This window comes from Janthinobacterium sp. SUN137 (genome assembly GCF_030587265.1).
In the GTDB taxonomy this organism is placed as follows: domain Bacteria; phylum Pseudomonadota; class Gammaproteobacteria; order Burkholderiales; family Burkholderiaceae_D; genus Janthinobacterium; species Janthinobacterium kumbetense.
Genome location: NZ_JAPWHZ010000002.1, coordinates 1,373,382 through 1,430,061, shown reverse-complemented (window position 1 = coordinate 1,430,061; position 56,680 = coordinate 1,373,382). Strand labels below are relative to the sequence as shown.

The window sequence follows — 56,680 nt, the reverse complement described above, 5'->3', positions numbered from 1 at the left end:
CCATCACGGAATTGATCGGCTTGAGAATGCGCGAAGCGAGCTTGATGGCGAAAAACGCCGCCAGGCCCAGGCCGAAGATGGTGATGGCGAAGATCCACAGCCATTCGGCCGTCGTCGGCGACCAGTCGTCCGGCTCGGACAGCATGCCGGGATCGATCTTGAAGGCGATGGCGAAGAAGGTCCAGGAACCGATCCAGATGATCAGGATGCCGCTGACCATCAGCACGGACATCGACAGCACGATCTGCCGGTTCAAGCCCGTGAAGCGCATCAGAGGTCGCTTTCCAGGCGGTAGCCCACGCCGCGCAGGCTGGCCGGCATGTTCATCACCCCAGCTTCTTCCAGCTTCTTGCGCAGCTTGCTGACGTGGCTATCCACCGTGCGTTCCAGCGAATTGCTCTCGGGCATGCATGATTCCAGCAATTCCAGGCGGCTGCAGACGCGGCGCGGCGTGCGCGCCAGGTGGGCCAGCAGGCGGAATTCCGTCAACGTCAGGCTCAGGGGCACGGGCGCGCCGTCGCGCAGCACGCTGGCCACATACGTTTCCTGGTCGATGTCGATGGGACCGCAGCGCAGGCGCTGGCCGCCCACCGGGTGGTGGCGCACGCGCGAGCGGCGCAGCACGGCCGCCACGCGCGCCACCACTTCGGCCGGATTGAAGGGCTTGATGATGTAGTCGTCGGCGCCCACGCGCAGGGCGGCCAGTTTGTCCGCATCCTGGTCGCGCGCCGTCAGCATGATGACGGGCGTCTCGCCGCGCCGCCGCACTTCCGCCAGCACGCCCCAGCCATCGACCCTGGGCATTTGCACGTCGAGCAGCAGCAGGTCCGGCGCCAGCGCCAGGTGCTGCTGCAGCGCTTCCTGGCCGTCGTGCGCGAAGGCCGTGCGGTAGCCGTCGCGCTCCAGGTAACCGGCGAGGATGCGGGCGATTTGCGGTTCATCTTCGGCGATCAGGACGAGGGCGGAAGGGGGCGTGGTGGCAAGAAACGAGGGCTGGCTGGCGCTGTGATGATAGTTCATGCAAATAGTCTAGCATTCTTCGCGCTCTCCATCGAATCTCCACATTTCTTTGACGGAACATCCATGTTGGCCTTCTATGCTCTTGTTATCTGTCGACCGGACCGCCGGTTGGGATCTGCCATAGAGAAAGACCATGCATCCGAGCCACCTCACCAAGAAAAACATGTTGATCGCCGCGGCACTGCTCAGCCTTGCCGCCTGTTCCAAACCCGCGCCGGAAGAAGGCGCGGCGCCGCCCGCCGCCGTGACGGTACTCAAGCTGCAAGCGGCGCCCGTCGTCCTCAGCGATGAATTGCCGGGCAGGGTGGCCGCCTTCCGCACGGCCGACATCCGCCCGCAAGTGGGCGGCATCGTGCTGCGCCGCCAGTTCGAGCAGGGCGCCGAAGTGAAGGCGGGACAGAAGTTGTTCCAGCTCAACCCTGCGCCGTTCCAGGCGGATGTCGATTCGGCCGCCGCCGCCCTGCAGCATGCGGTGGCCACGGCGAACCGCGCCAGCAGCCAGGCCGACAGGTTGAAGCCGCTGGTGGAGGCGGACGCCATCAGCCGCCAGGCGTATGACGACGCCGTGGCCCAGCGCGAGCAAGCCGTGGCCACCGTGGCCCAGGCGCGTGCCGCCCTGGCGCGCCGCCGCCTGGACCTGGCCTTCGCCAGCATCGAGGCGCCCATTGCCGGGCGCATCGGCTCGGAACTGGTGACGGAAGGCGCGCTGGTGGGCCTGGCCGATGCCACGCCGATGGCGCGCATCCAGCAGATCGACAAGGTGTATGTGGACGTGCGCCAGCCGGCCGCCGCGCTGGCGGCATTGCAAGCGTCGGGAACGGGCGGCGCGGACAAGCTGCCCGTGACCATCCTGGGCGCCGATGGCCAGCCGCATCCCGTCACGGGGCGCATCCTGTTCTCGGGCATCAGCGTCGATGCGGGCACGGGCGACGCCGTCATCCGCGTGCTGGTCGACAATCCGCAGCGCCAGTTGCTGCCGGGCATGTTCGTGCGCGCCCGCATCGCCCGCGCCGTGCAGGCGAATGGCGTGCTGTTGCCCCAGCAAGCCGTTCTGCACAGCAGCGGCGGCCAGGCGCAGGCCTGGGTGCTCGATGGCACGAACAAAGCAAGTCTTAAACCCATCAGCGTGGGCGACGTGATCGAGCACCAGTACGTCGTCAACGGCGGCTTGAAGGCTGGCGAAACCGTCGTCATCGAAGGCCAGGAACGCCTGCAGCCGGGCGCCACAGCCGCGCCGCAACCGTGGAAGCCAGCCGTCGTGGCAACGGCGGCTGCCGCCAGGGCGCGTTGATGCACACTTTGAATACAATGAAAGTCTAATGACATGCCTCAATTTTTCATCAACCGCCCCGTCTTCGCGTGGGTGGTGGCGGTCTTCATCGTCCTGTTCGGACTGATCGCCATACCGCAATTGCCGATTGCGCGCTTCCCCTCGGTGGCGCCGCCCAGCGTCAGCATCAGCGCCAATTATCCCGGCGCCACGCCGCAAACCATGAACGATTCCGTGGTGGGCTTGATCGAACGCGAACTGTCGGGCGTCAAGCACCTGCTGTATTTCGAGTCGTCCACCGATACGTCGGGCTCGGCCTCGATCACCGTCACCTTCCAGCCGGGCACGAATCCGGAAATGGCCCAGGTGGACGTGCAAAACCGCCTGAAAGCCATCGAACCGCGCCTGCCGCAAGCCGTGCGACAAAATGGCTTGACGGTGGAATCGGCGTCGTCCGGCTTTTTGATGATCGTCAGTTTGATCTCGGACAATGGCCAGCACGACGAAGTGGCGCTGGGCGACTACCTGGCGCGCAACGTGACGGAAGAACTGCGCCGCATTCCCGGCGTGGGCAAGGTGCAGCTGTTCGGTTCCGAGCGCGCCATGCGCATCTGGGTCGATCCGGCCAAGCTGGTGTCGTACAACATCGCCATGGGCGAGCTGACGGCCGCCATCGCGCAACAAAATGCGCAGATCGCCCCGGGCCGCCTGGGCGACTCGCCCGCCGTGCACGGCCAGCGCGTGACCATCCCGCTGACGGTGCAGGGCCAGCTGCAAACGCCGGCCGAATTTGCCGCCATCGTGCTGCGCGCGAATCCCGACGGCTCGAAAGTGACCATCGGCGACGTGGCGAAAGTGTCGCTGGGCGCGCAAAGCTTCAATTTCAGCATCCGCGAAAACGGCCAAGCCGCGTCGGGCGCCGCCATCATGCTGTCGCCCGGCGCCAACGCCGTGCAGACGGCGGCCGCCGTGCGTGCGCGCATGGTCGAACTGGCGCACACCATGCCGGCCGGGATCAAGTATTCGGTGCCGTTCGATACGGCGCCGTTCGTGAAGATCTCGATCGAGAAGGTCATCGTCACGCTGTTGGAGGCGATGGTGCTGGTGTTCCTCGTCATGTACCTGTTCCTGCAAAAGATACGCTACACCTTGATTCCCGCCATCGTCGCGCCGATCGCCCTGATGGGGACGTTTACGGTGATGCTGCTGGCCGGCTATTCCGTCAACGTGCTGACCATGTTCGGCATGGTGCTGGCCATCGGCATCATCGTCGATGACGCCATCGTCGTGGTGGAAGCGGTGGAGCGCCTGATGGCGACGGAAGGCCTGTCGCCGAAGGAAGCGACATCCAAAGCCATGCGCGAAATCACGGGTGCGGTAGTGGGCATTACCCTGGTGCTGACGGCCGTGTTCATCCCGATGGCGCTGGCCAGCGGCTCCGTGGGCGCCATCTACCGCCAGTTCACGCTGGCCATGGCCGTGTCGATCCTGTTTTCGGCGTTTTTGGCGCTCACCCTGACGCCGGCCCTGTGCGCCACGATGTTGAAACCCATCGGCCCGCACGACCATGACAAGAAGGGATTCTTCCTGTGGTTCGACCGCCAGTTTGAGCGCATGACGGCGCGCTATGAAAAGGGCGTGGTGGCGATGCTCAAACGCGCGGGACGCTCGATGGTGCTGTACGGCGCCATCGTCGCGGCGCTGGGCGTGGCCTTCATGCAGCTGCCGTCGGCCTTTTTGCCGGAAGAAGACCAGGGCTATTTCATCACCTCGATCCAGCTGCCGTCCGACGCCACCATGGAGCGCACGCTCGATGTCGTCAAGCTGTACGAACAGCACGTGGCCACGCGGCCCGGTATTGAGGTAAATCAATCGATCCTCGGCTTCAGCTTTTCCGGCGCGGGGCCGAATGCGGGCCTGGCGTTCACCATGCTGAAGGACTGGAAACAGCGCAACGGCGCCACGGCGCAGGAAGAAGTGGCGCTGGCGCAGGCCGCCATGTCGCAGGCGAAGGAGGGCGTGATCATGAGCCTGATGCCGCCCGCCATCGATGAACTGGGCAACTCGTCCGGTTTTTCCCTGCGCCTGCAAGACCGCGCCAACCAGGGCATCGCTGCCCTGCAGGCGGCGCAGAACCAGCTGCTGGGCCTGGCGGCGCAAAGCGCCAAGGTGGCGGGCGTGTATCCGGACGGCTTGCCGCCCGGCGCCAGCGTGCGCCTCGATATCGACCGCACCAAGGCGGAAGCGCTGGGCGTGTCGTTTACGGCCATCGCCGACATGCTGACGGCGGCCATGGGGTCGACCTACGTCAACGATTTCCCGAATGCGGGCCGCATGCAGCAAGTGATCATCCAGGCCGATGCGCCGTCGCGCATGCAGCTGAACGACGTGCTGGCCTTGCGCATTCGCAATAACGCGGGCGGCATGGTGGCCCTGGGCGAGCTGGTGCGCCCCGTGTGGAGCGAATCGCCGCTGCAGCTGGTGCGCTACCAGGGTTATCCGGCGGCGCGCATTTCGGGCAGCGCGGCGCCCGGCGTGTCCAGCGGCGACGCCATGCTGGAAATGGAGCGCCTCGTGAAGCAATTGCCGCCCGGTTTCGCGCTGGCGTGGACGGGCCAATCGCTGCAAGAGAAGGAATCGGCCTCGCAAGCGCCCATGCTGATGGCGCTGTCGATGCTGGTGGTGTTCCTCGTGCTGGCGGCCCTGTATGAAAGCTGGAGCATTCCCGTCTCCGTCATGCTGGTGGTGCCGCTGGGCTTGCTGGGCGCCGTGCTGGCCGTGATGTTGCGCGGCATGCCGAACGACGTGTTCTTCAAGGTGGGCATGATCACGATTATTGGTCTTTCCGCGAAGAACGCCATCCTGATCGTCGAATATGCGCGCCAGTTGCAGGCGCAGGGCAAGGGATTGGTCGAGGCGACGGTGGAAGCGGCCAGGTTGCGCTTGCGCCCGATCCTGATGACGTCGCTGGCGTTCGCGCTGGGCGTGGTGCCGCTGATGCTGGCCACGGGCGCCAGCGCCGAGACGCAGCATGCGATCGGCACGGGCGTGTTCGGCGGCATGATCACCGCCACCGTGCTGGCCGTGTTTTTCGTGCCCGTGTTCTTTGTCGTGGTGCTGGGCGCCGTCGACAAGATGGACACGTACTTCAACAAACGCAGTAATCGCATCGCCGTCAAGGCGGTGGAAGGAGAGTTGTAATGCGTTTGATTTTTATCACGCCGCTGGCCGCGCTGGCCTTGTCGGCCTGTTCATTGACGCCGCTGCTGGTCAAGCCGGCGCCGCCGATTCCCGCCGCGTATGCCGAGGCCGCCGCGCCAGGGACGGCCGACACGGCGGCCAACCTGGGCTGGCGCCAGATGCTGCTCGACGCGCGCCTGCAGCGCCTGGTCGACATCGCGCTGGAAAACAACCGCGACCTGCGCGTGGCGTCCCTCAACGTGGAAGCCGTGCGGGCCCAGTACCAGATCCAGGATGCGGGCCGCTATCCGGCGATTGGTCTCAACGGCGGCGGCACGCGCCAGCGCGCTGCCGATGCCACGGGACAAAATCCCACGGTGCAAAACCAGTTCACGGCCGGCATCGCCATGAGCGCGTTCGAAATCGACCTGTTCGGCCGCCTGCGCTCCCTGTCGGAGGCCGCCTTTGCGCGCTACCTGGCCACGCAGCAGGGCCAGCGGGCCGCCCACATGGCCCTGATCGGCGCCGTGGCCGACGCCTACCTGGAACAGCGGCTGGCCGAGGAACAGCTGGCGCTGGCCCGGCAAACCCTGCTCGATTGGCGCCAGGCGCTGGTCCTGACGCAGCGCCTGCACGGCGCGCAGCAGGGCAGCGGTCTTGATGTAGCGCAAGCGGAAGGGCAGGCGGCCACGGCGGAAGCGGACGTGCAGGCCCGCGAGCGGGCCACTGCCTTGGCGCGCAACAACCTGGAATTGCTGCTGGGCGCGCCGTTGCCCGTCGACTTGCCGGCGGGCCGGCCGCTCGATGGCCAGCCCGTGCTGACGCAGCTGCCGCCCGGCCTGCCGTCGGACTTGCTGGCGCGCCGTCCCGACGTCCTGCAGGCGGAATACGCGCTGGTGGCGGCGAATGCGGAAATCGGCGCCGCGCGCGCCGCCTTCTTCCCGCGCCTGTCGCTGACGGCGCAGCTGGGACTGGCCAGCCCGGAACTGGGCGACCTGTTCCGCGGCAGCGCGCGCAGCTGGTCGTTCGCGCCGCAAGTGACGCAGCCGCTGTTCCAGGGCGGCCAGTTGCGCGCGGAATTGCAGCTGTCGCGCCTGCGCAAGGATGTGGCCGTGCTGCAATACGAGCAAGCGATCCAGGCGGCGTTTCGCGACGTGCGCGACGGCCTGGCGGGCAGCGCCACGTATGCGCAGCAGATCGCCGCGCAGGAACGCGTGGTGACGGCGGCGCAGCAGCGCCAGCGCCTGTCGCAGCTGCGCTACGACGCGGGCCAGGACAGCCGGCTGGAATTGCTCGACGCGCAGCGCCAGTCGTATGCGGCGCAGCAAGCCTTGCTCGACGCGCGGCGCGACCAGTTCAAGTCGGCCGTGGCCCTGTACAAGGCGCTGGGGGGCGGGCTGGAAGAGTAGCCCGCTTTGCGGGATGGCGGCCAGCCGGGCGTGGGCTTGCCAGGCTACGCGCCGGGCCAGTCGATCAACAGCGGTTGCGGCATCCACGGGTGCCGGATGGCAGCCAGGTTCCACGGCAAGCGGCTCAGCAGTACATCGAAGGGATTGCGCGCGACAGCCAGCGTGCATTTCCCGTCGCCTTTTTGCAGTCGGCCTTCGCGCTGCAGAAAGACCTGGCGCAATCCCTCGGGCGAGGTTTGTCCCACCGCTGGCCAATGGCGCATCACGGCGGCCAGCACTTGTTCGCACAGGACCCGTTCTTCTTCGCCGAGGTCGACGGGGGGAGCAGGGAAGTCCGGTTCCAGGCCGCACAGCAGCTTGTTCAGCAGCAATTGCTGCTCCGGCGCGTCGCTCCTGCCATCGACCAGGTATTGCAGCAAGTGAACGGCGCGTGCGCCGTGTTCGCCGCGCAGCTGCGGCCTGCCATCGCCGCCAGTGGCGAGCAAGTCCAGCCGCTGGAACATTGTGGGCAGGAACGGGTGGAGCAGCGCCAGGCCGGCGTTGCGGATGCAAACGATGTCAGTAGCGTGTACAGCGTCGTTCATGTGCTTATCCTGTAAATGCCCCGATCGGGCGGTTGCGCGCCAGGCTCCAGCCCGTCGTCTGCTGGTCGCCGGGCTGGCCGTCGGCCTGCTGCACGCTGTACGTCCAGAGGATTTCCGTAAAGTTCAGCTTGAACTGCTCGGTGGGCATGTCGTCGGGATGGGTTTGCAGCTGGATTTCGCTGATCAGGGCGTCGTGCAGGGCGATGGTGATGAGGTTGGCCGTCTTGTCGCCCGTCTGGCGGGTGATGTACAGCCTGGTCGGCTGGTCCGGGCCGCTGCCCAGCGGCTTCGCCCGCAGGCACAGATCGTACAGCCTGACCGAGGTCGCATCGACATACTTGACGCAGGTAAATTCGGTGATGACGGGCCGGCCGGACGTGCGCGCAGAGTTGCTGATGTCGGTCGTCACTTGCTGCTTCATGCCTTGATGTAATGACACCAGCTCGAAGCACCGGCCGATGCCCCGCAGCGTGGCAGCGTCGCGCCAGATGGCGTCGATACCGCCGCTCTTGCTTTCACCGTCCGGCGCCTTGCCGAACACGAGTTCCCCGTCGCCGGGTTCCAGTAAGATCAAATCCATGGCGATGCTCCCTTCCAGTGAGTGAACACGGATGCCACCCTGCTACAGGTGGAGATTGCGCGGCCGGGGCGCTTGCCAGCCTGCCTCGCCGTGGCTGTCGACAAAACAGATTTTCAGCTGCGCCATGCCCTGCGAGACGAAAAATACGCTGGCCGTGGCGCTTTGCCGGTCGCGGGTGATGTACCACAGGGCGTCGCCGTGCGCCAGGCCCCAGCTGGCCACGCGGTGCACCAGCAGGTCGGCACTGCCGCGTTCCACCAGGGCCACGCGCACGTCGGCCTCTCCCATGCTCTGCGCTTGAAATATGCGTGCCACCTGTCTTGTTCCCCGTTGCCATCGTGCCCGTGACTATACACCGGTTAAGTTGCTTAAAGACAATCATAAAGGCGCGAAGAATAACTTTTTTTGCGCCGCTGCATCCAAACGGGCGCCTGGCGAGTAGTACAGGGGTGCGCTCGCTGCGACCGCGGCATGGGCGGCACTTCCACTCACTCTTACAGGGGCCACGACCATGCCGATCCTTCCGACCTTGCCAACCTTGCCATTCGCCAAGCTGCTGCTCGCTTCCGCCGTCGCCATGTCGCTCACCGCCTGCGGCGGTAGCAGCAGCCACCATGACCCCGTCACGCCATCCGTGGTGGTGGCTGGCGATGTCTTCGTGCTCACCGCCAGCAACAAACTGCTGTCGTTCGACCGCGCCACGCCCGCCACCATTCGCACCACGCTCGCCGTGACGGGCCTGCAGGCGGGCGAGAACCTGCTGGGCATCGATTTCCGTCCCGCCGATGGCCAGCTGTACGGTGTCGGCAGCACGGGGCGCATCTACACCCTGAACGGCGCGACGGGCGCCGCCACGCTGAAGTCCAGCCTGGCGGCCGACGCGGCCGACACGACGGCGCCCTATGCGGCGCTGGCCGGCACGCAATTCGGCGTCGATTTCAACCCGGTCGCCGACCGTCTGCGCATCGTCAGCGACACGGGACAAAGCCTGCGCATCAATGTCGACACGGGCGCCACGACGACGGATGGCAATATCAACGGCGGCGCGGGCAACACGGCCATCACGGCGGCGGCCTACACCAACAGCTTCGCCGGCACGGCCAGCACCACGCTGTTCGTCATCGATGCGGCCAACGCCACCCTGTACACGCAAAATCCGCCCAACAACGGCACCCTGGCCGGCGCCGTGCCGCTGGGCGTGGCGGCCACCGGCGTGGCCGGCTTCGATATCGATGCGCGCACGAACACGGGCTACGCCGTCATGACGGTGGCCGGCGTGCGCAACCTGTACACCGTGAACCTGGCCGCGACCACCGCCCCGGCGACCCTGGTGGCGGCCATCGGCGTAACCGAGGACTTGCGCGGCATCGCCTTGAAAGGGCCGGGCGCGCCCATCGCCTACGGCTTGACGGACGACGCCCGCATCGTCACCTTCAAGACGGCCACGCCGAACACGCTGGACGCCAACGTGGCTGTCACGGGCCTGGCGGCGGGCGAGCGTTTGCTGGGCTTTGACATCCGTCCCAAGGATGGCTTGCTGTACGGAATCTCGTCGGCGGGGCGTATCGTCACCATCGACCCGGCCACGGGCGCGGCCACCGTCAAGGCGACGCTCGCCGCCGATGCGGCGGATGTCACCGCGCCGTACACGGCCATCGCCGGCACGGCCTTCGGTGTCGATTTCAACCCCGTCGCCGACCGCCTGCGCGTGATCGGCAATACGGGACAAAGCCTGCGCATCAACGTCGACACGGGCGCTACCACGACCGACGGCGCCGTCAACCGCACGGGCGCGGCGCCTGTCGTCACGGCGGCGGCCTACACCAACAGCTTTGCCGGCACGACGGCCACCATGCTGTTCGATATCGACACGGCCAGCGCCGCGCTCGCCCTGCAAAATCCGCCCAACGACGGCACCCTGGTGAATGTGGGCTTGCTGGGCGTGGCGGCGGCGGGCGATGCGGGCTTCGATATCGCGGGCGGGGCGAACGGCCTGGCCCTGGCGGCCCTGCGCACGTCGGCCGCGGGACCGAGCTCCCTGTACCGCATCGACCTGGCAACAGGCGCGGCCGTGCTGAGCGGCGGCGCGGCCACGCCGGCGGCATCCGCCATCGGCAACGGGGCGGTGGGGCTGACCGATATCGCCATCGCGCTCAAGTAAGGCGGGCTGGCGCCGCCCGGCGTGTCACGATTTCTGCATCTGCTGCTGGAATGTGAGCTCGATGAATTCGGCCGGGCGGCTGACGGCGACCAGGATGGTGACCCGCAGGATGCCTTCCAGGATGTCTTCCGGCGTCATGGTTTCGCCCAGGCCGACGGACACGCTGAAGCTATCCTCCGGCGAGGCGCCCGCCAGGCCGCCGCGCTTCCAGACGCCGGTCAGGAAGTTGTTCGTCATTCCCCGGACGGTGACCCAGGTGCCGGACACGTTTGGCTCGAACACATAGGCCAGGTAGGCAAGGCGCAGCGATTCCGCCAGCATGATCACGGTGCGGCGGACATTAATGTAGCGCCAGTCGAGGCTGTTGCCATCGAGGGTGCGGGCGCCCCACACCAGTGTGCCCTCGCCAACAAAGCTGCGGATGGCGTTGACCGACGTGCCGCTGCCGCTCACGTTGAGGTCTTCCTGCTCATCGTGCGAGATGTGCACGGCCGGTGCGCTGACGGCGTCGAGGCTCACATTGGCCGGTGCTTTCCACACGCCGCGCGCGTTGTCGACCATCGTATATATGCCCGCCATGGCGGCGCCGGGCGGCAGCAGATTGAGCTGGCTTTGCATGGCCAGCAGCAGTTGCCCGTACACGGGGCAGAGGGCGAGCAGCGACTGATGGATGGCAGCGATGCGGCTGGCCTGACCGTCCGCTGACGCAGCTACGCTGGCCATCTGCTCGAACAGGGCGGACACTTGCCGCTGCCGGCCGGCGTCCAGCGCCTGCGGCAGCAGGTTTTTCAGCGCGTCCCACTGGCTGGCGCGAAGGCAGGTGAAGTTGAGCTCGTCCAGCGAAACCACCGTGGTTTCCAGCCACGGATAATAGGCGGCGCCATACGCCAGCGCGGCGCTGCCGATGCCGTTCCGGAAAGCGGCCACGGGCCCATCCGTCAATGGGGCCGCGCCGGCATGGATGTCGAGGATGGCGAAGCGGTTGCGCATTTCCTGGCCGCAATGCTCGAGCATGTGCCGTTGCAGCGCATGGCAGTCGTCCTGCGCCAGCAGCATGGCGTCGGGCACGGCCAGCAGCGTGACTTCCGGCGCCTGCCGCAGGGCATCGATGCCGGCCCGCAGTGCGCCGACGTCGGGCGCATCATGGTAGTTGCCGATGGAAACGATATGGCAGGCGCCGCCGCCGTTGCGGAAAAAAAGCCGCATGCTGTGATACAGCAGGAATCTTCCGCCGGCCTGGTGCAGCGCGAAGGGCGTTGCAGCGCCTGGGGCCGCTTCCGCCTCAAGCGTGAATTCCGGCACGGGCGCGCCGCCGAAACAGGCTTCAAATTCCTCCATCGAGGTGATGCGCCAAGGCTTGTTGTGCAGCGATTTTCCTTGATGGCTGGCGCCGGCCGTGTAGCCGACAAAGGCTGGCACGGCCGTCGCGACCTCGATGACTGAATTGGGGAAGGCGGTTTTTTCCACGATATACACGCCGGGAGTCTGGTATTGCGCCATATGCATGCTTTCCTGGTGGGGCAGAGGGGGGGGCGGGGCCGAGCGATGGGCTAGTATAATCAGTTATCAGACTGGCATGAGAATTTATGCTCACATCTATTTGATATTTCCAGTATTATTGAAGTATTGAATTCATTGTCTATTTTCGGATGCCCCACCCATGCTGACCGCTTTCCTGATCTTCCTCGCCACCCTCATCCTCGTCATCTGGCAGCCGCGCGACCTGGGCATCGGCTGGAGCGCCGTCATCGGCGCCTGCGTCGCCTTGCTGGCGGGCGTCATCCACTGGGGCGACATCCCCGTCGTCTGGCACATCGTGTGGAACGCCACCGGCACGTTCATCGCCGTGATCATCATCAGCCTGCTGCTGGACGCGGCCGGCTTCTTCGAATGGGCCGCCTTGCACGTGGCGCGCTGGGGCGGCGGCAGCGGCAGAAAACTGTTCGTGCTGCTGGTCTTGCTGGGCGCCCTCGTTTCCGCCGTGTTCGCCAACGATGGCGCCGCGCTGATCCTCACGCCCATCGTCATCGCCATGCTGCGGGCGCTGAAGTTTTCCGCCAAGGCCACCCTGGCCTACGTGATGGCGGCCGGCTTCATCGCCGACACGGCCAGCCTGCCGCTGGTGGTGTCGAACCTGGTGAATATCGTCTCGGCCGATTTCTTCAAGATCGGCTTTGCCGAGTATGCGTCCGTGATGGTGCCCGTCAACGTCGTCGCCGTGCTGGCCACCCTGGCGGCCTTGCTGCTCTTTTTCCGCCAGGATATTCCCCGTGATTATGCAGTGGCGCAGCTGAAACGTCCGGACGCCGCCATCCGCGACCTGGCCACCTTCCGCGCCGGCTGGCTGGTGCTGGCGCTGCTGCTGGTGGGCTTTTTCTCGCAGGAAAGCCTTGGCGTACCCATCAGCCTGATCGCCGCCGTGGGCGCCGCGCTGCTGCTGGGCGTGGCAGGCAAGGGCCAGGTGATTTCCACGCGCTACGTGCTGCGCCATGCGCCATGGCACATCGTCGTCTTTTCGCTGGGCATGTACCTGGTCGTGTACGGCTTGCGCAATGCAGGCTTGACGGCTTATCTGACGGGCATGCTGAACCACTTTGCGCAGTACGGCGTGTGGGGCGCGGCCATGGGCACGGGCGTGCTGACGGCGTTATTGTCGTCCGTGATGAACAACTTGCCGACGGTGCTCGTCGGCGCCCTGGCCATCGACCCGACGACGGCGCAGGGGGCCGTGCGCGAAGCGATGATCTACGCAAACGTCATCGGCAGCGACCTGGGGCCGAAGATCACGCCGATCGGCAGCCTGGCCACCTTGCTGTGGTTGCACGTGCTCGACAGCAAGAACATCCACATTTCCTGGGGATACTATTTCCGCGTCGGCATCGTGCTGACCGTGCCCGTGCTGCTGGTGACCCTGGCCGCGCTGGCGCTGCGCCTGTCCTGAGTTCCGTGTATGGTGGTGGCTGTGAGCAACTTTATACTGGGATGCAATGAAATTACTGCTCGTAGGCGCTACCGGTCTCGTCGGCAGCGAAGTGCTGCGCCTGGCGCTGATGGATGCGCGGATCACGGCCATCGTAGCGCCCGTGCGCAAGCCCTTGCCGCCCCATCCCAAGCTGGCCGCGCCTGTCATTGATTTCGATCAATTGCCGCTGGACGCATCCTGGTGGCAGGCGGACGCCGTCATCTGCACCCTGGGCACGACGATGAAGGTGGCCGGCACGCGGCAAGTGTTTTCCCGCGTGGACCACGACTATCCGCTGGCCGTGGCGCGGCTGGCGCTGGCGGCCGGCACGGGCACGTACGTGCTCAATTCCGCGGCCGGCGCCAACGCCGCTTCGCGCATCTTCTATAACCGCGTCAAGGGCGAGCTGGAACGCGACCTGCAAGCGCTGGGTTTTCGTTCGCTCACGTACGTGCGCCCGGGCCTGATCGGCGGCGAGCGCGCCGTGGCGCGGGCGGGCGAGGGCGCCGCCTTGCGCATCCTGCGCGTGCTCGGTCCCGTGCTGCCGCGCCGCTGGCGCATCAATCCCGCGCCGCGCATCGCCAGCGCCTTGCTGGAAGCGGCGCTGGCCGCCGCGCCGGGCGTGCACGTGGTGACGTCGGAGCAGCTGCTGTGAGTGCGCGCCCGTGTAATCTCCCTTCCTGTTTCTGAAAAGGATAGCAATGCAGACTGTACGCCCTTACCAGGCCGGCGACCGCGACGCCTGCCTGGCCCTGTTCGACGGCAATACGCCGCGCTTTTTCGACCCGTCCGAGCGCGCGGACTTTGCCGCCTGGCTCGATACCTCGACGCATCCCTACCTGGTCATTCTGCGCGATGGCCGCATCGTCGCCTGCGGCGGCCATGCCATCGAGGCGGGCGGCAGCGTCGCCAGCCTGTGCTGGGGCATGGTGGCGCAGGATGCGCATGGCCAGGGACTGGGCCGGGCGCTGACGCAGGCGCGCCTGGACGCCATCCGCGCCGTGCCGGGCATTGCCAGCGTGCGCATGAATACCAGCCAGCACACGCAAGGCTTTTATGCGGGCTACGGTTTCGTGACGGTCAACGTGACGCCGGACGGCTTCGGGCCGGGCATCGATCGATGGGACATGGTATTGCAACTGCCGGTGTAGCGGCGGCAGGCATGGCGCCGTGCCGCGCTCAATAATTGATTGAAATGCTAACGTTAATCGCTTACTATCGTTGGGTATTTCAACTAGGAAAGATGCCCATGCACCCCTCGTTCTTGCTTGATTTCCCGCTGAAGATTGCCGTCAGGCAAGGATGGCCGCATGGCTGACCCATCCCCGCTCGTCATCATCGCCAGCAGCGGCACCGGCGGCGACATGCAGCCGTTTATCGCGCTGGCGCAGGGCTTGCAGCAACGGGGCCGGCGCGTGCTGCTGCTGGTGCCGGGCTGGCAGGAAGCGGCCGCGCAGGCGTCAAAGTTGCCGTATCGCACCTTCGGCAGCGCGGAAGAGGGGCAGGCCATGCTGGGCAACCCCGGCCTGTGGGATGAACGCAAGGGCTGGGGCGTGGTGTGGAATGGCCTCGTGCCGCACCTGGGCGCCGTGCGCGACATCGTGCAAGGCTTGCCGGCCGATGAGGCTTGCGTGGTGCTGTGCCATCCCATCCTCGTGCCGATGGCGGCCCTGGCGCGTTCCGTGCGCCCGGACTTGCGCATCGTCGCGGCGTATCTCGCGCCATCGAACCTGTGCAGCAGCCATGATTTCCTGACGGCCGGTTCGCTGCGCATTCCCGCGTGGGTGCCGCTGGCCTGGCGCCAGGCCCTGTGGCGCATGATCCACCGCGCCATGATCGACCCGGTGCTGCTGCCTGGACTGAACGGCGCGCGCGCGCAGCACGGCTTGCCGCTGGAAGCGCATTTTTTTGGACACATGCTGTCCGCGCCGGACGCCTCGCTGGGACTGTTTCCCGCCTGGTTCGCCGCGCCGCAGGCGGATTGGCCGCCGCACTTCGCGCAGGCCGATTTCACCGCCGCCGCCATGCCTGGCGCCGCAGCGCTGCCGCCGGAACTCGAACGTTTTCTGGGCGAGGGCGAGCCGCCCATCGTGTTTACGCCCGGTACCGGCCACCAGCATGCGCAACGCTATTTCAGCATCGCGCTGGACGTCTTGCGGCGGCTGGGGCGGCGCGGCCTGTTCCTCACGCCCCATGCGGCGCAAGTGCCGCAGCACTTGCCGGCTGGCGTGCTGTGGCAGGCGCACGCGCCGTTCGCGGCGCTGTTGCCGCGCGTGGCAGCCGTGGTGCACCACGGCGGCATCGGCACCAGCGCGGACGCCTTCCGCGCGGGCATCCCGCAACTGATCGTGCCGTTCGCGTACGACCAGTTCGACAATGGCTGGCGCGCCAAACGGCTCGGTGTGGGGGAAGTCTTGCTGGCCAAGCGCTTGTCTGCCGGGCGCATGCAGCGGCAGCTGGCGCGCCTGCTGGCCGCGCCCGAAGTCAGGCTGGCGTGCGGCGAGGTGGCCCGCCGGATGGGGCAGGGGCTCGAATCAGCGCGCCTGCTGGATCACGTCGAAGCGGCCCTGGCCGCTTAGTCTGCCTGGGGAATGCTGCGCTAGGTATCGTCGAGGGCGATGACCCGGTCGTTTGCGCCGGGCACGCAGCCGTCGGCGATCGGTTCCCAGCCCCGGTGCACCACCACCTGCTTGCCGTCGTGGCAGATTTCCACGCGTTCGCTGGCGGGCAGGCGCTGGCGCGCGAACGCTTCCAGGCTGGCCGGCAGGCTCACCGCCAGCTGCATCGAGCGAATTGCCTCAGGCGGGTGGTCATCCATGTGCACGAGGGGCACGAAGATGGAGCCGAGCATCAGCCAGCGTGCACCCACGTCGACGGGGGCGGGCGCATATGGTGCGGCGCGCAGCCAGTCCTGGGCGCGGGCGCGCAAGTCGCCGCCTGCCGCCAGTTCGCCCCAGGCGGCGGCCAGCATTTCCACCACCCACTGATTGCAATTCTGGTATGTCAAATTGAAAGCATACGCGTTGGCGCTGTAGCGGCCCGCCAGCAACTGCTGCACGCGCACGGGGTCGAGCAGGGCGCGGCGCAGGGGCGGCACGGTTTCGGCCGGCAATTTCACGAGCGAGATGTAGCCGAGCGCCGGGTTTTCCGTGCCCATGGCGAAACCGGCCGTGCCCTGGTCGAAGATGCGCGGGCGGCCTTCGTCGCAGGCGTAGTACAACTGGCGCGCGGACCAGCCGCTGTCATTGTCGTGGCGCCAGGCCAGCGCGGCGTGCGAATAGCGGATGCCGAAGCGGGCCAGGTCCAGGCCGGAGCGGCTGATCAGGGCCACGCTGCCTTCGCTGGCGGCCAGTTCCTCGCGCACGACGGCGGCAAAGCGCAAGAGCCGGTCCTGTTCCGTGGCCGTGAGTTCCTGGGCGCGGTCGCAAAAGCGCGAGGAGGACATTGAGGTGCCCGCCTGGGCGGCGCCAGCCAGGACGAGCGCGGCGCAGCCGGCCAGCAGCGGCGCCAGTTTGCGCAAGATCAAAGGCTGACGGGACGCGTGGCCATTTCGCCGTACCAGTCGTCGGCCAGCACGAGGAAGAAGGCGGCGCGCGTGTCGTTGCGCGAGAATTCGATGCCGTAGGCGCGGTTTTGCGCATGCACCACGTCGCCCTGCGCCAGCTGCTGCTTGTCGAGCGCCGCCTGCGGCAAGTCCAGCACCAGCGGCGTGGCCGTGGCGTCGGCCTGCATGGTCAAACGCGTCATGCCGGCCCGGCCCGGCACGGCGGCCACGTCGATGATGCGGTAGGGACCATTGGCCACCTTGTTGTCGCGCGAAGAGCTGTTGCTCGAACCGTTGAGCGAATCGGAAATGCTGCCGCTCGACTGGGAACCGGCGCTGGAGGCCGAGGAAACGAAGCTGTCGGCGTTGGCGTTGCACGCCATGGTCAGAGCTGCGGCCAGGCCGAGCATGCGTAAGGAGGTAGTCAAGGCAGTTTTCCAGTGAGCATCAATGAAAGCGGACCGGGTCCATCCCGGCTCGCGCCATCATAGCAGATCGGCCATCAGCTGAGCAGTACCTCGATCAGGCCCTTCGCTTCGGCCGACGGCTGCGTGCGCAGCGCCTGCAGCACGGGATCGTGTTCCAGATAGGCTTGCAGCGCCTCGCTGACGGTGACGCCGGCCTGCGGCAGCGGCGAAGGGACGGGAGAGAGCGCCTTGGCCAGCAGCAGGGTGTCGCGCAAGCCCTCGGGCGGCAGCATGATGGTGGAGCCGGGCAAGGCGTTGACGGCATCGGCCACCGGCAGCGGCACGCCCAGCTGGCGCATCAGCGCGCGGCCGATCACTTCCAGCGTGGACGCCATCTGCGTTTCCAGCTGGGCGTACAGGCCCGGAGTCTTGTCGGCCTGGGCCAGCAAATAAAAGCCGGCCACTTCATGCACGATGCCGGCGAACAGCGCCGTATCGGCATCCGTCTGCGTGACGGTGGCGGCCAGCCCGTGCGCCAGCGCCGCCACGTGCACGGTGTGCGCCCACAGCTGGGTGGCGCGGGCGCGCAAGGCTTCGTCGCGGATGCCCGCGTTCAGCTGGCGGATGACGGCCGCCGTCGCCAGCGCATACAGGTTGCGGTGGCCCAGCCGCTCGACGGCGGCGCGCACGCTGGTGATGGCGGGCGCCTGGCCGGGCGAGAACAGGGCCGAATTGGCCAGCGCCACGGCGCGCGCCGACAAGGTCGGTTCGCACAGCAGCAAGCGGCTGATGTCGGCCGAGTGGCAATCCGGATTGGCCAGTTCCTTTTGCAGGAGCAGGGCCGTATTGATGCTGGTGGGAAAAGCCAGGGTTTCCGTTTCGGCGCTGGCCAAAAGTTGCGCCAGGCTGCTGAGCGTGTTGACGTGCATGGATAGGGGAGCGGGAAGTAGCAATGGCCCCATCTTATCAGGCAATCCAGGCCGCATGGCGCCCGGCTGCCTTTCCTGTCAGGCACGGCTGGCTGGCGGCGCCATTCATAAGCTGTACTTATAGACTTTAGTGGATTTGCCTGTCTATTCACGGTGGGCGAGGGCGGGTACGCTTGATCTGCCACAAGCGTGCCTCGTACGCGGCTTGTTCCATATCAATGTTTACAAGGAAAATACAGATGCGTGATGAAGTCCCCCAGCCGCAGCGGCGCACCTTCCTGAACACCTCGCTGGCCATGGTGGCCGGCGGCGCCGGCATGGCCCTGGCAGGCGCGGCCCAGGCGCAAGCGCCGGCGTCCGCGCCCACCCGGCCCATGGTCGTGGGTCATCCCCGGCGCAACGGCGTCGCTATCGAACGCGTCGCGTTTCCCAACACCAGCGCGCAGACGGTCATTGCGGCCAACCTGTTCACGCCGGCCGGATTCGATGCGGCCAAAAAATATCCCGCCATCGTCATCGGCCACCCGTTCGGCGGCGTGAAGGAACAGACGGCCGGCTTGCACGCGCAAAAGCTGGCGGAACTGGGCTATGTGACCCTGGCGTTCGACGCTTCGCATTACGGCGACAGCGGCGGCTTGCCCCGCTACACGGAAGTGCCGGGCACGCGCGTGGGCGACTACAGCGCCTGCGTGGATTTCTTCAGCAATCATCCGGCCGTGGACCCGGCGCGCATCGGCGTGCTGGGCATTTGCGGTGGCGGCGGCTATGCCGTCAGCGCGGCGCAGGTCGACCACCGCATCCAGGCCATCGCCACCGTCAGCATGTACGACATGGGCCGCGCGCGCCGCCAGGGGCTGGGCGACACGCTCACCTACGAGCAGCGCATGAAGACCTTGGACGAGGTCGGCGAGCAGCGCACGCGCGAGGCGCGCGGCGAGCCACGGCGCGACATCCGCGCGCTGCCCGAGTCGGCCGGGCCGGACGCGCCGGAAATCGTGCGCGAATTCCTCGACTACTACGCCACGCCCCGGGGCCAGCACCCGCACTCGACCAGCTTGTACGCCTTGACGAGCCTGGCACCGATGATGAATTTCTTCCCGTTCGCGCAGATCGAGACGATCGCGCCGCGCCCGTTGCTGATGATCGTCGGCGAGCGCGCCCCGTCGGCCTACTTCAGCGAGGATGCGTACGCCAGGGCGGCGCAGCCGAAAGAGCTGTTCGTCGTGCCGGGCGCCTCGCACGTGGACCTGTACGACCGGCCGCCTTACATCGCGCAGTCGCTGGCCAGGCTGGACGCCTTCTTTCGCCAGCACCTGGGGGCGTGATGGGCGTTTTTTCGAACAGCATGAAAGCGGGCTTCCTGGCGTCCTGCCTGGCGCTGCCCGTCTTTGCGCCAGCGCAAACGCTGGATGCGCAGAGCAAGCCGCCCTCGCGCGCGCAGCAATTGATGGGAGACTTCGCGCCGAAGATGGCCGACCTCACGGACAAGGTGCTGTACGGCGACATCTGGGAGCGTCCCCAGCTGTCCAAACGCGACCGCAGCCTGGTGACCGTCAGCGCGCTGGTGGCCATGCACCGTCCCGAGCAGCTGAAATCGCACCTGCTGCTGGCGCGCCAGAACGGCTTGACGGAGGACGAGCTGGTCGAGGCGATCACCCACCTGGCCTTCTATGCGGGCTGGCCGAATGCCGTCTCGGCGCTGGCCGTGGCGAAAGAAGTCTTCCGCAAATAACGACCGCCGCCCCGCGCGGCAAGAAAGGATATCCACATGCACCGATACGCCGCGGCACTCTTGCCGCTTTGCCTGCCCGCCGGGGCCGCGTCCGCCGAGGCGGCTGCCGCGCCAGCGGCCGTCACCGTCACGCGCGCCGCCGCTTTGCCCAGCAGCATGGGCGACGCCGCCTATTTCACGGGGAAAGTTGCAGTCGACGCCAGGTTCCAGCGCCTGGCGCCGGCCCGCGTGGGCGGCGCCATGGTCACCTTCGCGCCCGGCGCCCGCACGGCGTGGCATACGCATCCGCTGGGCCAGACCCTGATCGTCACGCAAGGCCAGGGCTGGGTGCAGCACTGGCAGGGCCCGCTGCAGGCGCTGGCCGTGGGCGACGTGGCGTGGATACCGCCCGGCGTCAAGCACTGGCATGGCGCGACGGCCACGTCCGCCATGCAGCACGTCGCTATTGCCGAGGCGCAAGATGGCACGGCGGTGACGTGGCTGGAACAGGTGGCGGACGACAGCTATCCGCGCCAAGGCGCTCAATGACGATGCCGCGCCGGGCGTTCAGGCAGATTACGGCAGCAGCAGCGCATGCTGGCTGGCTGTGTGGAAATCGCGCCACACGCGGTTGATGGCGCTGTCTTCGCGGGCCGCGTACAGGCCGCAATACGGATACAAATCACCGACGGCCGCGCGGCATGCGGCGACCAGGTCCAGCGAACGGTCCTGCACGGCTTGCATGGCATCCGCGCCGAGCGCCGCGCCGCCCGCCACCTGCGCCCAGCTGTCGTCCAGCACGGCATAGAAGCGGGTGCGGGCGGCCGCGAACGCTTGTTTCCTGGCTTGCAGCATGGCGGCCACTTCCGGCACGTCCAGCAGCGGCAAGCCGGCGCGCGCATGGCGGCGGTGGCGCATGCCTTCTTCGGCCAGTTGCATGAAATGGCTGGCCATGCCGGCCACGTTGGCGGCCAGGGTCACGTAGGCCAGCGAATAGAACGGGTAGCGGTACAGGGGGCCGTCGGCCGTCGCGGCCGAAGGAGCGATGGTGAAACCGTGTTCCTTGGCAACCCATTGACCGTCGATGCGGTAGCTGTGCGAGGCGCTGGCGCGCATGCCGATGCTGTTCCACGAGGGCACCAGCTGCACCAGGGCGGCGGGCACGAGGAAGGCGCGGATGCGCGGCTTGCCATCCGCATCGAGCAGGGGCTGGCCATCGCGCCGCAGCCGGGCGTTCAGCGTGAAGTGGGTCGCCATCGGCGCGCCGCTGGCGTAGTCCCAGCTGCCCGTGATGCGGTAGCCGTCGCCTTCCTCTTCCGCATCACCGGTGGCCGCGCCGCTGCCGCCCAGGCAGACGCGGGGCGTGCCGATGATGGTCCGCGCCATGTCGGGCGCCAGGAAGCCCGCAAACCATCCCGCGCCCGCGCACAGGGTCAGCACCCAGCCCATGCTGCCGTCGACGGCGGCCACGGCTTCTTCCAGGCGCACCACCTGCGGCAAGGGCAGCTCGGCCCCGCCCGCGCCGCGCGGCGCCAGCATCGTCAGCCAGCCGCGCCGGTGCAGCAGGGCTTGCTGGGCCGGATGCAGGAAGCGGGCGGCGTCGGCGGCCGGCGCATGGCGCGCGATGCGGCGCGCGTCGCGCCCGGAAAGGGGAGCAGGGGTAGCTAGGGCAGCGTGCGGCATGGGCAGAATCCGGCAATGGCGAAGGCGGGCATTTTCGCACGGCGCGGGGTGCCGGCGGTAGCCGGTGCCTGTTGCGGTGCCAGTCCCGCGCCTGTAAGCTGCGGGAAAAGGGGAAAAACATGTGCAGATTCGTCCATGCGGGGAGCGCGGCGGCATTGCTGCTGTGCCTGGCGGCTTGCGCCAGCGTGCCGCCACCGCCGCCCGTGGTCATGCTGGGCAAGGAAGACATCACCGTGGCGGGCCGGCGCGTCCACACGGTGGACGAGATGCTGGCCGTCCTGTCCGAGGAGCACATTGCCAGTGTTGCCTTGCGCACGCAGCCGGAAGTGCCGTATGAGCGCGTCGGTGCCGTGATCTATTCCATCTTTCGCGCCGGCAGGAACGTGTCGGAAGTGGGCGGCGCCGCAGCGCCGTAAGCCTGCATGCCGCCGTTTTGCCGCATCATGGCGCGGACCGGCGCCACCCACCAGGAGCTTCCATGAGCGCATCGGCTGCGACGCAAATGAACCGCTGGCAAGATGCCAGCGCCGGCTTGTCGATCGCCGGCCTGCTGCTGCCGGAAGCGGTGGCGTATGCCAGCATCGGCAACCTGGCGCCGCAGGCGGGCATCCTGGCCCTGTTTGCGGGCTTGCTGTGCTACGGCGTGCTGGGCACGAGCCGCTTTGCCATCGTCTCGGCCACGTCGTCCTCGGCTGCCGTGCTGGCCGCGGCCATGGCATCCATGCCGGGCGGCACGCCGGGGCACCGGCTGATGCTGATGGCGGGACTGGTGATATTGACGGGGGCATTTTTCCTGCTGGCCTGGCTGGCCAGGCTGGGCAGCATTACGGAATTCATCGCCAAGCCCGTGCTGCGGGGCTTTTCCCTCGGCCTGGCCATCGTGATCATCGTGAAGCAGTTGCCCGGCGTGCTGGGCGTGCAGCCGGCGCACGGCGACGTGCCGCATCTGCTGGCGGGCCTGCTGGCAGGCGCAGGGCAGTGGAACGGGAGCGGCGCCGGCCTGTGCGCGGCGGCGCTGCTGTCGCTGTTCCTGCTTCGGCGGCTGCAGCGCTGGCCCGCCGGCCTGATCGTCATCGCGCTGGGCATCGCCGCCGGGCAATGGCTGGACTTGCCGCGCCATGGCGTGGCCCTGGTGGGCGCCATCGATGTCCGCCTGGCCATGCCTGTCTTGCCGCGCCTGACGCAGGAGGAATGGACGCGCCTGGCCGAGCTGGCGTTTGCGCTGGCGCTGATCCTGTATGCGGAATCGTATGGCGCCATCCGCAGTTTTGCCTTGAAGCATGGCGACGCCGTGGCGCCCGAGCGCGACTTGCTGGCGCTGGGCGCGGCGAACGTGGTGGCGGGCCTGTTCCAGGCCATGCCGGTGGGCGCCGGCTATTCGGCCACCTCCGCCAACGAGGCGGCCGGCGCCACCTCGCGCCTGGCGGGGTTGGTGGCCGCCGCCGTCGTGGGCGTCATCGTGCTGACCCTGCTGCCGCTGGTGGCCCTGATTCCCGTGCCCGTGCTGGCCGCCGTGGTCATCCATGCCGTCAGTCATACCCTGAACCCTGTTTCCTTGCGGCCATATTTCACCTGGCGCCGCGACCGCCTGCTGGTGCTGGCGGCCATTGCCGGCGTGCTGCTGTTCGGCGTGCTCGACGGCTTGCTGGCAGCCATCGCCATGAGCCTGCTGCTGATGCTGCGCCGCCTGTCGCGGCCGGGCCTGTCCGTGCTGGGTCGGCTGGGCGACAGCCACGACTACGTGAAGCTGGCGTTGTACCCGGCGGCCCGCGCGCAGCCCGACACGTTGATCCTTCGCCTTGATGAACCCTTGTTCTTCGTCAATGCCGAGCGCAGCCTGCACCTGGCGCGCACCCTGCTGGAGGAGCGGGCCGGTCCGCTGCGCAAGGTGATCCTCAGCCTGGAAGAGTCGCCCGACCTCGATGGCAGCAGCGTCGAAGCCCTGCGCGACTTTGCCGCGTTTGCGCGTCAGCAGGGGCTGGCCCTGGCGCTGGCGCGGCTGAAGGAGCCGGCGTGCGCCGTGCTGCAACTGGCGCTGCGCGACATGCTGGCCGCCCAGGCGCCGCCGGCGCTGCTGCTCAGTGAGTTGAGCGTGGCCGAGGCCGTGCGCCTGCTGGGCTGCACCACGCCTGAAAAGTAGCGGCGACTATGCTACGCTGGCGGCCAGGCCATGCATCTGGGAGACGGTATGACAAGCGCGAAACCGCAACTGGTCAAGGGACGGCTGAACAAGCTGCTGCCCACGCAAATCACGGTGGGCATGGCCGAGGTGGCGCTCAAGCGCGCGCATTGGGCCAGCCTGGGCCGGAAAGCGCGGGCGGCGGCGCTGGCCGACCACTGGTTTCCCAGCATTATCGGTCCGGAAGGGCGCCACTACATCGTCGACCACCACCATTTCGGCCTGGCGCTGCACCAGGAAGGCGTGAAAAGCGTCAGTTTGATGATCCTCAAGGATTTGTCCTGGCTGGAACCGCTGCACTTCTGGCATGTGATGGACCACCATCAGTGGGTGCACCCGTACGACAGCGAAGGCTTGCGCCGCGATTTTTCCGCCATCCCCCGGCACCTGAGCGGCTTGCACGACGATCCCTACCGCAGCCTGGCCGGCGAATTGCGCAGCGCGGGCGGCTACGCCAAGGACGTGACGCCGTTCAGCGAATTCCTGTGGGCCGATTTCTTGCGCAGCCGCATCGCGCCCGCCAGCCTGCAGAAAAATTTCCCCAAGGCACTGGCGCAGGCCATGAAGCTGGCGCGCAGCCAGCAGGCGCGCTATTTGCCGGGCTGGAGCGGCATCCTGCCGCCCGCCTGACCCCGCCTGCCGCTACAGCAGGAAGGCGCTGCCGGCCGCCAGTATGCCGGCCGCCGCCGCGCCCACGGAGCCCCACAGCAGCCAGCGCCGCCGCGTCAGCACGGTGATGGCGGCCAGCGCCACGGCGATCTGGATGAAGGTCAGGGCCATGGCCAGCCGTTCGTGCGGGCGCAGCTTGGCTTCCGACGCCTCGCCCAGCTTTCTCGACTGCTCTTCCAGCTGGCGCGCCTGCGCCTGCACCAGGGGCTTTTCCCGTTCCTGCCGCGCCTGTTCCGCCAGGAAGCGGGTCCGCACCTCGGGTACGCTGGCCAGCGCGGCCGTCGCTTCGGCGATATGGCCCTTCGTCGACTTCGCCTGGTACAAGGCCCACTGGTCGCTTGCCTGTGCCTGTTTCAGGATGCTCTCGTTCTTCAGGAACATGGCCTCGTTCTGCGCATTGCCGCTCTGGTAGCTGATCAGGGCGCCGATGGTGGCGAGGATGGCCGTCATCAGGGCGATTTTCTGCGTCAGGCCATCGCGCTCCTTCTCCGTCGCTTCTTCCACGGCGTGCTCATGGGGGCTGGGTACTTCGTATTCTTCTTCCATGGCGGACCTTTCGCGGGGGCAGGAGGAGGGATCATGTGTCGACATGGCGATACTACCGCATCCGCCGTGCAAGCCGGCGGGCGCTGCGACATGGTGCGAGCGGGCATAAGCGGGTACAGTAAGGCGTTCTCCCCTTGAAAGCGCACAGCCCATGAGCACGTCCCGTCTGCCCGACCCGCACTTCGCCGAGAAAGTCCGCGCCAGTTTCGATCTGCAAAACGCCATGACCCTGATCCAGGCCAGCCTGCCTGTGGTCAGCCACGGCAGCACGGAAATCCACGTGCCGCACTGGCGCGGCATCGAGCAGCAGCACGGTTTCGTGCACGGCGGCGTGGTGGGCATGATCGCGGACTCGGCCGCCGGCTACGCGGCCATGACCATGGTGGCCGACGGCGCGTCCGTGCTGACGGTGGAATACAAGATGAATTTGCTGGCGCCCGCCGATGGCGAGAAACTGATCGCGCGCGGCAAGGTGGTGCGCCCGGGGCGCACCCTGATCGTCACGCAAGCCGAAGTATTCGCCGTGCGCGATGGCAAGGAAACCCTGTGCGCGCTGATGCAGCAAACCATCATGGTGATGCACGGCAAGTCGGAAAAGACGTGAGCCGTGCACCGGGCGATGGCGTTTAAGCCGCCTTGGCCAGTCCCTCCGCTTCCAAAGCCGCCTTGACGCTGTCGCGCCGTGCCACTCTGGCCAGGAAGGCTTGCACATGCGCCAGCGCGGACAAGTCCACGCCCACGCCTGGCGCCCAGCCCGTGATGACGAACAAATAGGCGTCGGCGACCGTGAACGTGTCGCCCGTCAGGTAGGCCCGGCCTTCCAGGCGGCTGTCCACCCATTTGTATTTCTTGGCCAGTTGCTGGACGAACAAGGCCTTGGCGGCCGCGTCGATGCGCGGATCGAACAGGGGGCTGAACGATTTATGCAGCTCGGACGTGATGTAGTTCTGCCATTCCAGCACCTTGTAGCGGGCAAAATTGCCCACGGACGGCAGCAAGTCCTGTCGGCCAGCCTGTTCCGCGATGTACTGGGCGATGACGGGGCCTTCGCTCAAGGTCGTTCCATCGGCGAGCGCCAGCAGCGGCACCTGGCCTTTCGGGTTGAGTTCGTAGTAATTGCCGCCTTCCTGCGTCCGGTGCTGGCCCAGGTCGACCTTGACCAGGGTGAATGGCGTGCCCGTTTCGCGCAGGATGATGTGCGGCGCCTGCGAGCAGGCGCCCGGCGAATAAAAGAGTTTCATGGCGATCCTTGAACAGGTGGGAAAGTAGCCACTATAGTCCTGCGCCGCCGCACGGTAAACGCATGTTCGTTTGGCGACTGTCCACGCCCGGTGGACGATTGCGCTGGCTCAAACCCGGGGATAGCGCAAGGTGTCGAGCAGCAAGGTAAACGCGGGCGACGGGTGGCGCCGGCTCGGGTAATACAGCTTGTAGCCCGCGTACGCGGGGCACCAGTCGTCCAGCACGCGCACCAGGCGGCCATCGGCCACATAGGGCAGCACCACGTCTTCCGGCATGCAGGCCAGGCCCAGGCCATCGAGGGCCGAATGCAGGCGCATGGCCATGTTGTTGTAGATCATCTGACCTTCCACGCGCACCTTCAGTTCCTGCCCATCCTTGGCAAATTCCCAGGCAAACAGGCCGCCCAGGGTGGGCAGGCGCATGTTGATGCAGTTGTGCGCCATCAAGTCCTGCGGCGTGACGGGCGGCGGATTCCGGCTGAAATAGGCTGGCGAGGCAACGATGGCCATGCGGAAATCGGGACCGATGGGCATGGCGATCATGTCCTTGGCCACTTGCTCGCCCAGGCGCACGCCCGCGTCGCAGCGCGCGGCCACGATGTCGGTCATGCCATTGTCGACGATGACTTCGATGTGGATGTCCGGGTAGTGGGGCAGCAGGCGGGCGATGGCCGGCTGCAGCACCGTCAGTGCCGAATGCTCGCCCGCGCTGATGCGTATGTTGCCGGCCGGCTTGTCGCGCCGTGCGCTGAGCAGGGCCAGTTCCGCCTCGATCTCGTCGAAGCGGGGCGCCACCGTGCGCAGCAGCTGTTCGCCCGCCTCCGTGGGCGAGACGCTGCGCGTGGTGCGCACCAGCAGGCGCAAGTCGAGCCGTTCCTCCAGCGCGCGCACGGTCTGGCTCAGCGCCGACTGCGACACGCCCAGCTTGGCCGCCGCCCGGGTAAAACTGCCTTCGCGGGCCACGGCCACGAAGGCGAGTATGTCGTTGAAGTTGGTCTGTGCCATGGCGGATGTCTTTTCAATTCATTAGTTGTGCTAATAAGTTCATGCAGACTTTAGCATCTATTCATGGTAATGCATACGGCTTACAGTGATGGCATGAACAATCCGCCAGTTGCTACTCCCTCTGCCGCGCCGCACAAGGCGGCCATCCTCGCCATCATTCTCGTCAGTTACGTGATGATCGTGCTCGACACGTCCATCGTGTTGACGGGCTTGCCGAACATCCACCAGGAACTGGGCTTTACGGATACGGGCCTGGCCTGGGTGCAAAGCGCCTACACGCTGACGTTTGGCGGCTTGCTGCTGCTGGCCGCGCGCGCCGGCGACGTGCTTGGCAGGCGCCGCCTGCTGCAGTGGGGCCTGGCGCTGTTCACACTGGCGTCGCTGGCCATCGGCCTGGCGCGCTCGCCAGCCATGCTGATCGCCGCGCGCGCCGTCCAGGGCGTAGGCGCGGCCATTTTGGCGCCATCCACCCTGGCCTTGCTGCAAACCACATTTGCGGAGGGACGCGAACGCACGCGGGCCATCGCCCTGTACAGCGCCGTGGCGGGCATTGCCGCCAGCGTGGGGCTGGTGCTGGGCGGCGTGCTGGCCGAGTGGCTGTCGTGGCGCGTGGGCTTCTTCATCAACCTGCCCATCGGCGCGGTCATGCTGCTGGCCGCGCGCCGATTCATCGCGGAAAGCCCGCGCAGCCGGGGCCGCTTTGACGTGGCCGGCGCGGCCAGTTCCACCCTCGGCATGTCGGCCCTCGTGTATGGCTTGATCCGCTCGGCCGGCGCCGGCTGGGGCGATTCCTTGACGCAAGGTGCGCTGGCGGCGGGCGTGCTGCTGCTGGCCGCTTTCATTGGTATCGAACGGCGCGCCGCGCAGCCCATCCTGCCGCTGCGCCTGTTCGCCGATGCGCAGCGCAATGCGGCGTACGGGGCCAGGGTGCTGTTCCTGGGCTCCATGATCGGTTTCTTCTTTTTCACCACGCAATTTTTGCAAGTGGTGCTGCGCTATCCGCCATCGCTGACGGGCCTGGCTTTCTTGCCCATGACCCTGGTCAACTTCGGCATGGCCCTGTGCGTGCCGCGTTTGACGCGCCGCCTGGGCAATGCGCGCCTGCTGGCCATGGGATTGGCGACAACCCTGCTGGGCATGGCATGGCTGAGCCGCGTCGATGCGGGCACGGCGTACTGGCTGGGCGTGGCCTTGCCCATGGTGCTGATCGGCGCGGGGCAGGGCATGGCCTTGAGTCCGCTGACGGCGGCCGGCGTGGCGGGCGTGCCCGCGCAGGATGCGGGCGCCGCCGCGGGCATCGTCAACGTGGCGCACCAGCTGGGCAATTCGCTGGGGCTGGCGGTGCTGGTGGCGATCTCGTCCTTTGGCGCACACCAGCGCGTCGGCGCGGCGCTGCTGGCGCACCGCGTGACGGTGGCCCTGAGCGGCGCAAGCGCCATGCTGGCGCTGGCCTTGCTGCTGGTGCTGTCAAGCCGCCGCGGCGGCTGACCACTCGCGCAGCAACTGTCCGAACGCTTCGGCCGCCGCCGTGCTGCCGGCGGCGCGCCACAGCAGTTGGAACTGGGCGGCGGGCAGGGCGGGCAAGCCGTGCTGGCCATCGATCACCACCATGCCGGGCTCCAGGTCGCCTTGCGGCAAGGCCGTGACGGCCAGGCCCGCCAGCACGGCGGCGCGCAAGCCCTGCTGGCTGGGCGAGGTGAACGCCACGCGCCAGTCGATTCCGGCGCCCTCGAGGGCGTCGACGCCGACTTGCCGGTGCATGCAGGGCGCCGGTGAAAACGCCAGCGGCAGGGGCAGCGCGCCATCGTGCCGGAAATCCTGCGCCGCGGCCCAGACGAAGCGCGTGCGGCGCAGCACGGCCGCTTCATCTTGCCCGTCCGCCAGGGCCATGACGACGGCCAGGTCCAGCGCGTCGGCGGCGACCAGTTTTTGCAAGTCAAGATAGGTGCCGACCGTCACATCCAGGCGCACGGCGGGAAACAGGTGGGCGAACTGCGCCAGCAGGGCAGGCAGGCGCGCGCCCATGAAATTTTCCGGCACGCCGAAGCGCACGGCGCCCGCAAGCGAGGAACGCTGGAAGCGCCGCGACAGGGCATCCTGCGCGGCCAGGATCTGCCGCGCGTGGCGCAGGAAATCCTCGCCATCTTCCGTCAGGCGCAGGCTGCGCGTCGTGCGCACCAGCAGCGCCGTGCCCGCTTGCTCTTCCAGGCGGCGGATCTGGTGGCTGACGGCGGACTGGCTCAGGTGCAGCCGTTCGGCGGCGCGCGTAAAGCCGCCCGTGTCCGCGACGGCAACCAAGGCGCGCAGCAGGGCGGTATCGAAGTCCATGGCGTGACGCTCCCGTGATTCATGATGAAAATGAATGAATTGTACAAAATTTTGTCATTTCCCTCATGAGTCCAGGCTTTCTAGAATGGCGGCTCGCAGTGCGCCGTCTCCACGCGCCCCTCCATGACTACCGACATCAAGGCTTCGATGCACCTGACTACTTCACAACAAAACTCGCTGACCCTGGCCGCCGTCTGCCTGGCCTCGCTCATGTTTGGCCTGGAAATTTCCAGCGTGCCCGTGATCCTGCCCACGCTGGAAACCGTGCTGCATGGCGACTTCAAGGACTTGCAATGGATCATGAATGCCTACACCCTGGCTTGCACCACCGTGCTGATGGCCACGGGCACCCTGGCCGACCGCTATGGCCGCAAGCGCCTGCTGCTCGCCAGCCTGGCGCTGTTCGGCCTCAGTTCGCTGGCCTGCGGCTGGGCCGGCAGCACGGGCGTGCTGATCGCCGCGCGCGCGCTGCAGGGCATGGCCGGCGGCGCCATGCTGATTTGCCAGGTAGCCGTGCTGTCGCAGCAGTTCCCGGCAGGCGCCGCGCGGGGCCGGGCGTTTGGCGCCTGGGGCATCGTGTTTGGCCTGGGCCTGGGCTTCGGCCCCATCATTGGCGCGGCCATCGTCGCGCTGTCGAATTGGCAGTGGGTATTCCACGTGCACGGACCTCTGGCCGTCGTCGCGCTGCTGCTGGCGGCCCTGGGCGTGAGCGAATCGCGCGACCCGCAGCGGCGCAAGCTGGACGTGGCCGGCATCGCCACCCTGTCGCTGGCCGTGTTCAGCCTGGCGTGGTGCCTCACGCAGGGGCCGGCGCTGGGTTTCGATGATCCCCGTGCGCTGGCCAGCGTGGCCGTGGCGCTGGCCGGTTTTGCCGCGTTTGCCGTCATCGAACGGCGTCAGGCGGAACCGATGATCGACTTTTCCGTATTTCGCATCCGCCGCTTCTCGGGCGCGCTGCTCGGTTCGGCGGGCATGAATTGCAGTTTCTGGCCGTTCATGATCTATCTGCCCCTGTACGTGCAATATGGCCTCGGCTACAGCAGCCTGGACACGGGCCTGACCTTGCTGGCCTATACCTTGCCCACCTTGCTCGTGCCGCCGCTGGCAGAGCGGCTGGCGCTGCGCTACCGGGCCGATGCGGTGATTCCTGCCGGCTTGCTGGCCATCGGCACGGGTTTGCTGCTGATGTGCTGGGGCAGCCGCGCGGACGCCGCCAGCTGGCTGACGATTTTGCCCGGCTGCCTGCTGGCGGGCACGGGCCTGGGATTGACCAACACGCCCGTCACCAACACGACGACGGCTGCCGTGCCCGGCGAGCGGGCGGGCATGGCGTCCAGCATCGACATCAGCGCGCGCATGGTCAGCCTGTCCATCAATATCGCGCTGATGGGTTTTATCCTCATTGCAGCCATCCAGTCCGCCTTGCGCCGGCATGTGCCTGCCGGGATTGACGGGGCGGCATTGCGGGCGTTGGCGGAGGGAGTGTCGGCAGGCAAGGGCGGTGCGCTGCCGGCCGGCGTGGCGAAGCTTGCGCTGGCACAAGGTTTTGGCGCCGTCATGCTGTACGGCGGCGTTGCCGCCTGCCTGTTCGCCGTGGCCAGCTGGCTCGTGTTTGGCGTTGGACGTGCGGGTGCGCCAAGGCTTGGGAGGCTATAATCTGGGCACGTTGACAAGTGTTGCTCAACGTCATTACGAGGCCGTCCATGCATAAACTGATTTCCGAACTCACCCGCCTGTACCTGTTCGATGAACAGCAGCACTATGTCGATGGCGAGGGCAGCGCGCAGCCGCTGACGCCGGCCGTGCTGGCGCGCCATCTGTCGGGCGAGCAGACGGTAGCGGTGCGACTCGTGACCGGGAGCGGCCTGACGCGCGCGCTGGTACTGGAGTTTGGCGGCAAGGGCGGCGGCGAGGCGCACTGGAGCGCGCTGTGTGCGATCGCCAATGCCGTGCAGCATGAGCTGGACTTGCCCGCGCCCGCCGTCAGTATCTCGGGCACGGCGTTCCAGCTGTGGTTATCCTTGGCCACGCCCGTGCCCGTCGCCCAGGCGCGCCAGTTCGTGCAACTGCTGCGCTCGACCTTTTTGCCTGCCTCGACCGACATTCTTGCCGCCGCGCCGCCCGCCGACGTGGAACAGGTGGCGCTGCCGCCAAGCCTGCAGCCGTCGGGCAAGTGGGCCGCCTTCATCCACCCCAGCATGGGCGCCGCCTTCGTCGACGAGCCGGGCCTGGACATGCCGCCGCCGCCCGCCGCCCAGCTGGGCTTCCTGGAAAGCTTGCGCAGCATCAATCCGGCCCAGTTCGCGCAGGCGCTGGCGAAATTGCAGGGACATGCGGGCCTTCCGGAGTCTTCGCCAGCGCCTGTTCCCGTGGTCACATCGCCTGTTGCATCTTCCGTCAGCGCGTCCGGCTTGTTGCTGCAGGACGCCACCCTGGAAGACATCGTGCGCTGGCTGCATGCGCGCAACATCGAACCGACCTTCCGCCACCGGCTGCCGTAGCCACGGCATGGCTGGCTTGAGGTGAACAAGCAATATATATCGACATTCAGAACAATTGAAATTTCGGATGAAAGGCAGTATTCAATGGATTTCCATGTAGTCGCAAATTCCTATAATTGCTACGGCGGTCACACAACGTTGTCTCCGATCGGGGATTTTCTTCTGACGGGCAGCGCCAGTTTTGGCGACGCGATTCAGGAAATTGCGGTCACGCTTCACTTCAGGGACTCTGGTCCGGCAAAGAAGACACTGGAATCTCTGTTGGAGGCGCACAATAATTTCCGCGCAACGCTACCCAAGGTCACTTATCGAAGAGCAAAGGGCAAGGTCGAGATCGCTATCGCCAGCGAATTGATGGAAGGCCGGGACTGGACGCATTCTTCAACATTGTCTTTGCCACTTTTTAAAGCAGGTGTGGATGAAGTCATCCATGCATTAGGGCTATTGAGCAAGCGATTGAAGCGCACTGATGATTTTAGCCTGGAGAAATTTCTGGACCACTGTGAAGCTGCCAGGAAACGCGTCCCGGATTCCGAGGAAGCTCTGCAACTCCTGGCATCCGGCTTGAAGGCAGCGGCACAAGCCAAGCGTGATGGAATGTCGGCCTGGGAGCAGTTGGGAATCGACTGGGAAGACTTTCATCCCAAGGCACGCGAGATGCTGGATGATCCATTTTTTTGGAATTGCGCGGATGATTTCTCGCCGAACGGCAATGATACTGGAGCTGATCTTCTGGAGAGCTATCGCGATTGGCACAAGACGCACAAGGACGTCACGCCAATTCGATTCCTCGAGAAACTGGCAAAGCAGTGGGGATACGCCGACATACACGCCATGGACGATGACGTGCGCTGCGAAGCGTCGATTGCTCTCGCATTTGCGGATATCAAGTTAAGAGCGGCATGCAACCAACAGGTGCGACAACTGGCATTGGACGCTATCGGGCAGCAAAGAGCCCAGGCGCTGGCCGCGGGGGACTGGTCTCATCGCGAAGAAAAGCTACATGCTTTGGATCAGATCGAAGCAAAGTTGAAGCAGATGGATAACACCATGCTGCATTTGACGGACTGAAGAGCAGCGATCACTTTGACGTTGAATGTGATTTCGGGCGGCACAATGGGGCGGAACCTGCCAATGACAGCAGCCACAAGCGGCCATGGGAAAGCACTTTTCCGCTAACCCAGTCAATATTACAGATGCACTTGATTAGAGATGTACTTGAAAAAAAATCAGAAAATGATATGTGTGGCGCTAGGTGCGATGCTGTTGTGGCCAGTAGTGGCGCAGGCCGATATTATTCAGCGACACGTGTTTACGGCTATTTCTAACGAGAAAGATAGCAAAGGCGCCGATGTGCTGACCGTGGCGGAATCTACGGCCTGCGGCGGCAATCAGCTGCGCATAAAAGAGGGGATGCTGGAAAACAAAGATGAGTATGCGAGCCTCAGACCCGCACTCGCCGAGCGCATCCGTGACAAGACAGCAATGGTCGTGACCTTGTTTGGCTGCCCTGTCGGGAAAACCGGCGATGAGGCCATTCCGTTTGCGCGCATGATGACCGACTGTGGCCCGGACTCCTGTCCCGACGGCAAGGCGCGCCTCTACCTGGACGAACAGCTGATGCCGCAGGTCAAGCATCGCTCGCCTTATGTGCTGGTGCTGCCCTTACCAAAAGCAGCGTTGCCCGGCACTTGGAAGGTGGAGATTTTCGATACCATCAAGAGCGATCTGGTACGAATCTCCGGACAGACCAATGCAGCCGATTTTGTTTCTGGCAAGATGGTTGGCGGTTACCGCTATTATGATCGAGATGGCAATATCAAATCGCAGGTAGAGCTAGATGAGCATGGCCGCCAACACGGCGTAGCAACTACGTATTTTAGTCATGACAAGCTGGAGTCGCAGGGGCAATGGCGCGATGGCCAGCCCGTGGGTGTGCAAAATAGTTACCATCTCAACGGTAAGGTAAGCATTCGTCAGGTTTACAGTGATAAGGGCGTGCTGCTGAGTACCCAGCAGTTCAACGAGCAAGGTGTGCTGGTGTATTCAAGTGGTCAGAAGTCGAAAAAATGAACTGATGCGGTATGCCAGGCTCCCAGAGTATGTAGAGAGACGTAGCAGTGATGCAAGACGTCGTGGGGTTCCGGTTCGTTTTGAAGGTGGAGAGGTTGGCTGAAATCGGCCAAGAGCAGACAGTCAGTACCTTACTTCAACCTCACCAGATTTGTAATGACCTCAACGTTCGTATTCTCACCGGATTCATTTTGGCTACGCATTCCGGCACAAGTAGAAACTATTTCGATAAAACCGTTTGTCACGCCCTTCGGAGAGACTGACGAATTGCTTTGCTATGTGGGCGAGACTTTGCTTGGCAAGCTTGTGAAGTGTGGCGACGGTGATGGAAAAGTGATTGCTCTACTGCCTACACTTGACCGTAAACGTGCATATCTTTGGCCAAACCCAGATATGTTTTTGCAAGCGTTGTTGCATGTTCTGCGCTACGAATCCAACGCTGTCTTGTCTTGTGAGCGTGATACCGACCAAGACAAGGTGTTACCGCTGACCGAGTATCATGACGTCGCCGCTGTGCTGACGCAGGTGGTTAAATTTAGCAAAGATGGGGCGGGAACGTGTCCAACATTCCTGTATCAGAAACTGTGATGCCGGTTCCGGCCAGAAACGGACCTTCAGCTATGGATGTGAAAGGGAAAGATACATGGCAGTGCAACCGAAAACTCCTCAAGAGAAAAAGTGCCTCAGCTACGAGAAAGACCGCCGCAACACGTACGGTGAAAACAGCAAGGCCTCACGCAAAGGCATCCCATTAGCTAAAGCACGAGCGAACCGTTCAGAGCGGCACACGCAAAATCACGTTCTCGCGACAGCAGTTGGTGTTGAGAACAGCGACGCTCTGGCTGCTGTTGAAAATCTTGTTCGGAGTACGGAACCTCGAGACTGGCGTAAGTTCCCGGACACTTCTTTGGGCGAAGTCTTGGACCGGAAAGCTAACAAGTAACAGTCGTCTGCAATGGGGCGGAACCTGCCAATGACGGCAACCAGCCAGTAGCGGTCAGTCAGATTCGACCCACGAAGGGCAAAACTGTATCCCCAGTGAAAATTGGACACCTTTTAGGAGAACCGAGTGCAACCACAGTTAGATGAAATTAAGCGGCGTGAGATGTCTGCGCTAGCCGCGATTCGTGATGCGTTCGGTACCGAAGCTGATGAATACGGTGGAACTCTATTCGTCTCTCACCACCTCGAAGAGTTGGACGCCACCTATTGGCAGTCGAATCTGGCCACTACGTCCCCCGAACCCGAACAGGTTCTTGGCCTCTTGGAATTGAAGTCTCACTGGGGTGACGAGGATGAGAACGGCATTGATGTGTTCGATTTCACTTTGCCTGGCAAGGTCACAAATTACGTACTTAGCGTCCGATTCGATGAAACAGGTGCCATCGAGGAAATTTCCATGGAAAGTTAAACGCAGCATGCTCAATCTTGCAACCGACTCGGACTTGCTTTAGCGCTCCGACGCGGGTCTGCTTTAGACGTAGTTGGCTGTCGCAAAGCGGCCAGAAGCAGTCGTTCATCTCATGGGATGACAAAGTCGCTAGTTGGATGGCGGTGACGCCATTTATTTCGCGCAGCATTACGGTCTAACTCCACGCTGCACCTACCAGTAGCCCGTTACTTTGAATTTTGGGAAGCACAATGTCCATTGAAACTACGCGTATCGAAACCATTATCAAGGTTCACCTGGCTCCAGAACTTCGTGCAGAAGGATTTACGGGATTTGGTATCCAGCACGTCGAAACGCTGCTCTGAATATTTACCACTTCAAAACTATATGACCTTCGAATACGCTGTGGTTGATGTGCTCCTGATTGCAGAGCGATGCATCATTTTTACGGGAAAAGTCGGGAGTGGCGAAGTCCGTGTAGGCGACAATCTTTTCTTGCAGTCTCCGAATGGGCGGATGTCAGTTAAGGTTATCAGTCTCGAACCAAGTGGCTTTCGAAAGGGCGGTGCTAGGACGGGCCACAATGTTGCGGTCGTGGTGGAGTACGTTGACCTTGAACCTGTTGCAGACGGATGGTTACTGACTGAACGGAATCAAGTCCTCGTGCAGTCCCTTACAATGCATGGCCCGCAGGTCTAGCATGAGTCTGAAGGTCCGCTATGGGGCGACAGCGGACGCTCGCCCAGGCGACGAGTCTGCCTGCAGGCTGTGTCCACATTTTTTGTTCGTCCACCCCCGATTATTGAAACAGGGAAATGCCAGCGATGAAGAATATCCTGCTTGCCGTTGCGCTGTGTCTTGCTACTGGTGCGCCGTCAGCGGCGCTTGCCGCCGACACCGCGCCCGTGGTGACCATCGAGAACGCGTTTTCTCCCGATGGCGGGGCGGAGGCGCTGGTGCTCAAGGTCATCGATAGCGCGGCGTCGAGCATCCGGCTGGCCGCCTATTCGTTCAGTTCGCCCCATGTGGTCGAGGCCTTGCTGCGGGCGCGGCAGCGGGGCGTGGATGTCAGGGTGCTGGCCGATACGCGGCGCAACGCGCGCAAGAACAGCCGGGCCGCGCTGGACCGGCTCGTCGGCGCGGGCATTCCCACGCGCCTGATTTCCCGCTATGCCTTGCATCACGACAAGTATATCGTGGCAGATGGCGTGACCGTGCAAAACGGCAGCTTCAATTACACGGCCGATGCGGCCACCGCCAACAGCGAAAACGTGCTCGTCGTGTGGCACAGCGAGCGCCTGGCGCAGTCGTATCTGGCGCACTGGGAAAACCGCTGGGCCAGCGGCGTCGACTATGCGCGCGCGCCGCAGCCCTGATCATTGCCCCTGCGCCGCACCTTGCGCGCGCAGCCAGTCGAATACTTGCCCGACGATGGCCGAACGGGGATGTTCCGCCACGCCCGACAGCCACCAGGTGGCGCCCGGCACCCTGGGATAAGCGGGCAACACGTGCAGCAAGCCGCGCGCCAGGCTGGCATCGACCAGCAGGCGCGGCAGGCAGGCGATGCCGCGTCCGTCGAGCGTGGCGTCCAGCAACAGGCGCGCATCGTCGTAGATGGCCCGCTTGCGAAAGCGCGCCAGCGGCCCCAGGAACAATGGCGCCGTAGTGTCGCCCGTCAAGCTTTCTTCCAGACACACCAGATCCGCGTGCAGGTGATGCGCATCCTGCGGCACGCCGGCCAGCCGCGCCGCCAGTTCGCTGTTGGCGACCATCACCCATTCATCGCGCAGCAGGGGGATTTCCTGCAAGTCCGGCTGCAGGATGGGGCGCTCGCCGATGGCGATATCGACGTCGATTTCATCGACGAAGCGGGCGCTCTCGTCGACCGACAGCAGCAAGCACAGTTCGGGCAGCCGCGCTTCCAGTTCCCGCAGCCGGGGTTGCAGCCAGCCGTGCAGCAGGGGCGCCGGACACACCAGCACCACGAGACCGGGATCGAGATAGGTGGCGATGCGCCCCAGGCCGCTGCGCAGCACGGTCATCGAGCGCTGCACGCTGCGCAGCAGCACTTCGCCCGCCACCGTCAGTTCCACGCCCCGTCCCGCGCGGCGGAACAGCGGCTGCTTGACTTGTTCTTCCAATAATTGCACCTGGTGGCTGATGGCCGATTGCGTCACGTGCAGCTCGTCGGCCGCGCGCGAGAAATTGCCGTGGCGGGCGGCCGCTTCAAAGCCCATCAATAACTTCAGCGAAGGAATGCGATGTTCTGACATATGAGAAAATATAATTAATTGGCGCAAATCATATCATTTGTTTTCATATCTTGATCGTTCCACAATGCCGTCCATGCCAGCGCATCGACTGCGCGGCACTCTGACTAACTAATCAAGGATGGATATGAACACACGTCGATATTTCTTGCGCCATTGCATGCTGGGCGGCAGCGCGCTGGCCATGGGCGGCATGCTGGCCGGCTGCGGCGGCGGCACGCCGGAAACGGGCCCGGTGGCGCCAGTGCCGCCCATCATCAGCGGCGGTGGCGTCAACCAGACCGACGGCTGGCGAATGCCCGACGAGGCCGAAGCCCACAAGGCGACGTGGATGGCGTATGGCGCCTCGAACGCCGTCTGGACCCGCGCGCAAGTGCCGCAAGTGCAGCTGGCGCTGGTGCGCATCGCCAACGCGATTGCCGCCTACGAACCCGTCAATATGCTGGTGCGTCCTGCCGAGCTGGCCAGTGCGCGGCAGTTGCTGGACGCCCGCGTGAACCTGATTCCCGCCGAGATGGATGATGTCTGGATGCGCGACACGGGGCCCGTCTTCGTGCGCAAGCCGAACGGCGAGCGGGCCGGCGTGAAGTTCAACTTCAATGGCTGGGGCAACAAGCAGCAGTCCGGCAAGGATGGGCAGGTGGCCGACGTGGTCGCCGCCCAAGCCCGGGTGCCGCTGCTGGTCACGCGCCTGGTGCTGGAAGGGGGCGCGCTGGAAGTCGATGGCAAGGGCACGGCCATCATCACGGAAAGTTGCGTGTTGAACAATAACCGCAACCCGGGCTGGAGCAAGGCCGACTGCGAAGCGGAATTGGGCCGGCTGCTGGGCATCCGCAAGGTGATCTGGCTGCCAGGCATCAAGAACCAGGACATCACGGATGCCCACACGGACTTTTACGCCCGCTTCGTGCGCCCCGGCGTGGTGGCGGCGCACCGCGAGATGGATCCGGCATCGTACGATTACGCGCTGACCCGGCGCCACCTGGAGATCCTGCGCGGCGCCACGGATGCCGACAACTTGCCGCTGCAGATCGTCGTCATCGATGGCCCCGAGAAAATTCGGCCTGGAAACAACCCGAACACCTTCGCCGCCGGCTACATCAATTACTATGCCACCAGCAGCGCCATTTTCCTGCCAGAATTCGGCGATGCGCAAGCGGACGCCAGCGCTAGGGCGCAGTATGCGCAGCTGTATCCGGGACGCGCCGTGATCCAGATCAATATCGACCCCATCGCGGCCGGTGGCGGCGGCATCCATTGCACCACGCAACAGGAACCGGCGTAAGCGCGCCGCACAGGAGAACAGCATGCAACGACGACATTTTCTGAACGGTGCCATGGGCCTGGCGGCCAGCGCCGCGGCCGGTTTGCCGGCCATGTCCGCGCTGGCGGCCGGCGCCGGCTGGCGCATGCCCGACGAAGGCGAGCGCCACGCCGCCACCTGGATGGCTTTCGGCGCGAATGACGACGTGTGGGGCAAGCGCCTGAAGGCGGGCGCGCAGGCGGACCTGGCGCGCATCGCGCAAGCGATCGCCAGCGTCGAACCCGTGCACATGCTCGTCAACGAGGAAGACTACGACGTGGCGGCTCGCCTGTGCGGCAACAAGGTCAAGCTGCTGGTGCAGCCCATCGACGACCTGTGGATGCGCGACACGGGCCCCGTCTTCGTCAGGAAGGCGGGCGGGGCGCTGGCCGGCGTGAATTTCAATTTCAATGGCTGGGGCGAAAAGCAGGACTACGACGACGATGCGCGGGTGGCCCCTTTCGTGGCCGGGCGCGCCGGCGTGGCCGTGCTGGAAAGCAGCCTGGTGCTGGAAGGGGGCGGCATCGAAGTCGATGGCCAGGGCACGGCCATCATCACGGAAAGCTGCGTGCTGAACGCCAACCGCAATCCCGGCGTCGGCAAGGCAGCATGCGAACGCGAATTGCGCCGGCTGCTGGGCATCGAAAAAGTCATCTGGCTGCCCGGCATCGCCGGCCAGGACATCACCGATGGCCACACGGATTTCTATGCGCGCTTCTGCGCCCCCGGCGTCGTCGCGGCCGGCTACGACGGCGACCCGGCGTCGCCCGAACGGGCCGTCACCCAGCGCCACCTTGACATCCTGCGCAAGGCCACGGATGCGCGCGGCCGTGCGCTGCAGGTGGTGGTCTTGCCGGGCCCTGGGTCAGTCCGTCCGCGCTATGAAAACAAGGACTTCGCCGCCGGCTACATCAATTTCTATGTCTGCAACGGCGCCGTGCTGTGCCCGGAATTTGGCGATGCGGCAGCCGACCGCAATACCAAGGCCATCCTGCGCGAGCAATTCCCCGGGCGCGACATCGTGCAGTTGAACATCGACGCCATCGCGGCTGGTGGCGGCGGCATCCACTGCACCACGCAGCAGCAGCCGGCGTAGGCGGATGACCCCGGAAAAGTCAGGCCGCCATTTCCCGCGCCAGGGTGGCCACCAATTCCTCCGCCCCCATTTCCCGCGCCAGCGGCGCGCCCTGGCCGGCCCACTGGGCGGCAAATTCGCTGTCGCCATGCTGGCTGGCTAGCGTGTTCAATTGCTTGGCGGCATCGTAGGCGACGGGATAGTCGGCCGGCTGCGGGCTGCCCGGCGCTTCGCCATGTTCGATCAGGCGGTTCACCATACCGCGGGCCAGGCGGCCCGACAGCACGCTGGTCAGCCGGGTGCTGGCCGCCCGTCCGCTTTTCAGGTTGGCCCGGTAGCCTGCATTGGCCGACGATTCCGGGCACAGCACGAACGCCGTGCCCAGCTGGGCGGCCGCGGCGCCCAGGTCCAGCGCGGCGCGGATGCCATGTCCATCCATGATGCCGCCGGCGGCGATGAGGGGCAGGGCGGTGCGGCCCGCCAGCAGGCGCAGCAGCACGGTGGTGCTGTGGCGTTCGTCCGGCGCTTGCGGGTCGAAGACGCCGCGATGCCCGCCCGCTTCCACGCCTTGCGCCACGATGGCGTCGACGCCCGCCTGTTCGATCAGTGCTGCCTCGCGCACATTGGTGGCCGTGGCCATCGTGTAGATGCCGGCCTGGCGCAGGGCGGCGATCTGCTGCTGCGTCGGCAAGCCGAAATGGAAGCTGACGACGGCGGGACGCTGTTCCAGCAACAGGGCAAACGCCGCCTCGTCGCCGATGAACGTTTTATAGATCTCGTCGAGCGCCTCTGGCGCGGCCGCGCCCAGCTCCGCAAACAGGGGCGCCAGATGGGCCAGCCAAGCCGCTTCGCGCCGCGCATCCCTGACGGCCGGCGCATGGCAGAACACATTGATATTGAAGGGCTTGTCCGTCAGCGCGCGCGTGTCGGCGATCATCTGGCGCGCCTGCGCTACGGTGCCGGCGCCGATGCCCAGCGAACCGAGGCCGCCCGCGTTCGAGACGGCGGCGGCCAGGCGCGGCGTGGAAACGCCCGCCATCGGCGCCTGGATGATGGGCAATTGCAAGCCGAGACGGTCGAGGAAACGCTGGATTGACGTCATGATGATTCCTTCATGAAGTTGAGAATGCTGTATTTTATTCGTATTTTAAGAATATAATAGCATAATCATTTTCAAAAAGAGAATACGATGGATTCGGAATCATTGCGGATTTTTTGCTCGGTCGCCAGTGAACTGAGCGTCACCCAGGCCGCCGCCCGGCTGGGCCGCGCGCCGTCCAGCGTCACCACGCGCATCCAGCAGCTGGAAGCCGATATCGGCGCGGAACTGTTCGTGCGCACCAATAAACGCATGGCCCTGACGGCGGCGGGCGAGCGCTTTCTCGAGTATGCGCAGCGCCTGCTGGCGCTGGCGGAAGAGGCGCGGCATGTCGTCACGGGCGGGCGCGAGGGGGGCACCTTGCGCGTCGGCAGCATGGAAAGCACGGCGGCCAGCCGTTTGCCGGCCTTGCTGGCCGCGTATCACGCGCGCTATCCGGCGACGCGCCTGGCGCTGGGCACGGGGCCGTCGCGGCCCCTGATCGAGCAAGTGCGCACGGGCTTGCTCGACTGCGCTTTCGTGGCCTTGCCGCCAGCGTTCGGCGGCGCCGCCGCATTGGCGGAGCTGGGCCTGGCATCGAGGGCCGTGTGGCGCGAGGAACTGTGCCTGCTGCTGCCGGCCAGCGAAGCGCAGGCGCGCCGCGCCATGGATGTGCGCACGCGCTCGCTGGCGGCGTTTCCGCAGGGCTGCACCTACCGCGGCATCGCGGAAGAGTTGCTGGGCGTGGCCGGCAGCACGCAGTGGCGGGTGCAGGAAATGAGTTCGTATCACTGCATGATCGCCTGCGTGGCGGCCGGCGCCTGCGTGACCCTGCTGCCCGCCAGCGTGCTGGCGCTGTCCGGCGCGCCGGCCACCCTGGCGACTATTTCCGCAGGGCAAATTGACACCGTGCTGGTGTGGCGCGCGGGATTCGACGTACCCGCGTTCCAGCACTTGTTGACGCAGCTCGGCGAGGCGGCGTGAGCGGGGCGGCCAGGCTGCGCGCGGCCATCGCTGCGGCCGTCATCCTCGCCATCGGCATGGGCTTCGGCCGCTTCGCCTTCACGGCCATCTACCCGCACATGGTTGGCGAGGGCGTCTTGACCTTGCGCGACGGCAGCCTGGCCGCCTCGGCCAACTATGCCGGTTACTTGCTGGGCGCCATCCTGGCCATGCGCGCGCGGGCGAATGGCGCGCACCGGCTGTGCTTGTGGTCGGTGGCCGGCACGGCCCTGTGCCTGGGCGTGCTGGCCTTGTCCATGCCCGTCTGGCTCATCGTGACGGTGCGCGGCGTGGCGGGCGTCTTCAGCGCCCTGGCCATGGTGGCGGCCTCGCTGTGGCTGCTGGTGCAGCGCGGGCAGGCGCGCGGCGCGCCGCTGCTGTATGCGGGCGTGGGCGCCGGTATCGCCGTCTCGGCTGAATTGCTGGTGCTGGCGTCGCACCTGGGCTGGCGCAGCGCCGGCATGTGGCTGCTGCTGGCCGGGGTCACCGTGCTGGCGGGGCTGGCGGCCGCGCCAGCGCTTGCCGTGAGCGGCCAGGCGACCCCCAATGCGCCGCCCGCATCTGCCGCGCCGGCGCTGGCGCCCGTGTCGCCCTGGCCGCTGGTGCTGATCTATGGACTGGCGGGACTCGGCTACATCGTCACGGCCACCTATCTGCCCGTGCTGGTGGGCGTGGCCTTGCCGAATCTCAATTCCGCCCACGTGTGGGCCGTGTTCGGCCTGGGCGCGGCGCCTTCGTGTTTCCTGTGGCACCGGCTGCACGAGCGCCTGGGCACGCGCCAGGCGCTGCGGCTGAACTTGCTGCTGCAGGCGCTGGGCGTGGCGCTGCCCGTGCTGGCGCCCTCGGCCGCCGGCTATCTGCTCAGCGCCATCCTCGTCGGCGGCACGTTCGTCGGCACGGTGACCATCGCCATGCCGGCCGCGCAGCGGGCAGCCGTCAAGGCGGGCGCCAGCATGATGGCCATCATGACGGTGGTATATGGCATCGGACAGATTATCGGCCCCGTGCTGGCCGGCAGCCTGTATGCGCAGTCGCACAATTTCAACGGCGCACTGGTGGCGGCGGCCGGCGCGCTGCTGCTGGCCATCGCGGTGAGCTTGCGCCTGTAAACCTCAGAGGCCGAATGCGCAGCGCATGAAGTCGCCCCGCAGCGCGTTGACCCGGGCGGAATCGCGCGTGTAATACAGCTTGTTCGTCAGCAGCACGGCATAGCGGCCGCGCCGGGGGCTGAGCCACATGGCCGTGCCGGTGAACCCCTGGTGGCACCAGACGTCGTCTGCCGGCCCGGTGCCTGCCGCCGGGTGCCAGAACAGGCCGCGCGAGGGATTTAACGAACCCGTCTGCACCGTCAGCGAGGCGCGCACCCAGCCGGCGTCAAACACCTGGCCTGCGCCATGCAGGCCCGGCGCCAGCATGGCCCGCAGGAAGCGCTGCAAGTCGGGTACATTGGAAAACAGCCCGGAGATGCCGCACACGCCGCCCAGCAGGCGGGCCGAAAAATCATGCACCACGCCGGCAAGGTGGGCGCCCGCCTGTTCGCAATACTCGGTCGGCGCGATTAACTGGCCGTGGCGTGGCGCGAGCGGGCCGTAGCCCGTGGCGGCCATGCCCAGCGGCTGCAGCACATGCTCTGCAAGCGCCTGTTCCAGTGGCTGGCCCAGCAGGCGCTCGATGACAAAGCCGAGGATCAGGGCGGCGCGGTCCGTGTATTCGACAGCCTGGCCCGGCGTGCCTTCCAGCGGCTCGCGCAGCACGCCGCGCACGATATCGTCGTACACCTCGCCATAGCTGGCGCGCAGCCGGGCGCGCAGCGGCAAGCCGGCCGTATGCGTGAGCAGCTGGAAAATCGTGATGGGCGCCAGCGCGTAGCCCGCCGTGCCGGGCAAGACGTCGGCCAGCCGGTCGTCCAGGCGCAGGCGTTGCTGGCCAATCAGCCTGCCGATCAGCGACCAGACGCTGACGATCTTGGTCAGCGAAGCGATATCGAACAGGGTATCGACCTGCATGGCGGCGCTGGCGGGCTCCGGCGTGAGCCGCCCGGCCGCGCCCGCCACGCCGTGGTCGACGGTGCCGACGGCCCAGGCCGCGCCTGGAAAAATGTGTTCGCGCACCCCAGTATTTGCCAGCGCCGTCAGTTGCTCCGTGCGATAGGCTATCGGCATGATGATTGTGCCGTGTTGGTCTGCTCATCGCCTGCCGCTGCCACCCCCAGCCAGCGCGCCACCGACTGCGCCAGCCATTCCCCCTCGTCGAGCGGCAAGTCGTGCCCGGCGTCGCCGTGGATCAGGCAATCGGCTTGCCAGGCGCGGGCCAGGCGCTGCGAACAGCGGTGGTCGACCAGCCGGTCTTGCGCGCCGGCCATCACCAGCACGGGCATGGTCGGGCGGACGAGGGGCGCGCGGTAGCGGGCGGCCGACAGCAGCTGGCGCAGGGCGTTGCGGCGGCTCACCGGGTATTCCTGCTGATAAGTCAACCAGTCGGCCAGCAGCGCAGGGTTGCCGCCCGCATGCCGGCGGCTCGTCAGGCGCAAGATCAATGCTTCCTGGCTGGCGGCATCGCCCAGCAGCAGCTGGCGCAGCAGGGCGCCGTAGTTTTGCCAGCGCAGGCGTTGATGGAAGGGATTGAACGGCCGCATGCTGGTGTTGATCAGCACGCAGCGGACGATTTCCTGCGGGTAGCGGCTGGCCCATTCGACGGCCACCATGCCGCCCAGGGACAGGGCCAGCAAGTGGTAGGGCGCCGGAATGCCCCGCGCCAGCAACTCCCGGCGGCAGTCTTCCACCATGTCGGCCACGCGGGTGGCGCTGTCCTGCGCATGGCGCGTGCCGTTGCCGGGCAGGTCGGGCGTGACGATGCGGGCGCCGGGCAGGGCGCGCGCGAGGGTGGCGGGGAAGCTGCCCCAGTGGCGCTGTTCGCGCATCAGGCCGCGCAGCAGGACCCAGTTATCGTGCGTGTTGATCTGCGTCATGATTCATACCATTGCGCCAGGGCGCGCCGGCGCTGTGCCTTGCGCAGCAAGCCTTCCGGCATCCAGCGGCCGTGGCTGCTGGCGGCGCGCATGAGGAAATCGAACCACACCAGGTGCCGCCGCAGCACGCGCTGCAGGCGGTGCGCGGCCGTGGGGTTGAAGATGCTGACGCGGTTGAACAGCTGGCGCGGATTTTTCTTGACCCACAGCCAGGAACCCATTTCCAGGGTCAGCGGCAGGAACACGCGCCCGCTGTAGCTGGTGCCGTTCAGGTACAGATAGTCCCACAGGTCGCCATGCGTGCGGTATTGGCGGCTTTGCGGCTCGAACACATAGTTGTGGTTGGGGTAGCTCTGGCTGAACAGCTCTTCCAGCGCGCCGATTTCGGCCAGGTGTTCGATGGGCACCTTGGTGTGCGCGTGGGGAAACCAGATGCGGTCGCGCAAGCCGAAGCCGGAATGGCAATCGAGGGCGATGCTGAACTGGCGCGACAGCAGTTCGCGCTCGACGAGGTCGCACACGGCGGCGCTTTCCAGCTCCATCGGCCCCCCGGCCGCGCCCCGGTACCAGGGCAGGCGGGCGCTGTAGCGCTGTCCGCCCAGCATGAACGGCACTTTCTCGCGCGCGCTCAGCGGCGCGTTGCGCATCAGGTCCACGCCGCGCGGATTGCAGCGCGTGGCTTGCCACATGCCGCCCGGATTGACCAGCGGCATGAACACGAGGCGCATGCTTTCCAGCTGCTGGTGCAGGGTGGCATCCCAGCGCAGGCGCGCGACCAGGCTTTCCAGGAAAGACAGGATGACTTGCGTACCGATGCGCTCGAGGCCGTGGATGCCGCCGAAAAAGCCCAGCACGGGCACGTCGGGGCTCGGATTGCCCAGGGCGATGGAGTACACGGGAAACTCGCGCCCATCCATGGCGATGCTGCAGGGCGCGGCCACTTCCAGGTGGCTGCCGCCCTCGTCGATGAGGCGCTTCAGCATGACCAGCTCGGGCAGATTCTTTTCGATCATCAGGCGTCTGAAAGGGAAAGTGACAGCCAGTGTAGCCGAAATAGGTGGCGCGCCGGACGTCCCGCATGGCGAAATTTATGCACGCTGGCGATGTCACGAAGCCGTCATTTTTTCTGTGTAGGCTATTGCAGTTGATGCAAGAGTTGTTACTTGGCAATGCCTTGTTTCCACGCAATTCCCCCCTCACACGATAGCGACTCGATAGCGATATGACAGGCAGCCCGGCATCCGTCCATGTGCTTGCGCTGGCAGGATACCTGGTTTTGCTGGGTTTCCTGGCCGCGGTGGGGCCCGTGCGGGCGCAGTCCGCCGACGGCCCCGTGCTGCAGTTCGATATCGCCGCGCAAAACCTGGGCGACGCGCTGGACCTGTACAGCCGCCGCACGGGCATCGCCGTGCTGATGGACCAGCGCTACGCGCAGCGCCAGTCGGGCGCCGTGCGCGGCGCCCATGCGGCCGGCGCGGCCCTGCAAGCCTTGCTGGAAGGCACGGGCCTGCAATCGCGCCTGTCCGACGCGCAAGCCGTCATCGTGTACGCCCCGGCCGGCGCTGGCGCTGCTGCCGCGGCGGAGCTGCCGCAGGCCGCCGTCGTGGCCGCCGCCGACATCCCGGGCGCCGTGCAGGGCGGCGGCGACCATGCGGCCTATGTCAGCCGCCTGCAGCACGTGCTGCTGGGCTTGCTGTGCCGCGCGGCGCAGACGCGTCCCGGCGGCTACCGGCTGGCGCTGCAGCTGTATCTGAACCGCGCCGGCGTGGTGGACCGCGTGCACCTGCTCGACAGCACGGGCTTGCGCGCGCGCGACACGGCCATCGCGCGCCTGGTGCTGGGCATGCGCGTGGGCGCGGCGCCGCTGCCCTCGATGCCGCAGCCCGTTTCCATCCTGCTGCTGCCGCAAGGGCCGGGCAGCGAAGTCGATTGCGCCCCCGGAACAATGGGAAGGCTCGCGCCATGAGCATGCCCGACCTGCGCACCAAGCTGAAACGCCACCTCAGTTCGCGCTACGCCGTGCTGCGCTGGCGCCTGGAGCGCGTGGTCGGCTGCAAGCACCATGCGGCCGATGCGCTGCAGGAAACGTGGCTGCGCCTCGAAGCGATGGTGGCGCCCGGTCCCGCCGCCGCGCCCGTCCACAATCCCGACGCCTATCTGCTGCGCATGGCAGCCAATATCGCCACCGATGCCTACCGCCGCGACCGCATCATCGTCACCGAGCGCGAGCGCGAAGAACTGATGCACATGGCCGACGAGGCCGGCGACGACATCAGCGACCCGGCCCGCATCGTCTCGGCGCGCCTCGACGTGCAGGCGCTCGACGCGGCGCTGGCGGGCCTGTCGCCGCGCCGCCGCGCCATCCTGACGGCCGCCAGGGTCGATGGCTTGCTCAATGCGGACATTGCCGAGCGCTTCGGCATTTCCGTGGCGATGGTGAAGAAAGAATTGCAGGCCGCCATGCAACACTGTAAAACGTGCATGGCCGACGCCGATGCCGCCCAGCGCAGCGATGTGTCGGGCCGCCGTAAATATTGATGAATCTCATGACTGCTCCTGACCGCGATCCACGCGACCCTTCCCATACCGCCGGCAGCGACGCTGACATCGACCGGCAAGCCGCTGCCTGGTGGGCGCGGCTGCGCGGCGACGATTTCACGCAGGCGGACGCCGACGCCTTGCGCGCCTGGTGCGCGCGCAGCCCCGCGCATGCGCGCGCCTGGCGCGAACTCCAGCAAGTGTGGCAGGCGCTGGCCCCCGCGTTGGACCGTGCCGATGCCGCGCCGCAGCGGGCGAACGTGCTGGCGTTCCCGCCGCGCCCCGGGCGCCGGGCTTTCCTGGGCGGCGCGCTGGCGGCCGGCGTGGCCGTGCTGGCCTTGCGCCCGCCGCTGGGCGCCTGGCCGTCGCTGCAGGAATGGAGCGCCGATTACCGCACGGGCACGGGCGAGCAGCGGCAGGTGGCCGTGTCGCAGCAGATGACGGTGCAGATGAATACGCAGACGCGCATCGATGTGCGGGCGCCGGAAGCCATCGAACTGCTGGGCGGCGAAGCGGAAATCCTCGCCAGCGGCGCGCGCCAGCCCGTCACGGTGGTGGCGGGCGCGGGGCGCTTGCTGGCGCAGTCGGCCCGCTTCAACGTGCGCCACACGGATGACGCCGTCTGCGTCACCTGCCTGGCGGGCGCCGTGGACGTGGTCTGGCAGCAGCGCCGCCAGACCCTCGATGCGGGGCAGCAACTGGTCTACGACGACCGGGGCGTGCAGGCGGCCACGGCCGCGCCAGCGGAGGAGGCCAGCGCGTGGCGCACGGGCGCGTTGTCGTTCGTCGGCAAGCCGCTGGCCGAAGTCGTCGATGAAATCAACCGCTACCGGCCGGGCCGGGTGGTGCTGCGCAATGTCGAGCTGGGGCGCCGCCTCGTGCGCATGCGTTTTTCCATCGGGCAAACCGATGGCGCGCTGGCGATGATACGCGACCTGTACGGCGCGCAAATGACCAGTTTGCCGGGCGGCATCGTGCTGCTCAGTTGATTTCCGCTGATTCTAGGTTTCCCTTTGGCAGGCTTATTTGAAAATATCTGAAAATATTTTTCAAAAAACATTATCCCTTCCGCCATCCGGCTACGTCATGGAGGCATGGACGCTTGCGCTACCGCCAGGCTCCGTTCCCTTCTCTCTAGCCAGGAAACCATTGCCATGACCAAGCTTCACACTGCCCAGCGCCCAGTCCCGAACGTCGACATGGACGCGCAGCGTACCTCCACGCTGGGCAGCCGCTTGCGGCTCACGCCGCTCGCCTACGCACTGACCACCATGCTGATGGCGGGCGCCTTTGCCACGCCGGCCCGCGCGCAGCAGGCGTTCAGCGGCGGCTGGTTCGCGGCAAAGGGCGCGGCGCAGAATACGGCGGCCACTTCGGGCCGCCTGCCGAATGGCCAGCCGCTGCCGCTGGGCAGCCGGCCCGAGGGCCAGCAACAGCAGGCGAACCAGCAGTTGCAGCGCTCGCTCAACAACCTGAACCTGGCCGCGCGCGCCATTGCCGCGCAGCAAGCGGCCCAGGCGCAGGCGCGCCAGGCGGCGGCCGGCGTGCCCGGCGCACCCGATGGCCTCGTGAAAGGCGGCTTGCAGGTCGACACCAACAGCCTGACGGCCGGCTGGCTCAACGCCCAGGCGCCCGTGCAGACGGTAGCGAACGGCAAGACGGCCGTGGTGGTGCAGCAAACGGCGGACAAGGCCATCCTGAACTGGGAAACGTTTAACGTCGGCAAGGACACGATATTGACGTTCCAGCAACAAAAGGATTGGGCCGTGCTGAACCGGGTCAACGATCCGCAAGCCCGTCCCAGCCAGATCCAGGGCCAGATCAAGGCCGACGGCACGCTGCTGCTCGTCAACCGCAACGGCATCGTCTTCAACGGCGCGAGCCAGGTCGACTCGCGCAGCCTGGTGGCGGCCGCGGCCCGTATCAGCGATGCGCAATTCCAGAAAAACGGTATCTATAGCCCCGGCACGGCCGGCGCCACGACGTTCACGGACGCGGCCGGCAAGGTGCAGGTGCAGGCGGGGGCGCGCATCGCCAGCAATGCGCCCAAGGGCAGCACGGAGGGCGGTGGCTATGTGATGCTGCTGGGCAAGGAAGTCCACAACGGGGGCGAGATCGGCACGCCGAAAGGCCAGGCCCTGCTGGCCGCCGGCGACAGCTTTACCATTAAAAAAGGCGTGGGCACGGATGGCAATCCCCTGTCGACCACGCGCGGCAGCGAAGTCACGCCGCAGTTCGCGGCTGGCAGCACGGCGGGCAAGGTGGTCAACACGGGCCTGATCCAGGCGCGCGAAGGCGACGTGACCCTGGCCGGGCGCACGGTGCAGCAGGACGGCGTGCTGCTGGCGACCACCACCACGGCCACGCGCGGCACCATCCACCTCAACGCCCTGGGCAGCGACGCGGCCGTCACCGTGGGACGCGGCGCCACCACGGCCATCCTCGTCGAGGACGACGGCAAGACGACGGCGCTCGACAGCCAGCGCGACGCCATGCGCGGCCCGGCCGTGACGTCCACGGAAAACATCCTCGCCGTCAACGACCGCCGCGACCAGTCGCGCATCGAGATCGGCAGCGCCGGCACGGTGGAATTGCTCGGCGATTCGCGGACCCTGGCCACGGGCGGCCAGATCGCCGTCAATGCGGCCAGCCGCAGCCTGCTGCGCGACGGCGCCCAGCTCGACGTTTCCGGCGCCGTGGGCGTGAAGGTGGCGATGGAAGCGAACAATGTCGAAATCAACGTGCAGGGCAACGAGCAGCGCGATGCGCCCGTCAACCGCGACGGCAAGGCTTTGATCAATAACAATATCTGGGTGGACCGCCGCAAGCTGGTGTTCGTGCCAAAAGGCACGAACGGCTACGACAGCGACCGCTGGTACACGGCGGGCGGCTTGCTGGAAGTGGCCGGCTACCTGGGCACGCAGGGCCACTCCGTCAGCGAATGGATGGCGCAGGGCGGTACGGTCAGCTTCGGCGGCAAGGATGTCGTCACGCAGCTTGGCTCCAGCATCAACCTGTCGGGCGGCACCCTGGACGTGCAGACGGGCGCGCTGCGCCAGACTTGGCTGAAAGGCGCGGACGGCAAGCTGTATGAGGCAGGCAGCGCGCCCGCCGACTTGCCGTATGCGGGCGTGTACAAGGGTTACGAGGAAGAGCATGTGCGCTGGGGCAAGGATGCCAGCGCCTTTTACGCCAATCCATTGATCGCCGCGCAAAAGCGCCTGGAAAACGGCTACACGGTGGGTCGCGACGCGGGCAAGCTGGTGGTGGCGACGGGATCGGCCGTGCTGGAAGGGGGCATTGCGGGCGACGTCTTCCAGGGCGAGCGCCAGGCGCAGGCGCCGCAAGCGCTGCTTGACGGTTACCAGCAGTCGCAACTGGCGGCCGCGCAGCGGGGCCAGCTGATCGTGGGCCAGTACGTGCCGATGTTCGACAAGCGCACGGGCGTGCTGCAGCATGCGCTGTCCGCCGTCATGGACGAGGTGCGCCTGACGCGCGTGCAGGACGGCATCGCCGCCGGCCTCGACGTGACAGGCGTGCTGTCCACTGAGCGCGAGGGCAAGCTGCTGCTCGACACCACCTTGCTGAACAATCAGCAATTGGGCGCCCTGCGCATCGCCGCCAAGGGCGCGATCACCGTCGACAGCGCGCTGCAGGTGGCCGATGGCGGCAATATCACCCTGTTCGGCAAGGACGTGGCCATCAATGCCAGCCTGCGCAGCCGTGGCGGCAGCATCGCGGCCGGCAACGTGCTGAACCAGATCGGTTCGCTGGGCATGCTCGATACCTTCGTCAATCCGGGCGTGCCTCCGGGCACGCTGGTGCTGGCCGACGGCGTCACGCTCGATACCAGCGGCCTGCTCAGTAACGTGCTGCGCGACCCGCTGGCCGCTGCCGGCCTGCCTTATATGAACGGCGGCAGCGTATCGTTGCGAACGTATGGCGACGTGCGCATTGGCAATGGCAGCCTGGTCGACGTCAGTTCCGGCGCGGCCATCCTGGCGCAGGCGAAACAGCAGGGCGGCAAGGGCGGCAACGTGACCCTGGCCAGCTACGGACCGAAGGCCGACCTGGTGCTGGGCAAGGGTGCGCAAGTGCGCGGCCACGGCGTGGCGGGCGGCGGCAAGCTGGAATTGCAGGCCAACAAGATCATGATCGGCCACATTGAAAAACCCGAGGCAGGCATCTTGCAGCTGGACGGCGGCTTCTTCGACAAGGGTTTTTCCAGCTACAGCCTGGTCGGCAAGCAGGGCGTGACGGTAGCGGACGGCGCGCAGGTGGACGTGCGCATGCCGGTATTGCGCGTGGTGGACAATGAAAAACTGGCCCTGTGGATGCCGGAACAGGTCACGGAAAATCCGCTGAAGGGCAGCTTGACGCAGCGCAAGGGCGCCAGCCTGGCCCTGCAGGTGGGCGATATCCAGTCCGGCGCGGCCGACATGGCCATCGCCGAATTGCTGGTGGGCAAGAACGCCGTGGTGAGCGTCGATGCGGGCCAGTCCATCAAGCTGTCCAGCGTGGGCCAGCTGACGGTGGAAGGGCGCCTGAACGCGTGGGGCGGCAAGATCAGCCTGGGCGGTGTGGGCGTCGATCGGACGGTTTCCGAAGCGGTGGAAGCGGCCGGCCATGGCCGTTCCATCTGGATCGGCGAGCATGCCGTGCTGGACGTGGCCGCGCGCGCCGTCAGCGCCACGGATGCGCAGGGCCGGCGCTACGGCAAGGTGGTCGATGGCGGCAGCATCGTCGTCGTCGGCGAGATCGACCATGCACAGGGCAGCACTTCGGCGGCCAGCCTGTTCGTCGTCGTGCGCGACGGCGCCGTGCTCGATGCGTCCGGCGCGCATGCCGTGCTCGACGTCAATGGCGACGCCATCGACGTGGCCAGCGCGGGCGGCAGCATCGCGCTGGCGTCGAACAATGGCCTGTACCTCGATGGCCAGCTGCGGGCCAGGGCCGGCGGCGCGGGCGCGGCGGGCGGCACCCTGTCCGTGGCCACGGGCACGCCCGAATACCTGAAAGTGCTGGCTACGCCCAAGGTGCTGCAGGGCCGCCAGCTGGCCATGACGCAGCGCCAGGGCGCCAGCGACCTGGCCGCGCACGCGAGCGCGCAGGAGGCCGCGGCAACGCTGCAGTATGGCCACGGCCGTTTTTCCGTGGAGCAGGTGGAGGCGGGCGGTTTCGCCAACCTGGCGCTGCTGGGCGCCGCCTCCTTCGACGGCGACGTGGCGCTGCGGCTGCAGCAAAGCTTCCAGCTGTACGGCGCGCCCGTGCTCACGCCCGGCAGCCAGCCCGGCGCGCGCATCAGCATCGCGGCGCCGTATGTGCGCCTGGCCAGCATCAAGCCGGCCGGCCGCGATTTCTATACGACGCCAGGCAGCGCGGGGGCGTCGCCGGTCGCCAGCCAGATCAGCATTGCGGGCGACCTGATCGACGTGCGCGGCATGGTGAACATGCTGGCTGACGACGTGCGCCTGAGCAGCCGCGGCGACCTGCGCTTCCTGCTGTCGCCCTTGGGCTGGGACGGCAACCAGCCGTCGACGGTATTGTCCTCGCCCGGCGACATGACCCTCAATGTGGCCCAGCTGTATCCGGCCACGGGCGCCGGCGCCGCCGTGCGCGTGGGCTATGGTTCCGTTGGCGGCAAGTTCGGCTACGATCCGGCGCGCAGCCTGACCATCGGCCGCAGCACGGCGGACGTGCCGGCCATGCCGTCTTCCGCCTTCGGCTCGCTGGAGCTGGCGGCCGCGCATATCGAGCAGGGCGGCGTCGTGCGCGCGCCGCTGGGCCGCCTGGAGATCGGCGTGGCCCGCTATGACAATGACAAGAGCCTGACGGTCAATCTGCTGGCCAACAGCATCACCTCCGTCAGCGGCGCCGGCATGGTCATGCCGTATGGCGGCACCGTCGACGGGCAGAACTGGAACGTGGATGGCAAGGCGGCCACCTTCATCGGCGTGGGCGGCGTCAATTCGCAAGGCAGCTTGCACATCGGCGTGGAAATGGCGGGCGTGGCCGTGGATGTGCAGCCGGGCGCGCTGCTCGACCTGTCCGGCGGCGGCGAACTGACGGGCGCCGGCTTCATCGCCGGCCGCGGCGGTTCCACCGATGCGCGCTACCATCCGCTGGCGCAGGTGGGAGCGAACGGCGGCTTTGTGCTGCCGGGCCTGGCCACCAACCCCGTGTACGCCATCGTGCCGGGCGTGCAGGCGCCGCAAGCGCCTTCGGGCGGCGAAAAGGCGGCGTCCGACCCGGCCGTGGGCCGGCAGGTGACGATAGGCAGCGGCGTGCCGGGCCTGGCGGCCGGCACCTACACGCTGATGCCGTCCACCTATGCCTTGCTGCCGGGCGCTTTCCGCGTGGAACTGAACGGCCTGGCGGGCCAGGGCGGCGCCGGCAGCGTGGCGCAGCCGCTGCGCAACGGTTCCTGGGCCGCGCCCGGCACCCTGTCGATCGCGGGCACGGACATCCGCGCGCCGCTGGCCAGCCAGCTGATACTCACGCCGGCCAAGGTCTTGCGCACGTATTCGCAGTACAACGAAACGGGCTATGCCGCCTTCGCGCTGGCCGACGCGCAAACGCGGGGCATTCCCCGCGCGCTGCTGCCGTCCGATGCGAAAACGCTCAAGCTGACCATGGCGCCCGGGGGCGGGGCGGACACGCTCCAGTTCCGCGGCACGGGCAAGTTCGCCGCCGCCGAGGGGGGCTACGGCGGCACCGTGGTGCTGATGTCGAGCATTCCTTCCGCTGGCGACATCGAGATCCTTGGCGACGGCGCGCCGGGCACCAGCGGCGCCGGGCAGGTCAGCGTGCGCGCTTCAAGCCTGAACAATATCGGCGCGGCGCGCATCGTGGTGGGCAGCTCGCCGATCACGGAATTTGGCCAGGGCGGCAATTATGTGAATTTCGGCAACAATTTTGCGCGCGCCATCTACCTGCGCGCGGGCGCCGTGCTGTCCGCGCCTGAAGTATTCCTGATCGCCCAGGACCCCAGCAATACCGAGCTGGGCATCGGCGTGATCGATATCGCCTCCGGCGCCGGCATCAGCACCTTGGGCAAGGGCAAGGCAGCCTACGACGCCAACGACGGCTTCATCTACAAGAGCAAGGCGGACATCCACATGCTGGCCGCGTCGAACGGCTTGCTCAACGTGGCGCCCGTGGGCGGCACGGCGCGCGGCGGCATCCGCATCGGCATGTGCGCACCGGCGTGCACGGACACGGCCAGCCTGTACTCGGAAGGCACCCTGCTGCTGTCGACCAGCGGCAGCTTCCAGCTGCACGACACGGCCCGCTACGGCACGCGCAACCTGAGCCTGGCCGTGGGCGCCATCAATATCGGCTCGAACGAGGCGCTGGCGGCGGCCCAGGCCAGCGGCACGCGTCCCTCCGGCCTGACCCTGAACCAGGGCGTGCTGGACCGCCTGCTGCGCGGCGATACCAGCACGGGCGCGCCCGCCCTGCAGGCGCTGATGCTGAGCGCGGCCGACAGCGTCAATTTCTATGGCGACGTGGTGCTCGACACCTACGACAAGGCGAGCGGCAAATCGAACCTGGAACGCCTGGTGCTGACCACGCCGGCCATGTATGGCCAGGGCGGGGCCGGCACGGCGGCCACCATCCGCACGGCCAACCTGATCTGGGGCGGCGCCGTGTCGGCGGCCGGCAACGTGATCGCGCACGGCGCCGGCACGGGCAGCGGCACCCTGAACCTGGAAGCGGAACGCATCGATTTCGGCTTCGGCCCGTTCACCCAGCCGGCCGGTGTCGCCTCGTTCGACCGCCTGGCGCTCGGTTTTGGCACGGTCAACCTGAAAGCGTCGGGACAAGTCACGGCCAACCACAAGGGCAGCCTGTCCGTCTACCAGGCGCAGGGCGCATATGAGACGGGCAAGGGCTTCCAGTACAGCGGCGGCAACCTGCACATCAGCACGCCGCTGCTGACGGGCGACGCCGGTTCCGCGCACAGCTACACCGCAGGCGGCGCCCTGACGGTGGCGGCGCCGGCCGGCGTGGCTCCCGCCGCGCCCGTCAAGAACAACGATGGGCTCGGTGCTCAGCTGAGCTTGAACGGCGACAGCGTCAGCGTGGCGACGGCCGTGGTGCTGCCAAGCGGCAAGCTCACCATCAACGCGCAGCACGACATCAGCGTGGCCGACGCGGCGCGCATCGACATGGCGGGCCGCAAGAGCACTTTCTTTGACGTGGATAAATACAGCTGGGGCGGCGACGTCATCCTGGACAGCCGCGCCGGCGACATCCGCCAGGGGACGGGCAGCGTGATCGACCTGTCGGCTGAGCATAACCGCGCCGGCAGCCTGAAGGCCGTGGCCCTCGACGGCGGGGCCGGCATGGTGGACTTGCAGGGCAAGATCCTGGGCGGCGCCAGCGGCAGCTACGACGCGGGCGGCACCGTGGTGCCCTACAACCATGGCAGCGTGGACGTGCGCGCGCAGACCCTGGGCGCCGGCGGCACTCTGGACAGCCAGTTCGCCTCGCTGAACAAGCGCCTGACGGACGGCGGCGTGACGGGCGCGCGCAGCTTCCAGCTGAAACAGGGAGACTTGACGATCGGCAATGAGGTCAAGGCGGGCGAGGTGCAGGTGTCCGTCGACAATGGCCGCCTCACCGTCGCTGGCATGATCGATGCCAGCGGCGAGCGCGTGGGCAGCATCCGCCTGGCCGGCAAGCATGGCCTGACCCTGGCCGGCAGCGCCGTGCTCGATGCGCACGGCACCGTCCTGCGCGTCGACAGCTATGGCAAGATCATCGACAGCCCGAACCGCGCCATGGTGGAACTGAATGCGGGCGAAGGCGCATTGAACCTGGCCGGCGGCGCGCAGATCGACGTGCGCCATGGCACGGCCGCCGTGGCCGGCAAGGGCAAGGGCGAGCACGACGGCGCCGCGCGCGGCACGGTGGAACTGAACGCGCCGCGCCTGGGCAGCGGCGGTTCCCGCACGGATGCGGACGCCGCCACCTTTGGCGACATCGCCATCGCCGCCGGCGGCGGTTTGACCATTCGCGGCGCGAAATCCATCGCCGTCAACGCCATGCAGCGCTATGACGACGCGGCC

The 56,680-nt window shown here is 66.5% G+C and carries 51 protein-coding genes (2 of these 51 only partly in view); 32 read left to right on the top strand and 19 right to left on the bottom strand.

Going from position 1 to position 56,680, the window contains the following annotated elements; translation table 11 throughout:
• A protein-coding gene (locus O3298_RS14475) for an ATP-binding protein (protein ID WP_305059785.1) crosses the window boundary here: on the bottom strand, positions 1–271 show its beginning. 815 nt of this gene lie to the left of the window's left edge; the window shows 271 of its 1,086 coding nt (coding positions 1–271); the start codon lies at positions 269–271; its stop codon lies beyond the left edge, outside the window.
• Positions 271–1,020: a response regulator gene (locus O3298_RS14470; protein WP_289909535.1), complete on the bottom strand. Its 750-nt coding sequence runs from the start codon at positions 1,018–1,020 to the stop codon at positions 271–273. The genes O3298_RS14475 and O3298_RS14470 overlap by 1 nt, the downstream gene beginning before the upstream one ends.
• A gap of 133 nt (positions 1,021–1,153) precedes the next feature.
• Here O3298_RS14470 and O3298_RS14465 point away from each other — a divergent pair, with 133 nt between their 5' ends.
• From O3298_RS14465 to O3298_RS14455, 3 genes are read left to right on the top strand one after another with little or no spacing between them, the layout of a single operon-like run.
• On the top strand, positions 1,154–2,311 hold the full coding sequence (locus O3298_RS14465) for an efflux RND transporter periplasmic adaptor subunit (RefSeq protein WP_305059784.1): 1,158 nt from the start codon (positions 1,154–1,156) through the stop codon (positions 2,309–2,311).
• 33 nt (positions 2,312–2,344) lie between these two features.
• Positions 2,345–5,491 carry an efflux RND transporter permease subunit gene (locus O3298_RS14460; RefSeq protein ID WP_305059783.1) on the top strand — a complete coding sequence of 1,049 codons (3,147 nt, stop codon included), beginning with the start codon at positions 2,345–2,347 and terminating at the stop codon, positions 5,489–5,491.
• Positions 5,491–6,879, top strand: a complete 1,389-nt coding sequence (locus tag O3298_RS14455; protein WP_305059782.1) for an efflux transporter outer membrane subunit — start codon at positions 5,491–5,493, stop codon at positions 6,877–6,879. Before O3298_RS14460 ends, O3298_RS14455 begins: the two co-directional genes overlap by 1 nt.
• Positions 6,880–6,923: 44 nt before the next feature.
• Here the strand turns inward: O3298_RS14455 and O3298_RS14450 are convergent, their stop codons facing one another.
• From O3298_RS14450 to O3298_RS14440, 3 genes are read right to left on the bottom strand one after another with little or no spacing between them, the layout of a single operon-like run.
• Positions 6,924–7,463 carry a contractile injection system tape measure protein gene (locus O3298_RS14450; protein ID WP_305059781.1) on the bottom strand — a complete coding sequence of 180 codons (540 nt, stop codon included), beginning with the start codon at positions 7,461–7,463 and terminating at the stop codon, positions 6,924–6,926.
• A gap of 4 nt (positions 7,464–7,467) precedes the next feature.
• Entirely contained in the window at positions 7,468–8,043 is a 576-nt protein-coding gene (locus O3298_RS14445; RefSeq protein ID WP_305059780.1) for a type VI secretion system tube protein Hcp, read from the bottom strand.
• A gap of 42 nt (positions 8,044–8,085) precedes the next feature.
• Entirely contained in the window at positions 8,086–8,358 is a 273-nt protein-coding gene (locus O3298_RS14440) for a DUF6150 family protein (RefSeq protein WP_289905304.1), read from the bottom strand.
• A gap of 196 nt (positions 8,359–8,554) precedes the next feature.
• On the opposite strand from O3298_RS14440, the gene O3298_RS14435 reads away from it, so the two are divergent.
• Positions 8,555–10,204, top strand: a complete 1,650-nt coding sequence (locus tag O3298_RS14435; RefSeq protein ID WP_305059779.1) for a DUF4394 domain-containing protein — start codon at positions 8,555–8,557, stop codon at positions 10,202–10,204.
• A 24-nt stretch (positions 10,205–10,228) separates the two neighbouring features.
• Here O3298_RS14435 and O3298_RS14430 read toward each other — a convergent pair whose 3' ends face one another.
• Positions 10,229–11,710, bottom strand: coding sequence for a phage tail sheath C-terminal domain-containing protein (locus O3298_RS14430; protein ID WP_305059778.1), 1,482 nt, complete (start codon positions 11,708–11,710; stop codon positions 10,229–10,231).
• Between the two features lie 154 nt (positions 11,711–11,864).
• On the opposite strand from O3298_RS14430, the gene O3298_RS14425 reads away from it, so the two are divergent.
• From O3298_RS14425 to O3298_RS14410, 4 genes are all read left to right on the top strand, one after another.
• Positions 11,865–13,145, top strand: a complete 1,281-nt coding sequence (locus tag O3298_RS14425) for an arsenic transporter (protein WP_305059777.1) — start codon at positions 11,865–11,867, stop codon at positions 13,143–13,145.
• A gap of 46 nt (positions 13,146–13,191) precedes the next feature.
• Positions 13,192–13,821 (top strand): NAD-dependent dehydratase, encoded by a 630-nt coding sequence (locus O3298_RS14420; RefSeq protein WP_305059776.1) that lies wholly within the window; start codon positions 13,192–13,194, stop codon positions 13,819–13,821.
• A 46-nt stretch (positions 13,822–13,867) separates the two neighbouring features.
• On the top strand, positions 13,868–14,317 hold the full coding sequence (locus O3298_RS14415) for a GNAT family N-acetyltransferase (RefSeq protein ID WP_305059775.1): 450 nt from the start codon (positions 13,868–13,870) through the stop codon (positions 14,315–14,317).
• Between the two features lie 159 nt (positions 14,318–14,476).
• Positions 14,477–15,745 carry a nucleotide disphospho-sugar-binding domain-containing protein gene (locus tag O3298_RS14410; protein ID WP_305059774.1) on the top strand — a complete coding sequence of 423 codons (1,269 nt, stop codon included), beginning with the start codon at positions 14,477–14,479 and terminating at the stop codon, positions 15,743–15,745.
• Between the two features lie 20 nt (positions 15,746–15,765).
• Here the strand turns inward: O3298_RS14410 and O3298_RS14405 are convergent, their stop codons facing one another.
• The 3 genes from O3298_RS14405 to O3298_RS14395 form a co-directional block, all read right to left on the bottom strand.
• Positions 15,766–16,692, bottom strand: a complete 927-nt coding sequence (locus tag O3298_RS14405; RefSeq protein WP_305059773.1) for a DUF2145 domain-containing protein — start codon at positions 16,690–16,692, stop codon at positions 15,766–15,768.
• On the bottom strand, positions 16,689–17,120 hold the full coding sequence (locus O3298_RS14400; protein WP_099664287.1) for a hypothetical protein: 432 nt from the start codon (positions 17,118–17,120) through the stop codon (positions 16,689–16,691). Before O3298_RS14400 ends, O3298_RS14405 begins: the two co-directional genes overlap by 4 nt.
• 92 nt (positions 17,121–17,212) lie before the next feature.
• On the bottom strand, positions 17,213–18,079 hold the full coding sequence (locus O3298_RS14395; protein ID WP_305059772.1) for an HDOD domain-containing protein: 867 nt from the start codon (positions 18,077–18,079) through the stop codon (positions 17,213–17,215).
• 206 nt (positions 18,080–18,285) lie between these two features.
• Here O3298_RS14395 and O3298_RS14390 point away from each other — a divergent pair, with 206 nt between their 5' ends.
• The 3 genes from O3298_RS14390 to O3298_RS14380 are packed head-to-tail and all read left to right on the top strand — an operon-like array spanning position 18,286 to position 20,306.
• Positions 18,286–19,371, top strand: coding sequence for an alpha/beta hydrolase (locus tag O3298_RS14390; protein ID WP_305059771.1), 1,086 nt, complete (start codon positions 18,286–18,288; stop codon positions 19,369–19,371).
• Positions 19,371–19,778 carry a carboxymuconolactone decarboxylase family protein gene (locus O3298_RS14385; protein WP_305059770.1) on the top strand — a complete coding sequence of 136 codons (408 nt, stop codon included), beginning with the start codon at positions 19,371–19,373 and terminating at the stop codon, positions 19,776–19,778. Before O3298_RS14390 ends, O3298_RS14385 begins: the two co-directional genes overlap by 1 nt.
• A gap of 36 nt (positions 19,779–19,814) precedes the next feature.
• Positions 19,815–20,306, top strand: a complete 492-nt coding sequence (locus O3298_RS14380) for a cupin domain-containing protein (protein ID WP_305059769.1) — start codon at positions 19,815–19,817, stop codon at positions 20,304–20,306.
• Between the two features lie 27 nt (positions 20,307–20,333).
• Here the strand turns inward: O3298_RS14380 and O3298_RS14375 are convergent, their stop codons facing one another.
• The gene (locus O3298_RS14375) at positions 20,334–21,440 is read right to left on the bottom strand and encodes an acyl-CoA dehydrogenase (RefSeq protein ID WP_305059767.1); all 1,107 of its coding nucleotides are present in this window, start codon (positions 21,438–21,440) and stop codon (positions 20,334–20,336) included.
• Positions 21,441–21,559: 119 nt separating this feature from the next.
• Here O3298_RS14375 and O3298_RS14370 point away from each other — a divergent pair, with 119 nt between their 5' ends.
• From O3298_RS14370 to O3298_RS14360, 3 genes are all read left to right on the top strand, one after another.
• Positions 21,560–21,856 carry a hypothetical protein gene (locus O3298_RS14370; protein ID WP_305059766.1) on the top strand — a complete coding sequence of 99 codons (297 nt, stop codon included), beginning with the start codon at positions 21,560–21,562 and terminating at the stop codon, positions 21,854–21,856.
• A gap of 62 nt (positions 21,857–21,918) precedes the next feature.
• Positions 21,919–23,580, top strand: a complete 1,662-nt coding sequence (locus O3298_RS14365; RefSeq protein ID WP_305059765.1) for a SulP family inorganic anion transporter — start codon at positions 21,919–21,921, stop codon at positions 23,578–23,580.
• Positions 23,581–23,628: 48 nt separating this feature from the next.
• Positions 23,629–24,249 carry a ParB-like protein gene (locus tag O3298_RS14360; RefSeq protein ID WP_289905290.1) on the top strand — a complete coding sequence of 207 codons (621 nt, stop codon included), beginning with the start codon at positions 23,629–23,631 and terminating at the stop codon, positions 24,247–24,249.
• A gap of 12 nt (positions 24,250–24,261) precedes the next feature.
• On the opposite strand, the gene O3298_RS14355 is transcribed toward O3298_RS14360, so the two are convergent.
• Positions 24,262–24,834 carry a DUF4337 domain-containing protein gene (locus tag O3298_RS14355; RefSeq protein WP_305059764.1) on the bottom strand — a complete coding sequence of 191 codons (573 nt, stop codon included), beginning with the start codon at positions 24,832–24,834 and terminating at the stop codon, positions 24,262–24,264.
• 151 nt (positions 24,835–24,985) lie between these two features.
• Between O3298_RS14355 and O3298_RS14350 the strand changes: the two genes are divergently transcribed.
• Positions 24,986–25,438 (top strand): PaaI family thioesterase, encoded by a 453-nt coding sequence (locus O3298_RS14350; RefSeq protein ID WP_099664278.1) that lies wholly within the window; start codon positions 24,986–24,988, stop codon positions 25,436–25,438.
• 22 nt (positions 25,439–25,460) lie between these two features.
• Here O3298_RS14350 and gstA read toward each other — a convergent pair whose 3' ends face one another.
• Both gstA and O3298_RS14340 read right to left on the bottom strand, forming a co-directional pair.
• Positions 25,461–26,075: a glutathione transferase GstA gene (gene gstA / locus O3298_RS14345; protein ID WP_305059763.1), complete on the bottom strand. Its 615-nt coding sequence runs from the start codon at positions 26,073–26,075 to the stop codon at positions 25,461–25,463.
• 108 nt (positions 26,076–26,183) lie between these two features.
• Positions 26,184–27,080: a LysR family transcriptional regulator gene (locus tag O3298_RS14340; RefSeq protein ID WP_289909565.1), complete on the bottom strand. Its 897-nt coding sequence runs from the start codon at positions 27,078–27,080 to the stop codon at positions 26,184–26,186.
• Between the two features lie 93 nt (positions 27,081–27,173).
• On the opposite strand from O3298_RS14340, the gene O3298_RS14335 reads away from it, so the two are divergent.
• A complete protein-coding gene (locus tag O3298_RS14335; RefSeq protein WP_305059762.1) occupies positions 27,174–28,568 on the top strand; it encodes an MFS transporter in 1,395 nt (464 codons plus the stop codon).
• On the opposite strand, the gene O3298_RS14330 is transcribed toward O3298_RS14335, so the two are convergent.
• On the bottom strand, positions 28,548–29,408 hold the full coding sequence (locus tag O3298_RS14330; RefSeq protein ID WP_305059761.1) for a LysR substrate-binding domain-containing protein: 861 nt from the start codon (positions 29,406–29,408) through the stop codon (positions 28,548–28,550). The genes O3298_RS14335 and O3298_RS14330 overlap by 21 nt on opposite strands.
• A gap of 123 nt (positions 29,409–29,531) precedes the next feature.
• Between O3298_RS14330 and O3298_RS14325 the strand changes: the two genes are divergently transcribed.
• From O3298_RS14325 to O3298_RS14290, 8 genes are all read left to right on the top strand, one after another.
• Positions 29,532–31,064, top strand: coding sequence for an MFS transporter (locus O3298_RS14325; RefSeq protein WP_305059760.1), 1,533 nt, complete (start codon positions 29,532–29,534; stop codon positions 31,062–31,064).
• A gap of 47 nt (positions 31,065–31,111) precedes the next feature.
• Positions 31,112–31,909 (top strand): hypothetical protein, encoded by a 798-nt coding sequence (locus tag O3298_RS14320; RefSeq protein WP_305059759.1) that lies wholly within the window; start codon positions 31,112–31,114, stop codon positions 31,907–31,909.
• 21 nt (positions 31,910–31,930) lie between these two features.
• The gene (locus tag O3298_RS14315) at positions 31,931–32,980 is read left to right on the top strand and encodes a hypothetical protein (protein WP_305059758.1); all 1,050 of its coding nucleotides are present in this window, start codon (positions 31,931–31,933) and stop codon (positions 32,978–32,980) included.
• 147 nt (positions 32,981–33,127) lie between these two features.
• Positions 33,128–33,982, top strand: a complete 855-nt coding sequence (locus O3298_RS14310) for a toxin-antitoxin system YwqK family antitoxin (protein ID WP_305059757.1) — start codon at positions 33,128–33,130, stop codon at positions 33,980–33,982.
• Positions 33,983–34,138: 156 nt separating this feature from the next.
• Positions 34,139–34,570, top strand: coding sequence for a hypothetical protein (locus tag O3298_RS14305; RefSeq protein ID WP_305059755.1), 432 nt, complete (start codon positions 34,139–34,141; stop codon positions 34,568–34,570).
• A gap of 55 nt (positions 34,571–34,625) precedes the next feature.
• Positions 34,626–34,925 carry a hypothetical protein gene (locus O3298_RS14300; protein ID WP_289907219.1) on the top strand — a complete coding sequence of 100 codons (300 nt, stop codon included), beginning with the start codon at positions 34,626–34,628 and terminating at the stop codon, positions 34,923–34,925.
• Positions 34,926–35,051: 126 nt separating this feature from the next.
• Complete coding sequence (locus tag O3298_RS14295; RefSeq protein ID WP_205701141.1) at positions 35,052–35,393, top strand: DUF2004 domain-containing protein; 342 nt, start codon at positions 35,052–35,054, stop codon at positions 35,391–35,393.
• Between the two features lie 803 nt (positions 35,394–36,196).
• Positions 36,197–36,748, top strand: coding sequence for a phospholipase D family protein (locus O3298_RS14290; protein ID WP_289915435.1), 552 nt, complete (start codon positions 36,197–36,199; stop codon positions 36,746–36,748).
• Here the strand turns inward: O3298_RS14290 and O3298_RS14285 are convergent, their stop codons facing one another.
• The gene (locus O3298_RS14285; RefSeq protein WP_305059754.1) at positions 36,749–37,609 is read right to left on the bottom strand and encodes a LysR family transcriptional regulator; all 861 of its coding nucleotides are present in this window, start codon (positions 37,607–37,609) and stop codon (positions 36,749–36,751) included.
• A 160-nt stretch (positions 37,610–37,769) separates the two neighbouring features.
• Between O3298_RS14285 and O3298_RS14280 the strand changes: the two genes are divergently transcribed.
• Together O3298_RS14280 and O3298_RS14275 are read left to right on the top strand one after the other, a co-directional pair.
• Positions 37,770–38,927, top strand: a complete 1,158-nt coding sequence (locus O3298_RS14280; RefSeq protein WP_305059753.1) for an agmatine/peptidylarginine deiminase — start codon at positions 37,770–37,772, stop codon at positions 38,925–38,927.
• A 22-nt stretch (positions 38,928–38,949) separates the two neighbouring features.
• The gene (locus tag O3298_RS14275) at positions 38,950–40,041 is read left to right on the top strand and encodes an agmatine/peptidylarginine deiminase (RefSeq protein WP_305059752.1); all 1,092 of its coding nucleotides are present in this window, start codon (positions 38,950–38,952) and stop codon (positions 40,039–40,041) included.
• Positions 40,042–40,060: 19 nt separating this feature from the next.
• Here O3298_RS14275 and O3298_RS14270 read toward each other — a convergent pair whose 3' ends face one another.
• Positions 40,061–41,122, bottom strand: a complete 1,062-nt coding sequence (locus O3298_RS14270; protein ID WP_305059751.1) for a nitronate monooxygenase family protein — start codon at positions 41,120–41,122, stop codon at positions 40,061–40,063.
• Positions 41,123–41,209: 87 nt separating this feature from the next.
• On the opposite strand from O3298_RS14270, the gene O3298_RS14265 reads away from it, so the two are divergent.
• Both O3298_RS14265 and O3298_RS14260 read left to right on the top strand, forming a co-directional pair.
• On the top strand, positions 41,210–42,082 hold the full coding sequence (locus tag O3298_RS14265) for a LysR substrate-binding domain-containing protein (protein WP_305059750.1): 873 nt from the start codon (positions 41,210–41,212) through the stop codon (positions 42,080–42,082).
• The gene (locus O3298_RS14260) at positions 42,079–43,209 is read left to right on the top strand and encodes a YbfB/YjiJ family MFS transporter (RefSeq protein ID WP_305059749.1); all 1,131 of its coding nucleotides are present in this window, start codon (positions 42,079–42,081) and stop codon (positions 43,207–43,209) included. Before O3298_RS14265 ends, O3298_RS14260 begins: the two co-directional genes overlap by 4 nt.
• A gap of 3 nt (positions 43,210–43,212) precedes the next feature.
• Here the strand turns inward: O3298_RS14260 and O3298_RS14255 are convergent, their stop codons facing one another.
• From O3298_RS14255 to O3298_RS14245, 3 genes are read right to left on the bottom strand one after another with little or no spacing between them, the layout of a single operon-like run.
• Positions 43,213–44,262, bottom strand: a complete 1,050-nt coding sequence (locus O3298_RS14255) for a serine hydrolase (protein WP_305059748.1) — start codon at positions 44,260–44,262, stop codon at positions 43,213–43,215.
• Positions 44,253–45,068 carry an alpha/beta fold hydrolase gene (locus O3298_RS14250; RefSeq protein ID WP_305059747.1) on the bottom strand — a complete coding sequence of 272 codons (816 nt, stop codon included), beginning with the start codon at positions 45,066–45,068 and terminating at the stop codon, positions 44,253–44,255. The genes O3298_RS14255 and O3298_RS14250 overlap by 10 nt, the downstream gene beginning before the upstream one ends.
• Complete coding sequence (locus O3298_RS14245) at positions 45,065–46,081, bottom strand: M14 family zinc carboxypeptidase (protein WP_305059746.1); 1,017 nt, start codon at positions 46,079–46,081, stop codon at positions 45,065–45,067. The genes O3298_RS14250 and O3298_RS14245 overlap by 4 nt, the downstream gene beginning before the upstream one ends.
• A gap of 209 nt (positions 46,082–46,290) precedes the next feature.
• Between O3298_RS14245 and O3298_RS14240 the strand changes: the two genes are divergently transcribed.
• The 4 genes from O3298_RS14240 to O3298_RS14225 all read left to right on the top strand — a co-directional run.
• Positions 46,291–47,034, top strand: coding sequence for a hypothetical protein (locus tag O3298_RS14240; RefSeq protein ID WP_305059745.1), 744 nt, complete (start codon positions 46,291–46,293; stop codon positions 47,032–47,034).
• The gene (locus O3298_RS14235) at positions 47,031–47,606 is read left to right on the top strand and encodes an RNA polymerase sigma factor (protein ID WP_289915395.1); all 576 of its coding nucleotides are present in this window, start codon (positions 47,031–47,033) and stop codon (positions 47,604–47,606) included. Before O3298_RS14240 ends, O3298_RS14235 begins: the two co-directional genes overlap by 4 nt.
• A gap of 8 nt (positions 47,607–47,614) precedes the next feature.
• Positions 47,615–48,595: a DUF4880 domain-containing protein gene (locus O3298_RS14230; protein ID WP_305059744.1), complete on the top strand. Its 981-nt coding sequence runs from the start codon at positions 47,615–47,617 to the stop codon at positions 48,593–48,595.
• A 165-nt stretch (positions 48,596–48,760) separates the two neighbouring features.
• Positions 48,761–56,680: the 5' portion of a filamentous haemagglutinin family protein gene (locus O3298_RS14225; protein WP_305059743.1), read on the top strand. Its footprint extends 4,725 nt past the window's final position; only the first 7,920 of its 12,645 coding nucleotides appear in the window; it begins with the start codon at positions 48,761–48,763; the stop codon falls past the right edge of the window.

Coding starts and splice junctions, on each gene's coding strand:
- O3298_RS14470 (WP_289909535.1), bottom strand. CDS start 1,020: ATGAACTATCATCACAGCGCCAGCCAGCCCTCGTTTCTTGCCACCACG.
- O3298_RS14465 (WP_305059784.1), top strand. CDS start 1,154: ATGCATCCGAGCCACCTCACCAAGAAAAACATGTTGATCGCCGCGGCA.
- O3298_RS14460 (WP_305059783.1), top strand. CDS start 2,345: ATGCCTCAATTTTTCATCAACCGCCCCGTCTTCGCGTGGGTGGTGGCG.
- O3298_RS14455 (WP_305059782.1), top strand. CDS start 5,491: ATGCGTTTGATTTTTATCACGCCGCTGGCCGCGCTGGCCTTGTCGGCC.
- O3298_RS14450 (WP_305059781.1), bottom strand. CDS start 7,463: ATGAACGACGCTGTACACGCTACTGACATCGTTTGCATCCGCAACGCC.
- O3298_RS14445 (WP_305059780.1), bottom strand. CDS start 8,043: ATGGATTTGATCTTACTGGAACCCGGCGACGGGGAACTCGTGTTCGGC.
- O3298_RS14435 (WP_305059779.1), top strand. CDS start 8,555: ATGCCGATCCTTCCGACCTTGCCAACCTTGCCATTCGCCAAGCTGCTG.
- O3298_RS14430 (WP_305059778.1), bottom strand. CDS start 11,710: ATGCATATGGCGCAATACCAGACTCCCGGCGTGTATATCGTGGAAAAA.
- O3298_RS14425 (WP_305059777.1), top strand. CDS start 11,865: ATGCTGACCGCTTTCCTGATCTTCCTCGCCACCCTCATCCTCGTCATC.
- O3298_RS14420 (WP_305059776.1), top strand. CDS start 13,192: ATGAAATTACTGCTCGTAGGCGCTACCGGTCTCGTCGGCAGCGAAGTG.
- O3298_RS14415 (WP_305059775.1), top strand. CDS start 13,868: ATGCAGACTGTACGCCCTTACCAGGCCGGCGACCGCGACGCCTGCCTG.
- O3298_RS14410 (WP_305059774.1), top strand. CDS start 14,477: ATGGCTGACCCATCCCCGCTCGTCATCATCGCCAGCAGCGGCACCGGC.
- O3298_RS14400 (WP_099664287.1), bottom strand. CDS start 17,120: ATGCTCGGCCTGGCCGCAGCTCTGACCATGGCGTGCAACGCCAACGCC.
- O3298_RS14395 (WP_305059772.1), bottom strand. CDS start 18,079: ATGGGGCCATTGCTACTTCCCGCTCCCCTATCCATGCACGTCAACACG.
- O3298_RS14390 (WP_305059771.1), top strand. CDS start 18,286: ATGCGTGATGAAGTCCCCCAGCCGCAGCGGCGCACCTTCCTGAACACC.
- O3298_RS14385 (WP_305059770.1), top strand. CDS start 19,371: ATGGGCGTTTTTTCGAACAGCATGAAAGCGGGCTTCCTGGCGTCCTGC.
- O3298_RS14380 (WP_305059769.1), top strand. CDS start 19,815: ATGCACCGATACGCCGCGGCACTCTTGCCGCTTTGCCTGCCCGCCGGG.
- O3298_RS14375 (WP_305059767.1), bottom strand. CDS start 21,440: ATGCCGCACGCTGCCCTAGCTACCCCTGCTCCCCTTTCCGGGCGCGAC.
- O3298_RS14370 (WP_305059766.1), top strand. CDS start 21,560: ATGTGCAGATTCGTCCATGCGGGGAGCGCGGCGGCATTGCTGCTGTGC.
- O3298_RS14365 (WP_305059765.1), top strand. CDS start 21,919: ATGAGCGCATCGGCTGCGACGCAAATGAACCGCTGGCAAGATGCCAGC.
- O3298_RS14360 (WP_289905290.1), top strand. CDS start 23,629: ATGACAAGCGCGAAACCGCAACTGGTCAAGGGACGGCTGAACAAGCTG.
- O3298_RS14355 (WP_305059764.1), bottom strand. CDS start 24,834: ATGGAAGAAGAATACGAAGTACCCAGCCCCCATGAGCACGCCGTGGAA.
- O3298_RS14350 (WP_099664278.1), top strand. CDS start 24,986: ATGAGCACGTCCCGTCTGCCCGACCCGCACTTCGCCGAGAAAGTCCGC.
- gstA (WP_305059763.1), bottom strand. CDS start 26,075: ATGAAACTCTTTTATTCGCCGGGCGCCTGCTCGCAGGCGCCGCACATC.
- O3298_RS14340 (WP_289909565.1), bottom strand. CDS start 27,080: ATGGCACAGACCAACTTCAACGACATACTCGCCTTCGTGGCCGTGGCC.
- O3298_RS14335 (WP_305059762.1), top strand. CDS start 27,174: ATGAACAATCCGCCAGTTGCTACTCCCTCTGCCGCGCCGCACAAGGCG.
- O3298_RS14330 (WP_305059761.1), bottom strand. CDS start 29,408: ATGGACTTCGATACCGCCCTGCTGCGCGCCTTGGTTGCCGTCGCGGAC.
- O3298_RS14325 (WP_305059760.1), top strand. CDS start 29,532: ATGACTACCGACATCAAGGCTTCGATGCACCTGACTACTTCACAACAA.
- O3298_RS14320 (WP_305059759.1), top strand. CDS start 31,112: ATGCATAAACTGATTTCCGAACTCACCCGCCTGTACCTGTTCGATGAA.
- O3298_RS14305 (WP_305059755.1), top strand. CDS start 34,139: ATGACCTCAACGTTCGTATTCTCACCGGATTCATTTTGGCTACGCATT.
- O3298_RS14300 (WP_289907219.1), top strand. CDS start 34,626: ATGGCAGTGCAACCGAAAACTCCTCAAGAGAAAAAGTGCCTCAGCTAC.
- O3298_RS14290 (WP_289915435.1), top strand. CDS start 36,197: ATGAAGAATATCCTGCTTGCCGTTGCGCTGTGTCTTGCTACTGGTGCG.
- O3298_RS14285 (WP_305059754.1), bottom strand. CDS start 37,609: ATGGGCTTTGAAGCGGCCGCCCGCCACGGCAATTTCTCGCGCGCGGCC.
- O3298_RS14280 (WP_305059753.1), top strand. CDS start 37,770: ATGAACACACGTCGATATTTCTTGCGCCATTGCATGCTGGGCGGCAGC.
- O3298_RS14275 (WP_305059752.1), top strand. CDS start 38,950: ATGCAACGACGACATTTTCTGAACGGTGCCATGGGCCTGGCGGCCAGC.
- O3298_RS14270 (WP_305059751.1), bottom strand. CDS start 41,122: ATGACGTCAATCCAGCGTTTCCTCGACCGTCTCGGCTTGCAATTGCCC.
- O3298_RS14265 (WP_305059750.1), top strand. CDS start 41,210: ATGGATTCGGAATCATTGCGGATTTTTTGCTCGGTCGCCAGTGAACTG.
- O3298_RS14255 (WP_305059748.1), bottom strand. CDS start 44,262: ATGCCGATAGCCTATCGCACGGAGCAACTGACGGCGCTGGCAAATACT.
- O3298_RS14250 (WP_305059747.1), bottom strand. CDS start 45,068: ATGACGCAGATCAACACGCACGATAACTGGGTCCTGCTGCGCGGCCTG.
- O3298_RS14245 (WP_305059746.1), bottom strand. CDS start 46,081: ATGATCGAAAAGAATCTGCCCGAGCTGGTCATGCTGAAGCGCCTCATC.
- O3298_RS14240 (WP_305059745.1), top strand. CDS start 46,291: ATGACAGGCAGCCCGGCATCCGTCCATGTGCTTGCGCTGGCAGGATAC.
- O3298_RS14235 (WP_289915395.1), top strand. CDS start 47,031: ATGAGCATGCCCGACCTGCGCACCAAGCTGAAACGCCACCTCAGTTCG.
- O3298_RS14230 (WP_305059744.1), top strand. CDS start 47,615: ATGACTGCTCCTGACCGCGATCCACGCGACCCTTCCCATACCGCCGGC.